The organism is Rhizobium sp. BR 249, assembly GCF_047445895.1.
GTDB lineage: Bacteria > Pseudomonadota > Alphaproteobacteria > Rhizobiales > Rhizobiaceae > Rhizobium.
Genome location: NZ_JARWKX010000032.1, coordinates 1 through 56,107, shown reverse-complemented (window position 1 = coordinate 56,107; position 56,107 = coordinate 1). Strand labels below are relative to the sequence as shown.

Annotated in this window: 54 protein-coding genes and 1 pseudogene (1 of these 55 cut by a window edge); 30 read left to right on the top strand and 25 right to left on the bottom strand. The window is 62.9% G+C overall.

Annotation, left to right across the window (positions count from 1 at the left end):
• A pseudogene (locus QD408_RS24150) lies at positions 1 to 339 on the bottom strand (IS5 family transposase) (it extends 419 nt beyond the left edge of the window).
• A 106-nt stretch (positions 340 to 445) separates the two neighbouring features.
• A complete protein-coding gene (locus tag QD408_RS24145; RefSeq protein ID WP_414141031.1) occupies positions 446 to 2,908 on the bottom strand; it encodes a glycoside hydrolase family 3 C-terminal domain-containing protein in 2,463 nt (820 codons plus the stop codon).
• Between the two features lie 170 nt (positions 2,909 to 3,078).
• Here QD408_RS24145 and QD408_RS24140 point away from each other — a divergent pair, with 170 nt between their 5' ends.
• Positions 3,079 to 3,696, top strand: a complete 618-nt coding sequence (locus tag QD408_RS24140; RefSeq protein ID WP_088683217.1) for a TetR/AcrR family transcriptional regulator — start codon at positions 3,079 to 3,081, stop codon at positions 3,694 to 3,696.
• On the opposite strand, the gene QD408_RS24135 is transcribed toward QD408_RS24140, so the two are convergent.
• Positions 3,654 to 4,538 (bottom strand): alpha/beta hydrolase, encoded by an 885-nt coding sequence (locus QD408_RS24135; protein WP_414141030.1) that lies wholly within the window; start codon positions 4,536 to 4,538, stop codon positions 3,654 to 3,656. The genes QD408_RS24140 and QD408_RS24135 overlap by 43 nt on opposite strands.
• 122 nt (positions 4,539 to 4,660) lie before the next feature.
• On the opposite strand from QD408_RS24135, the gene QD408_RS24130 reads away from it, so the two are divergent.
• Positions 4,661 to 5,584: a LysR family transcriptional regulator gene (locus tag QD408_RS24130; protein ID WP_414141029.1), complete on the top strand. Its 924-nt coding sequence runs from the start codon at positions 4,661 to 4,663 to the stop codon at positions 5,582 to 5,584.
• 30 nt (positions 5,585 to 5,614) lie between these two features.
• Here QD408_RS24130 and QD408_RS24125 read toward each other — a convergent pair whose 3' ends face one another.
• From QD408_RS24125 to QD408_RS24100, 6 genes are all read right to left on the bottom strand, one after another.
• Complete coding sequence (locus QD408_RS24125) at positions 5,615 to 6,517, bottom strand: DUF6030 family protein (protein ID WP_414141035.1); 903 nt, start codon at positions 6,515 to 6,517, stop codon at positions 5,615 to 5,617.
• Between the two features lie 250 nt (positions 6,518 to 6,767).
• Complete coding sequence (locus QD408_RS24120) at positions 6,768 to 8,804, bottom strand: methyl-accepting chemotaxis protein (protein ID WP_414141028.1); 2,037 nt, start codon at positions 8,802 to 8,804, stop codon at positions 6,768 to 6,770.
• 297 nt (positions 8,805 to 9,101) lie between these two features.
• Positions 9,102 to 9,686: an RES family NAD+ phosphorylase gene (locus QD408_RS24115; RefSeq protein ID WP_190237470.1), complete on the bottom strand. Its 585-nt coding sequence runs from the start codon at positions 9,684 to 9,686 to the stop codon at positions 9,102 to 9,104.
• On the bottom strand, positions 9,683 to 10,405 hold the full coding sequence (locus QD408_RS24110) for an antitoxin Xre/MbcA/ParS toxin-binding domain-containing protein (RefSeq protein ID WP_414141027.1): 723 nt from the start codon (positions 10,403 to 10,405) through the stop codon (positions 9,683 to 9,685). The genes QD408_RS24115 and QD408_RS24110 overlap by 4 nt, the downstream gene beginning before the upstream one ends.
• A 109-nt stretch (positions 10,406 to 10,514) precedes the next feature.
• The gene (locus QD408_RS24105; RefSeq protein ID WP_414141026.1) at positions 10,515 to 13,541 is read right to left on the bottom strand and encodes an alpha-mannosidase; all 3,027 of its coding nucleotides are present in this window, start codon (positions 13,539 to 13,541) and stop codon (positions 10,515 to 10,517) included.
• Between the two features lie 293 nt (positions 13,542 to 13,834).
• Positions 13,835 to 14,461, bottom strand: a complete 627-nt coding sequence (locus tag QD408_RS24100; protein ID WP_414141025.1) for a hypothetical protein — start codon at positions 14,459 to 14,461, stop codon at positions 13,835 to 13,837.
• A gap of 224 nt (positions 14,462 to 14,685) precedes the next feature.
• On the opposite strand from QD408_RS24100, the gene QD408_RS24095 reads away from it, so the two are divergent.
• Positions 14,686 to 14,874 (top strand): hypothetical protein, encoded by a 189-nt coding sequence (locus tag QD408_RS24095; protein ID WP_414141034.1) that lies wholly within the window; start codon positions 14,686 to 14,688, stop codon positions 14,872 to 14,874.
• Between the two features lie 64 nt (positions 14,875 to 14,938).
• On the opposite strand, the gene QD408_RS24090 is transcribed toward QD408_RS24095, so the two are convergent.
• Both QD408_RS24090 and QD408_RS24085 read right to left on the bottom strand, forming a co-directional pair.
• A complete protein-coding gene (locus QD408_RS24090) occupies positions 14,939 to 15,478 on the bottom strand; it encodes a hypothetical protein (RefSeq protein ID WP_414141024.1) in 540 nt (179 codons plus the stop codon).
• Between the two features lie 50 nt (positions 15,479 to 15,528).
• Entirely contained in the window at positions 15,529 to 15,738 is a 210-nt protein-coding gene (locus tag QD408_RS24085; RefSeq protein WP_414141023.1) for a hypothetical protein, read from the bottom strand.
• A 114-nt stretch (positions 15,739 to 15,852) separates the two neighbouring features.
• Here QD408_RS24085 and QD408_RS24080 point away from each other — a divergent pair, with 114 nt between their 5' ends.
• Positions 15,853 to 16,992 (top strand): ROK family transcriptional regulator, encoded by a 1,140-nt coding sequence (locus QD408_RS24080; protein WP_088683231.1) that lies wholly within the window; start codon positions 15,853 to 15,855, stop codon positions 16,990 to 16,992.
• Positions 16,993 to 16,995: 3 nt separating this feature from the next.
• On the opposite strand, the gene QD408_RS24075 is transcribed toward QD408_RS24080, so the two are convergent.
• Positions 16,996 to 18,042: a Gfo/Idh/MocA family protein gene (locus QD408_RS24075; protein ID WP_088683256.1), complete on the bottom strand. Its 1,047-nt coding sequence runs from the start codon at positions 18,040 to 18,042 to the stop codon at positions 16,996 to 16,998.
• 338 nt (positions 18,043 to 18,380) lie between these two features.
• Between QD408_RS24075 and QD408_RS24070 the strand changes: the two genes are divergently transcribed.
• The 9 genes from QD408_RS24070 to repC all read left to right on the top strand — a co-directional run bounded on the left by QD408_RS24070 (position 18,381) and on the right by repC (position 28,890).
• Positions 18,381 to 19,679 (top strand): ABC transporter substrate-binding protein, encoded by a 1,299-nt coding sequence (locus QD408_RS24070; protein WP_088683232.1) that lies wholly within the window; start codon positions 18,381 to 18,383, stop codon positions 19,677 to 19,679.
• Positions 19,680 to 19,867: 188 nt separating this feature from the next.
• Entirely contained in the window at positions 19,868 to 20,797 is a 930-nt protein-coding gene (locus tag QD408_RS24065) for a carbohydrate ABC transporter permease (protein WP_088683233.1), read from the top strand.
• Entirely contained in the window at positions 20,794 to 21,636 is an 843-nt protein-coding gene (locus QD408_RS24060; RefSeq protein ID WP_088683234.1) for a carbohydrate ABC transporter permease, read from the top strand. The genes QD408_RS24065 and QD408_RS24060 overlap by 4 nt, the downstream gene beginning before the upstream one ends.
• Before the next feature lie 42 nt (positions 21,637 to 21,678).
• Positions 21,679 to 22,914 carry an ROK family transcriptional regulator gene (locus tag QD408_RS24055; RefSeq protein WP_414141022.1) on the top strand — a complete coding sequence of 412 codons (1,236 nt, stop codon included), beginning with the start codon at positions 21,679 to 21,681 and terminating at the stop codon, positions 22,912 to 22,914.
• A 27-nt stretch (positions 22,915 to 22,941) separates the two neighbouring features.
• Positions 22,942 to 23,796 (top strand): sugar phosphate isomerase/epimerase family protein, encoded by an 855-nt coding sequence (locus QD408_RS24050; protein WP_414141033.1) that lies wholly within the window; start codon positions 22,942 to 22,944, stop codon positions 23,794 to 23,796.
• A gap of 22 nt (positions 23,797 to 23,818) precedes the next feature.
• Positions 23,819 to 24,880, top strand: a complete 1,062-nt coding sequence (locus QD408_RS24045; RefSeq protein WP_414141021.1) for an ABC transporter ATP-binding protein — start codon at positions 23,819 to 23,821, stop codon at positions 24,878 to 24,880.
• A 239-nt stretch (positions 24,881 to 25,119) separates the two neighbouring features.
• A complete protein-coding gene (repA, locus tag QD408_RS24040) occupies positions 25,120 to 26,328 on the top strand; it encodes a plasmid partitioning protein RepA (RefSeq protein ID WP_414141020.1) in 1,209 nt (402 codons plus the stop codon).
• A gap of 70 nt (positions 26,329 to 26,398) precedes the next feature.
• On the top strand, positions 26,399 to 27,373 hold the full coding sequence (gene repB / locus QD408_RS24035; protein WP_414141019.1) for a plasmid partitioning protein RepB: 975 nt from the start codon (positions 26,399 to 26,401) through the stop codon (positions 27,371 to 27,373).
• Between the two features lie 212 nt (positions 27,374 to 27,585).
• Positions 27,586 to 28,890: a plasmid replication protein RepC gene (gene repC, locus QD408_RS24030; RefSeq protein ID WP_414141018.1), complete on the top strand. Its 1,305-nt coding sequence runs from the start codon at positions 27,586 to 27,588 to the stop codon at positions 28,888 to 28,890.
• On the opposite strand, the gene QD408_RS24025 is transcribed toward repC, so the two are convergent.
• Entirely contained in the window at positions 28,877 to 29,422 is a 546-nt protein-coding gene (locus tag QD408_RS24025; protein WP_414141032.1) for a PIN domain-containing protein, read from the bottom strand. The two genes, repC and QD408_RS24025, sit on opposite strands and share 14 nt — an antisense overlap.
• Before the next feature lie 74 nt (positions 29,423 to 29,496).
• On the opposite strand from QD408_RS24025, the gene QD408_RS24020 reads away from it, so the two are divergent.
• Positions 29,497 to 29,991 carry an excisionase family DNA-binding protein gene (locus QD408_RS24020; RefSeq protein WP_414141017.1) on the top strand — a complete coding sequence of 165 codons (495 nt, stop codon included), beginning with the start codon at positions 29,497 to 29,499 and terminating at the stop codon, positions 29,989 to 29,991.
• Between the two features lie 39 nt (positions 29,992 to 30,030).
• Here QD408_RS24020 and QD408_RS24015 read toward each other — a convergent pair whose 3' ends face one another.
• Positions 30,031 to 30,507 (bottom strand): ProQ/FINO family protein, encoded by a 477-nt coding sequence (locus QD408_RS24015; protein ID WP_414141016.1) that lies wholly within the window; start codon positions 30,505 to 30,507, stop codon positions 30,031 to 30,033.
• A gap of 242 nt (positions 30,508 to 30,749) precedes the next feature.
• On the opposite strand from QD408_RS24015, the gene panC reads away from it, so the two are divergent.
• From panC to QD408_RS24000, 3 genes are all read left to right on the top strand, one after another.
• Positions 30,750 to 31,667, top strand: a complete 918-nt coding sequence (panC, locus tag QD408_RS24010; protein WP_414141015.1) for a pantoate--beta-alanine ligase — start codon at positions 30,750 to 30,752, stop codon at positions 31,665 to 31,667.
• Positions 31,664 to 32,485, top strand: coding sequence for a 3-methyl-2-oxobutanoate hydroxymethyltransferase (gene panB, locus QD408_RS24005; RefSeq protein ID WP_414141014.1), 822 nt, complete (start codon positions 31,664 to 31,666; stop codon positions 32,483 to 32,485). The genes panC and panB overlap by 4 nt, the downstream gene beginning before the upstream one ends.
• Positions 32,486 to 32,662: 177 nt before the next feature.
• Entirely contained in the window at positions 32,663 to 34,063 is a 1,401-nt protein-coding gene (locus QD408_RS24000; protein WP_414141013.1) for a pilus assembly protein TadG-related protein, read from the top strand.
• A gap of 57 nt (positions 34,064 to 34,120) precedes the next feature.
• Here QD408_RS24000 and QD408_RS23995 read toward each other — a convergent pair whose 3' ends face one another.
• Positions 34,121 to 35,035 carry a LysR substrate-binding domain-containing protein gene (locus QD408_RS23995; RefSeq protein WP_414141012.1) on the bottom strand — a complete coding sequence of 305 codons (915 nt, stop codon included), beginning with the start codon at positions 35,033 to 35,035 and terminating at the stop codon, positions 34,121 to 34,123.
• A gap of 143 nt (positions 35,036 to 35,178) precedes the next feature.
• Between QD408_RS23995 and katG the strand changes: the two genes are divergently transcribed.
• Both katG and QD408_RS23985 read left to right on the top strand, forming a co-directional pair.
• Positions 35,179 to 37,365, top strand: a complete 2,187-nt coding sequence (katG, locus tag QD408_RS23990) for a catalase/peroxidase HPI (protein ID WP_414141011.1) — start codon at positions 35,179 to 35,181, stop codon at positions 37,363 to 37,365.
• Positions 37,366 to 37,800: 435 nt separating this feature from the next.
• Positions 37,801 to 38,526 carry an SDR family oxidoreductase gene (locus QD408_RS23985; protein ID WP_414141010.1) on the top strand — a complete coding sequence of 242 codons (726 nt, stop codon included), beginning with the start codon at positions 37,801 to 37,803 and terminating at the stop codon, positions 38,524 to 38,526.
• Between the two features lie 93 nt (positions 38,527 to 38,619).
• Here QD408_RS23985 and QD408_RS23980 read toward each other — a convergent pair whose 3' ends face one another.
• The 4 genes from QD408_RS23980 to QD408_RS23965 form a co-directional block, all read right to left on the bottom strand.
• Entirely contained in the window at positions 38,620 to 39,030 is a 411-nt protein-coding gene (locus tag QD408_RS23980; protein WP_414141009.1) for a type II toxin-antitoxin system VapC family toxin, read from the bottom strand.
• Positions 39,027 to 39,287, bottom strand: a complete 261-nt coding sequence (locus QD408_RS23975; protein WP_414141008.1) for an antitoxin — start codon at positions 39,285 to 39,287, stop codon at positions 39,027 to 39,029. The genes QD408_RS23980 and QD408_RS23975 overlap by 4 nt, the downstream gene beginning before the upstream one ends.
• 72 nt (positions 39,288 to 39,359) lie before the next feature.
• Positions 39,360 to 39,917 (bottom strand): DUF3299 domain-containing protein, encoded by a 558-nt coding sequence (locus tag QD408_RS23970; RefSeq protein WP_414141007.1) that lies wholly within the window; start codon positions 39,915 to 39,917, stop codon positions 39,360 to 39,362.
• Between the two features lie 199 nt (positions 39,918 to 40,116).
• On the bottom strand, positions 40,117 to 40,587 hold the full coding sequence (locus QD408_RS23965; RefSeq protein WP_088683249.1) for an SgcJ/EcaC family oxidoreductase: 471 nt from the start codon (positions 40,585 to 40,587) through the stop codon (positions 40,117 to 40,119).
• 187 nt (positions 40,588 to 40,774) lie between these two features.
• Between QD408_RS23965 and QD408_RS23960 the strand changes: the two genes are divergently transcribed.
• The 4 genes from QD408_RS23960 to QD408_RS23945 all read left to right on the top strand — a co-directional run bounded on the left by QD408_RS23960 (position 40,775) and on the right by QD408_RS23945 (position 45,206).
• Positions 40,775 to 41,905, top strand: coding sequence for a sensor histidine kinase (locus QD408_RS23960; RefSeq protein WP_414141006.1), 1,131 nt, complete (start codon positions 40,775 to 40,777; stop codon positions 41,903 to 41,905).
• Positions 41,902 to 42,561 carry a response regulator gene (locus QD408_RS23955; protein WP_088683250.1) on the top strand — a complete coding sequence of 220 codons (660 nt, stop codon included), beginning with the start codon at positions 41,902 to 41,904 and terminating at the stop codon, positions 42,559 to 42,561. The genes QD408_RS23960 and QD408_RS23955 overlap by 4 nt, the downstream gene beginning before the upstream one ends.
• A complete protein-coding gene (locus tag QD408_RS23950; RefSeq protein WP_414141005.1) occupies positions 42,558 to 44,477 on the top strand; it encodes an ATP-binding protein in 1,920 nt (639 codons plus the stop codon). Before QD408_RS23955 ends, QD408_RS23950 begins: the two co-directional genes overlap by 4 nt.
• 261 nt (positions 44,478 to 44,738) lie before the next feature.
• Positions 44,739 to 45,206 (top strand): response regulator, encoded by a 468-nt coding sequence (locus QD408_RS23945; protein WP_414141004.1) that lies wholly within the window; start codon positions 44,739 to 44,741, stop codon positions 45,204 to 45,206.
• A 10-nt stretch (positions 45,207 to 45,216) separates the two neighbouring features.
• On the opposite strand, the gene QD408_RS23940 is transcribed toward QD408_RS23945, so the two are convergent.
• From QD408_RS23940 to QD408_RS23930, 3 genes are all read right to left on the bottom strand, one after another.
• Entirely contained in the window at positions 45,217 to 46,362 is a 1,146-nt protein-coding gene (locus tag QD408_RS23940; protein WP_414141003.1) for an ROK family transcriptional regulator, read from the bottom strand.
• Between the two features lie 98 nt (positions 46,363 to 46,460).
• The gene (locus tag QD408_RS23935; protein WP_414141002.1) at positions 46,461 to 47,036 is read right to left on the bottom strand and encodes a pyridoxamine 5'-phosphate oxidase family protein; all 576 of its coding nucleotides are present in this window, start codon (positions 47,034 to 47,036) and stop codon (positions 46,461 to 46,463) included.
• A 13-nt stretch (positions 47,037 to 47,049) separates the two neighbouring features.
• A complete protein-coding gene (locus QD408_RS23930; protein WP_414141000.1) occupies positions 47,050 to 47,754 on the bottom strand; it encodes an SDR family oxidoreductase in 705 nt (234 codons plus the stop codon).
• A 106-nt stretch (positions 47,755 to 47,860) separates the two neighbouring features.
• On the opposite strand from QD408_RS23930, the gene QD408_RS23925 reads away from it, so the two are divergent.
• Together QD408_RS23925 and QD408_RS23920 are read left to right on the top strand one after the other, a co-directional pair.
• Positions 47,861 to 48,751 (top strand): LysR substrate-binding domain-containing protein, encoded by an 891-nt coding sequence (locus QD408_RS23925; protein ID WP_414140999.1) that lies wholly within the window; start codon positions 47,861 to 47,863, stop codon positions 48,749 to 48,751.
• Positions 48,752 to 48,819: 68 nt separating this feature from the next.
• On the top strand, positions 48,820 to 48,939 hold the full coding sequence (locus QD408_RS23920) for a DUF1868 domain-containing protein (protein WP_414140998.1): 120 nt from the start codon (positions 48,820 to 48,822) through the stop codon (positions 48,937 to 48,939).
• A gap of 56 nt (positions 48,940 to 48,995) precedes the next feature.
• Here QD408_RS23920 and QD408_RS23915 read toward each other — a convergent pair whose 3' ends face one another.
• Entirely contained in the window at positions 48,996 to 49,814 is an 819-nt protein-coding gene (locus QD408_RS23915) for an oxidoreductase (RefSeq protein WP_414140997.1), read from the bottom strand.
• 102 nt (positions 49,815 to 49,916) lie between these two features.
• Between QD408_RS23915 and QD408_RS23910 the strand changes: the two genes are divergently transcribed.
• Entirely contained in the window at positions 49,917 to 50,522 is a 606-nt protein-coding gene (locus QD408_RS23910) for a TetR/AcrR family transcriptional regulator (protein ID WP_414140996.1), read from the top strand.
• A gap of 35 nt (positions 50,523 to 50,557) precedes the next feature.
• On the opposite strand, the gene QD408_RS23905 is transcribed toward QD408_RS23910, so the two are convergent.
• Positions 50,558 to 51,022: a nuclear transport factor 2 family protein gene (locus tag QD408_RS23905; protein ID WP_414140995.1), complete on the bottom strand. Its 465-nt coding sequence runs from the start codon at positions 51,020 to 51,022 to the stop codon at positions 50,558 to 50,560.
• Between the two features lie 137 nt (positions 51,023 to 51,159).
• Here QD408_RS23905 and QD408_RS23900 point away from each other — a divergent pair, with 137 nt between their 5' ends.
• Positions 51,160 to 51,531, top strand: coding sequence for a winged helix-turn-helix transcriptional regulator (locus tag QD408_RS23900; protein ID WP_414140994.1), 372 nt, complete (start codon positions 51,160 to 51,162; stop codon positions 51,529 to 51,531).
• Positions 51,532 to 51,897: 366 nt separating this feature from the next.
• On the opposite strand, the gene QD408_RS23895 is transcribed toward QD408_RS23900, so the two are convergent.
• Positions 51,898 to 52,866, bottom strand: coding sequence for a zinc-dependent alcohol dehydrogenase family protein (locus QD408_RS23895; RefSeq protein WP_414140993.1), 969 nt, complete (start codon positions 52,864 to 52,866; stop codon positions 51,898 to 51,900).
• Positions 52,867 to 52,919: 53 nt separating this feature from the next.
• Here QD408_RS23895 and QD408_RS23890 point away from each other — a divergent pair, with 53 nt between their 5' ends.
• From QD408_RS23890 to QD408_RS23880, 3 genes are read left to right on the top strand one after another with little or no spacing between them, the layout of a single operon-like run.
• Entirely contained in the window at positions 52,920 to 53,336 is a 417-nt protein-coding gene (locus tag QD408_RS23890; protein ID WP_088681421.1) for an acyl-CoA thioesterase, read from the top strand.
• A 3-nt stretch (positions 53,337 to 53,339) separates the two neighbouring features.
• The gene (locus tag QD408_RS23885; protein WP_414140992.1) at positions 53,340 to 54,857 is read left to right on the top strand and encodes a class I adenylate-forming enzyme family protein; all 1,518 of its coding nucleotides are present in this window, start codon (positions 53,340 to 53,342) and stop codon (positions 54,855 to 54,857) included.
• The gene (locus tag QD408_RS23880) at positions 54,835 to 56,034 is read left to right on the top strand and encodes a thiolase family protein (protein WP_414140991.1); all 1,200 of its coding nucleotides are present in this window, start codon (positions 54,835 to 54,837) and stop codon (positions 56,032 to 56,034) included. Before QD408_RS23885 ends, QD408_RS23880 begins: the two co-directional genes overlap by 23 nt.
• Positions 56,035 to 56,107 lie beyond the last annotated feature (73 nt).

Below are 56,107 nucleotides of genomic sequence, written 5' to 3'. Positions count from 1 at the left end.
TGGCCCCCYTTTTCCGGAGGCCGCCTGCTGATGGGCACGCACGATGGTGCTGTCGATCATCAGGTACTGATTGTCCCGCTCAGCTGTCAGCGCATCGAAAACCCGCTCCCAGACTCCGGCATGGCACCAGCGACTGAACCGGCGATGGACCGTCTTCCACTTGCCGTAGCGTTCCGGCAGGTCCCGCCAATGTGCCCCCGAGCGCAACACCCACAAACAGCCGTTCACAAACAACCGGTTGTCTGCTCCCGTCCTGCCTGGATCGCCCGCCTTGCCAGGCAGCAAAGGCGCAATTCTCGACCATTGCGACTCGTTCAACTCGTATCGCTTCACCGCCATCAAGGCCTCCGTGCGTCACACGGGTACTCTATGAATCAGTGATCAACTGATTTGGGAATCCTGAATGTCGATTGGTCCTAGCCTGAAGCTCAGGTTCAGCCACCACCTAATAGGAAGTTGGCAGCACATACTCCGCCGCCGATGGCAGCTCGGCCACGGACCTGATATCTCCCGCATTGGCCGCCACGATCAGCTGATAGCTCCCCGCTTCTGCTCGGAAGGTACCGATCTCTATGTCGAAAAAGGTAAGATCGCGCGGGGTGATCTTCAGGGTGGCGGTGCCGGTTTCGCCGGGTTGCAGCGAGAGCTTGGCGAAGGCGCGCAGTTCCTTGTCCGGGCGCTCCACCTTCGCCTTCGGCGAGCTGACATAGAGCTGTACCAGTTCCGAGCCGGGCCGGTCGCCTGTATTGGTGACGTCGACGCTGACGGTCACGCCTTCGGGACCCATTTCGCGTGCCGAGAGCCGCGGCTCGCTCCAGCGGAAACTCGTATAGCCGAGGCCGAAGCCGAAGGGGAAGAGCGGCTCGACCCCGCGCGTATCGTGATGGCGGTAGCCGACGAAGACGCCTTCGCCGTAGCGCACATGCCCGTCCTTGCCGGGATAGACGGCGGGATCGCCCGTGATGGCGGAATTATCGTCAAGCGCCTTCGGGAAGGTCTGCGGCAGGCGCCCGCCCGGTTCGGCATCGCCGAACAATACGTCGGCAACGGCATTGCCGAGTTCCTGGCCGGGATACCACATTTGCAGCACGGCGCGGACCTTGCCGAGCCAGGGCATCTCGATGGGACCGCCGGTTTGCAGCACGACGACGGTATTGGCGTTGGCGGCCGCCACCTTTTCGATCAGTTCCTCCTGCCGGCCCGGCAGCCGCATGTCGGGCAGGTCAAGCCCTTCAGTATCCCACTCGCCGTCGCGGCCGACGAAGAGCAGCGCCACATCGGCATTGCGGGCCGTTTCGACGGCAGCCTCGATATCGGCCTCGCCGAGCGGCTTTTCGACGCCGAAACGGACGGCGATGAGGTTGATGCCGTCCTCGCTCGCCGTGGACGGCTCGTATTCGACGGTGATTTCGCAAGGCCGGCCCGCTTCGAGCGTCACGGTGCCGCGCTGCTCGTCATTGGCGGTGCCGAAATAATTCTCGCCGCGCGTCCAGCCCTCATGGCCGTCGACCATGAGCTCACCATCGACGAAGAGCCGCGCCAGCCCGGCATTGGTCATGCCGAAGACATGTTCGCCGCTCTCCTCCGGCGCATACTGCATCACCATCCGGGCCGAGAAATCGGCGGGATCGAGTTCGCCCGACGGCAGCTCGAACCAGAAGAATTCGCCCTTGTCGACGGTCTCGACATGAACGGGATTGCCCTTGCAGCCACGCCCCTTGAAATATTCGACGGTGATCTTTCCCTTGAACACATCGATCAGCCGGTTATGGCGGCAGCCGACGGCGTGGCTGATGCTGTTGGCATTGGAAAGGGCGGCGCGAATGCCTTCGAGCGGGCTCACCGTATAATGCGCCGCGATCTGCGCGCTGCCGCCGCCCATGACGCGTGCGCTCGCCGCATTCGGCCCGATGACGGCGATCCGGTCGAGCGAGGTCTTGGCAAGCGGCAGGATGCCGTCATTCCTAAGGAGGACCGCGCCTTCCGCGCCGAGACGCCGGATCAGCGCCCGGTCTTCCGGCAGGTCGATCGCCCGTTCGGTGAGATCGGGTTTGCTCTTGAATGCGCCGACCCGTTCGAGCAGCAGCAGCATGCGCCGCGCCGCAGCCTTCACCGTCGCAGCCTCCACCTTGCCCTCGCGCACGGCCGCAACCAGCTTCTCGCCGCGGTCGCGCGCCGGGCCCGGCATTTCGAGATCGAGGCCGGCATTGATCGTTTCGGCCGTCGAATGCGAACCGAACCAGTCCGACATGACGATGCCGTCGAAGCCCCATTCCTCGCGCAGCACTTTGGTCAGCAGCCAGTGATGCTCGCTCGTATAGGTGCCGTTGAGCCGGTTATAGGAGGACATGACGGCCATGACGCCGGCGCGGCGCACCGCCTGCTCGAAGGGCGGGAGATAGATTTCGCGCAGCGTCCGCTCGTCGATGTCGGACGACATGGTCTGCCGCTCGATCTCGGATTCATTGCCGGCGAAGTGTTTGATCGTCGCGGCGATCCCCTCGCCCTGCACGCCCTCGATATAGGCGACGGCGAGTTCCGATGTCAGCACCGGATCTTCGGAATAACATTCGAAATTGCGGCCGTTGAGGCCGGAGCGGTGGATATTCACCGTCGGCGCGAGCAGCACGGCCGCACCCTTGCTCTTGGCCTGGCGCGCAAGGGCAATCCCCATCTGCCTGACGAGATCGGGATTCCAGCTGGCGCCGAGCACGATGGCGACGGGAAAGCAGGTTGCCTTGACGCCTGCGACCAGCGACCCCGCGCCGCGGGCACCGTTCGGCCCGTCCGTCACCTTGATCTTCGGCACGCCGAGACGCTCGACGGGCACGGTCGTCCAGAAATCGGCGCCGGACAGCAAGGAGACCTGCTCTTCGAGCGTCATCCTGTCGAGAATGGAATCGATCATGCAAACCTCCCGTTCAAAGATCGCGCGCATCGCGCCTGTTAAACCTACCGATTACTCGGTATTTTTAAGATGTCAAGCTGACGGAGCTGATGTAAGAAAGAGCGGAGGAGATATCGGCCGGAGCATTGCGGACCGGCGCATCGCCGCTAAAAAAGCCGACAGGAGAAACGATGGCAGAACAGAAGGAAAAACGACCGCGCCGTTCCCGCAAGGGAGAGGAGCGCCGTGCGGAAATCTTGGCGGCGGCGATGCGGCGCTTTGCCGAAGACGGCTACCAGAATGCCGCGATCGGCGATATCGCCCGGGATGTCGGCCTGTCGCTGCCCGGCCTGCTGCACCATTTCCCGACCAAGGTCGATCTGCTGCTCGCCATCCTTGCCAAGCGCGATCTCGATAGCGCCGATTTCATCGGGCACTATCGCTCCGATGTCCGCGGCCTGCTGAAAGGCATGGTCGAAATCTTCCGCCGCAACGCCGGAATGATCGAGGTCATCCGGGCCTTCGCCATCCTGAATGCCGAAAGCCTGATGAAGGACCACCCTGCCAAGGCGTGGTTTCTGGATCGCGCCACCGAGATGCAGAAGGATATCGCCGCGACCTTCGAGCGGGCGATCGCCGATGGCGCGATCGACAAGAGGATCGACAGCAAGGCGATGGCCGCCGAACTGATCGCCGTGATGGACGGCCTGCAGATGCTCTGGCTGCGCGATCCCGATCGTTTCGACATGGTCGGCGGCCTGGAAGCCTATGTCGGCCGGCTGCTGGCGAGCCTCGGCCTGGAGGGCTGAATTCGCTCTTCATCGAAGCGCCTGAGCCAGATCATGATGCGGCTGACGGCCTCGTGATATCGTTGCCCGACCAACAAGCCCGTATGCGTCGTGCCCCAGAGACCGAGATACTCGCCGCCGATGTGCCGGGCCGTCGCCTGCCCTCGCCGGTCGCCGGCTTCATCATTGACGGCTGAAATGACGAGACTGGGGCAGGTGATCTTGCCGCCGTCGATCGAAATCCCCTCGGCTCCGAAGTGAAAGGAAAAGGCGCCGAAGGCCTTTCCCGATTCCATGGACAGGTACTTCCGCTGAAAGGCGATATCGTCGGGCGTTTCATCGGCGCTGCATTGCTCGTCGCGCGCCGGCGCCGGAATGACAAGGCCGGGCGTCTGTGGTTCGAGGTCCTCATAGGGCACCTCGTCATGCACTTGCCTGGAGATGCTGGAATCGATCAGCACCAGTCCGGCAATCCCGAGGCTTTCGGCCAGCTTCTGGCTGAGGATTCCGCCCATGCTGAATCCGATCACGATGGGAGCGGCTGCGCATTCCCCGGCGATTGCGGAGACCGCCTCACCAATGTCGTCCAGATAATCCTCGAATTCGACCGTCGTGAAATCGACCGACCGGCTTTTGTAGTGGCCTCGCAGATTGATGCAGTAGGAGTCCCATCCCGCCGCCATGAAATGCGGAATGTACTTGCTCCACATCCAGCTGCCGGTGAAGGCGCCATGGACAAAGAGCAGAGGCGGTCGGCCGGCCTCATCCGGGCGACCGTTCCCGGGAAAGATTTCCAGGAACAGCTCGTTCTCTCCGACATATCTCGCCGTATGCTCCGGCAATTCTCTTGCATAGTCCCGCATGCCATCCACTCCTTCATCCCCGGTCCTGCTTTCCGAGACAAAGGATATTTGTTACGCAATGTTGATCAATCGCCGTGCGTGGACTTACATAAAGGACAAAATGTCTCCAATCAGATCTTGCCATGGATAGTCTCACGAGCGTCTTCGCCTTCGTTCATGCGGCTGAACAGCAGAGTTACGTCGGAGCCGCGCGCATTGCCGGCGTTTCGCCGTCCGCGATCGGAAAAGCGGTGGCGCGTCTCGAAAGCCGGCTCGGCGTGCGGCTCTTCAACCGCACGACGCGCAGCATCAGCCTGACCGAGGAAGGGGTGGTCCTTTACGAGCGCTACAAGCGCATCATCGACGATATGCAGGACGCGGAGGCAACCCTGTCGAAAAGCAGGGAAAGCCCAAGGGGGCGCCTGCGCGTCAGCGTCCCGCATATTGTCGGGCATCATCTGCTGATGCCGATGCTGCCGGCCTTTGCCGAGCGCTTCCCGGAAATCGAACTGGATGTGGATTTCGAAGACAGGGTCGTAGACCTGATTACGGAGGGTCTTGACGTCGTGGTGCGCAGCGGCGAGCTTGCCGATGCGCGGCTGATCGCCCGTCCTCTCGGCGACCAGCATTTCGTCGTGTGCGGCAGTCCCGATTATTTCGAGCGCCATGGACGGCCTGAGACGCCGGGCGATCTCTTCAGGCATGCCTGCATTCACTTCAAGTACCCCTCCAGCGGCCGCGTCGCGCCCTGGGCATTCAGCGCGCCGTACGAGCGGCTGCTTCTGCCGAAAAGCCTGACATTCAACAACACGGATGCGGGGCTGCGGGCAGCACAGGATGGTTTGGGCCTCGCCCACCTGCCCGTTTATGTCGCGCAATCCGCCCTGCGGGCAGGGTCGCTCATCCCCGTCCTCACCGCCTTCATGGTGCCCTTCGGCTCGCTCTCGCTCGTCTGGCCGTCGAACCGCCAGCTTTCGCGGAAGGTCCGCGCTTTCGTGGATTTCGTCGTCGAAAACTGCGCCGCCCGGCCCGACGCCTTTCGGCCCGCGGCCAGCCTGTCGCGCTGATCTTGCTCATAACGCTGGAGGCTTTGATGCTCAGCCACAGTTCCAGCTTGATCTCGGACCTGCCGATGCGGTCGAAGCGGATGATGTTTGCGGGATGCGTGAATCTGCCGGCGCCAGCCAGCGGTCTGCCGAAAAATACGCCCTGGTTCTTGCCTGCGAACCTGGAGCCGCCCTGAGGCCAAGGGCAAAATTAAAGCTGTTTTCGCTGCCGGCTTCGCGCGTGAAGCTGAGATAAGAGCCGAACCGTTCCGTTTCGACATGGCGAAGGCTTCGGATCGATGCAAGCGTATCTTCAAAATCACGCCAGCACGCGTGCTTCACGATGATCTCGAAAATGCGCAGGACATCAGGGGCGAGGCGCCCCTCGGCATCCACCTTCGGCCCGACGATCTTGGCGCGGATCTCGACGATATCGCCCATTTCGTTTCCGCGAACCCTGAGGAAGGTCGAACTGAGCGGCCGCACCTCATCCCGTTCGTAGATGCGCTGGAAATAACATTCATAATCGCGATTGCGCATCGATGCGGCCTTCCACTCGCTCACCTCGATGCCGGCCTCTCGAAGCGCGCCGCAAATATTGACGCCAGGGACCAGCCACACCCGCAGAAACTGACTTGCCAAATCAAGCTTCGGCAGCTCGATCAGATGCCGCGATATGGATATCGGCGGAAGAGGCAAAGGAGCAGCCGTATCAGCGTGGACGGCTATGTCAGGTGATCGGGCTGCCTTGTCGAGAGCTAGATCCTCGAAGTGCTCAACCGGGGCTCCGATGTGGCGCATTTCACGATAAAAGACAGCGATGCCTGCAAAGAGCAGAACGAAGATCAAAAGCGCCGGCCAAAACAGCCAGCGGCGGCTGTTCTGCGATGAGAACTTCCACTTCCAGGGTGGGCTGCCACGAGGAAGGCCGACTGCTGACAACACTTTACCCACGGCGTCACCTCGCAAACCTGCGACCAACGGCATTGGTCGGCGCACGGCCAATCAGCCCCCTGCGGCGCATCCTTCTGAGGCGAGCTACGATGTGAAAGCGGGTGCACCCGACTCATCTACGACACCCGCGATTCTGATGTCGAGTATATTAGCCGTCAAGCAAGAACCTCGGAGTAGGGAGTCGACAACCCGAGGTTTTCCCCGGGGATGCCAGTCTGCCGCGCTGATCCGTCTTCGCGGCCGCTTCTCCTCAGAACTCCTCCCACGACGATGCGGCGGCCGCCGTTGCGGCTTTTGCGCCGAAGGCGCCGGCGAGTTTGCGGCCGAGGGCGCGCGCCGGCGAGGGTGCCGGGCGGCTTTGCGATGTGATGGCGCGCGGCGACGTCTGGGCGGCATCGAGCTTGAAGCGGGCAATCAGGCGGGCGAGATTTGCAGCCTCCTCCGCCAGCCGGTTTGCCGCCGCCGTCGATTCCTCCACCATCGCCGCGTTCTGCTGCGTCACCTGATCCATCTGGTTGACGGCGGTCGAGACTTCGGAAAGCCCGGTCGACTGCTCGCGTGCGGCCGTGGCGATCGAGCGTACATGCTCGTCGATCTTGACGACCTGGCCCTGAATGTCGCCCAGCGCTTCGCCGGTCGCCGTCACCAGCTTCACGCCGGTATGGACTTCTTCGCTGGAGCGGTTGATCAGCACCTTGATATCCTTGGCCGCATTGGCCGAACGCTGCGCCAGTTCGCGCACCTCCTGGGCGACGACGGCAAAACCCTTGCCGGCCTCGCCGGCGCGCGCCGCCTCGACACCGGCATTGAGCGCCAGAAGATTGGTCTGGAAGGCGATCTCGTCGATGACGCTGATGATCTTGCCGATTTCGCCCGAGGCCTGCTCGATCCGCCCCATGGCCGAAACGGCCTGGCTGACGACGGCGCTGGACTGGCCGGTGCTTCTCTTCGCCTCGTCGACCATGTGGCTGGCTTCCGATGCGCGCTCGGTCGAATGCTTCACCGCGACGGTAATTTCCTCCAGCGCCGAGGAGGTTTCCTCGAGCGAGGCCGCCTGCTGCTCGGTGCGCTGCGACAGATCGCCGGAGGCGGTCCGCATCTCGCCGGCGCCGCCATTGATGATGTCGACGGCCGCGCGCACCTCACCGAGCACCGAGCGCAGGTTGCTCATCGTCGTATCGACGTTTTCCTTGAGCGCGCCGAAGGCGCCCTGGAATTCGCCCTTCATGTTTTCGCTCAGGTCGCCATCGGCGAGTGCGGCAATCACGCGGCAGGTCTCGGCAATACCGCGATCGACTGCGGCGACGAGTTCATTGACGCCGGATGCGAATTGATTGAGATCCTCGTAGCCATATTCCGCGACGGCGCGGTGCGTGAAGTCGCCGGCAACAGCCGCGGTGATGACGGCATCGACGTTCCTTTGCATTTCGACGACCTTCGCGCGCTTGCCCGCGCCGGCGGCGTCGAGTTCGCGAACCTTGATGCCGTTCTGCTTGAAGACCTCAACGGCACGGGCCATCTGGCCGATTTCGTCGCGCCTCCTGGCGAAGGGGATGCCGGCGTCGAGATTGCCTTTTGCGAGATCGCTCATGCTTTCGGTGATCTCGCTGATCGGCTTTGCAATCGTCCGAGCGCCGAACACAGCGGCGGCGATCAGCGTGATGATGGTGAGCAAGCCGATGCCGAGATTGAGGTAGAGAACGAGAGCCGCTGCGGCATTCGCCTCCTCCTCAGCCTTGGCAGCCATCGTCTTTACTGCTTCCACGCCTTCATCGATCAGCTTGGACGCGTCACCCGAAACTGCCAGCAGTTTTGCCTGTGCGTCGTTCTCCTTTGCAACGAGAGAAGTGTCACCGGCTTTGAGGGCAAGCTTTCCCTTGATGATTTCGGCCATATCGCCGGTCGCTGCAAAGAGACTATCGCTCAGCGCTTTGAGCTTGACGATCCGATCCCGATTGACCTGCATACGCAGCCCAGCCATGGCATCATCGAGGTACTTCATAGCCGATTGATGGCGCGCGGCGATATAGTCAGTCGCCTTGGCAATGTCATCGGTGGATTTGGCGAGACGCAGATCGCGCACACCCACCTGCAGGCCGCGCAGTGAAGCCTTGGCATCGACCAGATCGCGCGAAACGATCAACTGACCTTCCTGATATTTTGCACGTTCGCGGACGTGTTGACCGCCCTGCCAGGTGGTCAGGAGCATGACTGCCACCAGGAAGATACCGATGCCGGAAAGCGTGGCCAATTTGATGCTGATGCGCGAAAAGATGCTTGCGGGCATGTATAGTTCCTGCTTGGCGGCAACAGGAATCTTCATATCCCCGGCTGGCTACGAATAGGCGGCCGACATCATTCGACCGAAACATCTGCGGCCGGCTTTTCGAGATCACCTTACCGTTGAAGGAGAACGGTTTTGCCATGCCTGAGCCGGCTAACAGATCAATAAAAATCTAATAAAAAGTTCACTTTTCCCGTGCCCGCAACTTGGATGCGCAATTGGGATAATGACTGCTAGAAGTGGATATGGCTGGCGGTCGCTCTTCCGTGTTGCCGAAAGCCTCTTCTCACCGATTGGACATCAATTCCCGTCTACAACGGTAACATGCAAGGTATCCAGTATGGGCACAAGTGCGGACAAACGGATGAGATCCAATGCGGGACCATCGGCATCGAGGCTCGCCGTGGCACGGTCATAGACGGCAACGCATTGCTTGTTGGTGATCCGGGACATGTAGAGGATGCCGTCGAAATCGGTGCGATCGTAGATTTCCTGGCTGAGCCGGCGTCCGCTCGTCTGCGCCCTTGCCCGAACGGCATCCGTCGCAACCCCGAGCAGGTTTGCCCCTTCGTAGCGCAGGTCGAGCAGGAAAAGCGGATTGGGATTTCGCACAGCCGCGATCGAATAGCGGTCGAATTCCTCCCGCAGGATCAATCGCTCGGCCTTGCCCTGAAACCGGTCGCGAATAATCGTTTCCGCCACCGCCGTCATGGGATCCTGAGCGAGATAGAGCAGCCGGAACTTATCCTTGGGGCTTGAAAAACGCGTCTTGCCGAAGCCCATGCCCAGCGGCGTCGCCGCATGGGCGCGCGCAATGATCCTGACATAGCCGGTCATATCAGCGCGGACGGCGAGGCGTTGCAGAACTGATTTGTCGAGCGTCATTGCGCGGCGAAATAGGTCTGAGCCGCGTCGATGACCTCGTCCGCACGATCCTGTTTCAGAAGGTCTATGGGCCTGCGCCCGCCGAGCATCGGATTCGGCTGGCAGAGCCACAGCCATGCGACCCGCTGATTGGGCACGAGAGAGCCGATCGCTCCTATGCCTTTTGCGGGACGTCCGTCGATGAATTGTTCAATCGGATAGACGTGCTTCTTCGTTCCCTTCAGCAATGCGATGACCTCGCCGGCATGCTGCCAGCGATTGAGGGTGGAGCGGGCAATTCCGAAATCGCGCTGGAGTTCGCTTGCGCCGGCAACCGGTCCGGCCCAATCCTCGAGCCTGCGGGCGACCGCAAGCTCGCCCAGCAATCGCTCGCCCTCCTCCGCAGTGACGATCTTCCCAAGCCCCTCGCCGCTGGAGGGTTCTACGCCTTGGGGAATCTCAAGCGCGATCTTGCCGCCATCCGGCGCATCGCTGAAAGCCTCCACAAGGCCACGAATGCGCCGGGCCAATTCACCCTGGCGCCTGCTGAGTTCGCGTCGCGCGCTGACGGGAAGATCGACAATGGCCGCAGCCGCCGCTCCCGCAATTCTGGCGGACAAGGCAACCGAGCCGGACTCGAACGTGGCATCGGCTTTCAGCACGTCGGCGACTTTGGCGGCAACGCGATCGGCGACCTCAGCCTGACGAGCGCGGCCAAGCTGCATCTGGGAACCAGCCATGAAACCATCTCCGTTCTTACCTGGAACTGATATAGTCTCAAATGGCCAATTTGTCCAGTTTGTCCCATTTTATCTGTAGCGGCGGAGCGTGATCCCCAAGAAAGGAATGTCAGCCCTTCCGCAGCCTCCAGGTCCTGATTTCGAAGGGCATGATATCGGCGGGGCCTTTGCGCTCCATCGGCTCTTCGAGAATGCTGAGCGGCTGCGACGCGCTCCATCCGGAAGGCAGGGTAAGGGACAGGCGGCCGCGGCGGCCGGCCGGTTCGTAGAGGCGCAGGATGAGGCCTTCGCCCTCTTCCGCGGGCTTCAGGCCCGAGAAGGCGACGGGGGTGCCCGCGACAGTCAATGGCGCGAAGCTGCCGGCGGAGAGGCCGCTCGCTTCGGCCGTCACCAGCGGCTGGTTGAGATCGAGCGCCTCGTCGAGCACGCCGCCGTCATGCCATGTGCCTTCATGCGGCATCAGCGCATAGGTGAAGCTCTGCTCGCCCTCATCGGCCAGCGGATCGGGATAGACCGGCCCGCGCACCAGGCTCATGCCGATCACATTGCCGCGGGCGCTGTGGCCGTATTTGGCATTGTTGAGGAGCGCCACGCCGAAGCCCGGCTCGCTGATATCGACGAAGCGATGGGCGGCGGCCTCGAACATCGCCTGTTCCCAGGAGGTGTTCGTGTGCGTTGCCCGCTCGACCACGCCGTAGGCGCATTCGAAGGTTGCCTTGCGCGCCTGCACGTCGACCGGGTTGACGGTGCGCAGCAGGGTGCGGCGGTCGTGCCAGTCGATCGTCGTTTCGATGTCGAGCCGCTTGGCATTGGCGGTCAGCACATAGGTCTGCGTAACGCTCGAATGCCGGTAGCGGTGGACGACGCGGATCGCCGCGCGGTGCGGGCCGCTTTCGACGAGGCTGATGCTCTCAGGCGCTTCGAGACGGATGCCCTTTTCTACATAGTCGGCATCGACATCCCAGGCATCCCAGTTGCGCGGCTTGTCGGCCGGATAGACCCAGAGCTGGTTGGCGGAGCCGGCGACCGCTTCGCGGCCGCTCGCCTTATGGATGAGGCTGGCAACAGTCCCGTCCTTGCCGATGACGACCGAGAGATGATCGTTTTCGAGGCGGTCGGCGCCGGCCTTCAGCCCGCCCGCCGGCTTCAGCGCCTGCCTGTCGAAGACGGCGACCGACAAGGGAGCGACGATCTCGGCGGCCGAAAGCGCCGTGCCGTCTGCCAGCCTGGCGTTCACCGGGCGGGCCGCAAGCGACGGATTGACGACGATGAGGGCGTCCGTGACCCCGCCCTTCGGCAGATTGGCCGACAGCGCCAGCAAGGCCTTGGCCTGTTCGGCCTTGGCATGGTCGATGACGCCGCCGAGCTCCTGCTCCGCATCCTGATAGACTTCGCGGATGCTCGAACCCGGCAGGATGTCGTGGAACTCGTTCTTCAGCACCACGCGCCAGTCCGCCTCCAGGCTTTTCGGCTTTTCGGCGCCGAGCAGATGGGCAAGCGACGCGAGGGTCTCGGCGGTGATCAGCGCGCGTTCGGCCTGGCGGTGCTTGCGCTTGACGCCGCTTTGCGTCGTCAGCGTGGCGCGGTGCAGTTCGAGATAGATTTCGCCGTCCCAGACGGGAAGCTTCTTCTCCGAAGCGGTTTTGTGCGCCCGCTCGTAGAAGCTTTTGACGGTGCCCCAACGGGCCTGCGGGATCGCCGGAAAATCGCGCAGCTGCACTTCCCGCTCCACCATTTCAGGCGTCACGCCGCCGCCGCCGTCGCCATAGCCGACGGCGAGAAGCGAGGTATCGTGCTGCACCTTGCCGCGGAAATTCTTCCATGTCGGCACATAGCAGTCGGCCTGCACGAAGCCGTTATATCCCTGCATCGGATTGTCGAAGGTGTGGGTCAGCACCTGGCTGCCATCGAGGCCCTTCCACCAGAAGAGATCGGAGGGGATGTGGTTGGTCTCGCTCCAGTTGACCTTGATCGTGAAGAAGCTGTCGATGCCGCCCTGTCTCAGGATCTGCGGCAGGGCGCCGGAAAAACCGAAGCAATCCGGCAGCCAGCACACCGTATGGCGCGCGCCGAAGGTCTTTTCGAAATAACGCTGGCCGTAGAGAACCTGGCGGACGAGGCTTTCGCCCGTGGGCATATTGGTGTCGGGCTCCACCCACATGCCGCCGACGGTTTCCCACTTTCCTTCCGCGACCTTCTCCTTGATGCGGTCGAGAAGCTCCGGATCTTCCTCTTCCATCTGCGCGTAATAGTGGGCGGTCGACTGGTTGAAGCGGAAATCGTCGGAGCGCTCCATCAGCGACAGCGCCGTATTGAAGGTGCGCCGCATCTTCCGCCGCGTCTCGCGATAGGGCCAGAGCCAGGCAAGGTCGATATGCGCATGACCGGTCAGCAGCAGTTCGCCATTCGGGGGGAAGCGCTTCTGCAGCTCCTTCAACCGCGCCGTCAGCGCCTCGAAAGCGGAAGCCGCCGAAGCGCTCTGCTCGTCGGAGAGGCCCGCCGGGTTGGCCTCGAGCTCTGGCAGCTCCCAGATCTTCTGCTGCATCACGGCGCCTGATGTGCGGGAGATGTAAGCCGCCGTATCCGACGGCCAGTCCAGGCTGCGCAGGGCCTGCTCGGCGGCATCGATCAGATGCGGCACGACCTCATGCTCGCCGAGTACGCCGATCGCCTCGACAACCTGTTTCAACAGAAGATGCAGGCGATGAGCAGGGCCGTCCAGCCAGATAAACCGGGCCTTGTTCAACCGCGGCGCCCGGTTCGGCTCGCCGAACGGAAAGCGCGCGACGCTTTCCGTCGTAATCGAGAACCGGCGGCCTTTGACCGGGAATTCCTGATGATAGGGATCGAGACCGAATGTTTCACTCTCGCCGCCGGGGTAGCTCAGCGTGATCAGGCTCTCGCCGCCGAGATCGAGCTGCAGCCGGATATCTTCGAGCGGCCAGTTCGCCGGCGCCTCGGCGCTGACGGCAAAATGCACCACGCCCTGGCGATGCGGCCAATCCTGATGATGGGCGATCGGCTCGCCCTCGAAGGTCCAGCCGTCGATCGGGCTGCTGTACCGGTCCCGCCAATGCGCGAGCTCGGCGATACGGACCTTCAGGCTGTCGAGGCGTTGGGCAATGGTGAGCGGCATGGCTTATCCTGTTCAAAAATCGGCGGCGCGCGATCCGGAATCATGGCTTTGGGAGATGAAGATGGTGCGACAGGGATCGCAAATGCCGACCCCTCCTCCCAGCGGGTCCGGCTGACGCTTAGATTAAGTAACTTTGATTTGGCGTCAAGTGCGGATGAGAGTGATGGATGCAGGCATTCTTAAAGCACGGTTTAGACCCTTCGTATCCGCCACCACGGTTGATGGGAGGCGGGTTCAAAGGAGAGGCACGATCCTCGTGTCATGCAGAGAGATGATTCAGTGCGATTGAAAGGCTATTCGTTACGAAGATCGATTGCATCGGAAGGGGCTTTGATCCGATCTCGCTTCGTGTCGAAAATTTCCGTCATCACGGGGAATCCGGTAGGGGTGGCTCCAACGAACTGGCGGGTGGTTTTGATGATCTTTGAAGTTGCCGTAGAAATCACGACTTCTGATTTAGCGTTATAGCCATTTCTTGCCCACTCCACCTGAAAAACCTTCACGGGCACTGCTCCATAAAGGCTGTCGGAAGCGTTCGAGCAATGCCGGAAAACGGCTCCGATACCATCTACCGTCTTGCGCAGCCCACGGTATCGCAAATGCCATCTACCGAGCCCCTCCCGATCATAGGCTAAATCGCCAATGAAGACTTGAAGTAAGAGCAACTCGAAAGCACCCGTCGGTTGAACGCCGTAGAGCCGGGTCGCGTAAGCACCTCCTACGGTGCGCTCATAGGAACGGTTGACGAAATCACAGGAAGGGTCTTCGCCCGGCAGGCGGTCGTGCAAGCCGAAAGACCGACGATCTTCTTGCGCGGCAGACTGCGATGAGACCGACAGAACGAAGAGCAGAATTAAAGCGAAGAAGCTGAGGCGCATGGTGACCTGGTAGACGAGCGAGAATTTCTCTAATCGCTTCATATGGCACGCAAATCCAGAATCCAATTCGCCATTTACGCGAGGTGACACTCGCGCCTCGCCGGGCTCTGGCTTCCTGCATCAATGAAGCGCCATGAAACCGGAGCGATACGAAAGCCGATGGACGTTGAAAGAATAACGAAATCTTGATCGGCAACGACAGTTACCGGATCGCCGCATCGGCCCTATTTCCCAGCAATTACGCGGGCATCGATGGGGAGGGTGGGATGCTTCAGATTCGCAAATCATTGGCAGCCGTGGCTGCTGTCATCGCGGTTGCCGTGTCGTTATCATCCTGCACGACGAGCTCAAGCGATCGGGTTCAGACCGGTTCGGTCGGATATGGCAGTGCCGACTTTTCGCTCCGGCCGGCCTGCCGCTCCGGATTCGGCAATGATCGTCCTTGCAGCTATTAGAGGAACGGCTGCTCGACGGCGAGCTCAGGAGATGAGCTGTCGGAAGCGGAAATTTCATCCCGCCTCAGCTCTGTCGTGAGCGTTCAAAATAGCGATTCACGATGTCCTTGACTTCGCTTGAACTGAACCCCGGAATCCATCTGTGCGGTATGGCGAAGGTCCTTTCAAGAGGCTGCCGCTTGCGCAACTGTTCAAGTATCTCCGGTTCAGCCTCCTTGCTCACAGTAAGATAGATAAATCCCGCCTGCCCGGTCTCTGGGATATCGACACGTTCGATCATTGACCAAGGGATGAGCTTCGGCAGCCTTTGAGCAGCGATGCCGTCGGGCCCGATCACCATTACGGGCTTCGTGAAGTCCGTCTTCCGAGCGTTTACCACAACATAGACGATGAGGGCGAGGAAGATGATCGCGGCCAAGCCCTCTCCGACGCCGCTCGTGCGTCTGCTCATTTCGATCTGCCCAAGGGCGATCAGTGCGAGGTAGACGAAAATGAGTGCCATGACGCCAAGGACCATGAAGAGCGCTCTGACGCTCCCTCGCAATACCAAAATTGGCTGGGTGGGGTTCGGGTCGCCGGCGGCGGGAGAATGTTCATCGGTCATGTTTGAAATCGATCTTTAGGTTAGGTCTCGCTTCAGATGAGAAAACCATTTCATGCCGCCTGCTCGACCCAGTATTTTATCACCATCAATGCAGCCGCCTTGCTGAGCAGGACATCGCGCTCCTCCGTCAAATCTTCTTCGAAACGCTCGCATAGCTTTTCATAGACGGCGAAAAGAGCAGCGTTATCGTCTCCACGATAACGCTGCTCTAAGCGAACGATCGTTGACATCAACTCGGCCGTAGTCGGTATGGACGCCATTCTGACCTCCTGAAGCAGCCAACGGAACTAGTTAGCTTCACGTCTATTGGAAAATCGTTACGAACACCGACAAGCGTGTTACACAGCCGAAATGTTGCTCTAGGAAAGACAGTCATGCGGTATCTTCGGTCAGGGCCGCGTCGGCTTCACACGCAGGAGATGGGCGCGCCGCGCGCCAAAACGGTGGGTCTGAGGTCGGGGGAGATCGCCGACCGGAACATTCGCGTCATTCTGGAGGCCATCCGCCGGCATGGGCCGCTGACGCGCACCGAGCTTGGGCGGCATAGCGGGCTGACCGGGCCTGGCATTACCAATATTCTGCGCAGGCTGGCCGAAGAGAAGCTCGTGACGTCGAACCGGCGCAACGGGCTTGGCGGCGGGGCGACGGCGACGGAATTCGCGCTGCGGCCGGAGGGCGCGTTTTCGATCGGCGTCAAGCTTCGCCGGACGCGCGGCGAGATCGTGCTGATCGATCTCAGCGGCCAGGTGCATGACCGGGTCTATTTCGACGTCGAACCGGAAGACGGGGTCGGCGCGGTGCACGCGGCGGTGAGGGACATGGCGGATCGCCATGCGACATTGCCGATTGTCGGGCTCGGGATCGCCGCCAACGATTGGAATGATGCGCTGAGCGAGCAGCTCTCCGCGATGTCGGCGATCTCGCGCCTCTACGTCGAGAACGAGTGCACGGCGAGCCTGCTTGCCGAGCGCACGATCGGCAGTTCCACGCCGGAAGGCGGGCTCGCGATGATCATCATCGATGACGACGTGCAGGCCGGTTTCCTCATTCGCGGCATTCCCTATTCCGGCGTGCATGGGCGGGCGGGCAGCATCGGCGAAATGCTGACCGGGCCTGATAATCTCCAGCTCAACACCGTCGTCGGTTTTTCCTCCCTGCGCTCACGCATCGGCGACGAGGACTTCGCGCGCCTGCTGAAGGGCGAGGAATTTTCCTCGCCGTCGCTGTCGCAATGGATACGCGAGGCGGCCGGCCATCTGCTCGACCCGATCATCGCCATGGCCGGCTTCATCGCCCCGAGCGTCGTCATGATCGGCGGCGACCTGCCGCAGGGCGTGATCGAAGCGCTGATCCACCAGCTCTCCGTCGAGCGGCGCGACACCTCGACCAGGCCGCTGCTGACGCCCTGGATTTCGCCGATGCGGCCGGCAAGCTTCAGTGGCGGCGGCGTGGCGCTGGGTGCTGCCCTCCTGCCCTTTCTCAACACGCTTCTGCTGCCGCCGGCTTCTGCATGATGATCAAGTCAGCACCTCGTCGGCGTGGCTGAGATCGGAGGCGAGCGCCTTGTCGAGCACTTTCTGGATGTTGGCGGCACGGCGGAAGGAGGGCTCCTGGGTCTTGCCCGCCCGCACCGCCTGGACGAAGCGCTGGTAGTTCGTCTCGACGGGATCGAAGGGCACGTCGCGCCATGTCGCGGTGTGCACGTCTTCGCCAAGGCAGGCGCGCAGCGTCGATTTGCCGGTATCGTAGATCATCTCGATCGAACCGGTTTCGCCGTAGACCCGAAGGCGCAGCTGATCCATCTGGCCGGCCGCCGTGCGCGTCGCCTGGATCGTGCCGATCGCGCCATTGGTGAAATCGACATTCATCGTGAAGCTGTCATTGGCGTCGAGATCATAGTCGCCGATCTTATCGTCAGGCGCCTTGCTGAAGGTCTTCAGCCGCGCAAAGACATGAGCGACGTCGAGGCCTGAGCCGTAGGAGGCGAAATCGACGATATGGATGCCGATGTCGCCGAGCGCGCCGTTCGAACCGTGCTTCTTGCTGAGCCGCCACAGCCATTTGCTTTCGCTCTTCCAGTCGCCCCAATGGCGGCCGACCAACCAGCTTTGCAGGTGCGAGGCCTCGACATGGCGCACCGCGCCGATCTCGCCGGCGAGCACCATCTGCCGGCCCTTCTGCAGCGCCGGCGAATTGCGGTAGGTGAAATTGACCATGCCGACCTTGCCGGCCCGTTCGATCGCCTCGGTCATTTCCATCGCCTTGACCGCATCGGTGGCAAGCGGCTTTTCGCAGAAGACATGTTTGCCGGCGGCAATCGCCTGCAGCGTCGTCGGGTGGTGGATGCTGTCGGGCGTGACGTTCGCCACCGCGTCGAATTCACCCCAGGCAAGCGCCTCCTCGAGCGAGGTGAAATGATTGGCGATGCCGTGTTCGGTGCAGAAGGCGGCAAGCCGCTCCGGAACGACATCGACGCCGCCGACGACGCTGACGCCTTCGATCGCCTTGAAGCGCGCGGCGTGCTGGTTGGCCATGCCGCCGGTGCCGAGAATGAGTAAACGCATCTTCTCCTCCATGGACAGTTTCCGGCCGCACGCAGCCAGGCAAAACCAAACCCGCCATCGCGGCCATCCGCGATCGCTCGTGTTTTCTCTTTAGGAAAATTGCGGGTCGATGCGCCGCGCGTCCGACCGGACGTCGCCATCACTTTAATTTGGCGCAGGTCCCTTCCGAAAACCGGGACGCGCGCTAGCTGCTGTTGAATGTCGCCAGCATCTCAACCTCCCAAGCTCTGGCTTGACATCAAATCAAAGTAACTTAATCTAATTAATGCAGCACGGAAATGAGGAGAGGTCAACCGACCGCCAGGCTGTATTCGTTCAAAATGGGGAGGAGACCCATCATGAAGAGCGCAACCGTCAGCGCATTGGCGCTGAGCACTATCTTATTTTCAGCATCGACGATTTTTGCCCAGGAACTTGCCACCAAAGACCGGATCGGCCTTGCCGATGCGGCCAAAACCCTCGTCGTCCGCCTGACGAACGACAGCCCGAACAATTCCGATCCCGCCATCGCCGAGGGCTACCAGAAGCTCTTCGTCGATTTCATCAAGAAGCATCCGGACTGGAAATTGCAGATGCAATTCATGTCCTCCGACATCGGCACCGAACAGGCCAAGATGCTGGAGCAGGCCAAGGCCGGCAACGCGCCGGATTGCGCCGCCGTCGATTCCTTCGTGCTGTCGCAGTTCATGGTCAACAAGGTGCTGGCCGATTTCACGCCCTATTTCTCCAAGGAAGAAGTGGACGATCTCTTCCCCTTCATCCGCAGCGGCATCACCGATAAGGACCAGACGGTGCGCGCCTGGTGGTGGGATACGGACCTTCGCGTGCTCTACCGCAACAAGTCTGTCGTCGCTGATGCGCCTGCGACCTGGGACGACCTGAAGAAGGCTGCGCTCGCCTCCACCAAGGAAGGCATGGAAGGCGTGCTCTTCAACGGCGGGCGCTGGGAAGGGACGACCTTCGACTGGCTCGCCAATTATTGGGCGCTCGGCGGCAAGCTCGTCGACGATTCGGGCAAGCCCGTCTTCGGCGAAGGCGAGAACAAGGAGAAATTCCTGAAGGCGCTGAACTACTTCAAGGATCTCGTCGATTCCGGCGCGGCCCCCAAGCGCGTCACCACCATCGCCAACTACGACGACATGAACGCGGCGGCGGCAGCCGCGACGACGGCGCTCTTCATCGGCGGCAACTGGCAATATGCGCAGCTGAAGTCGACGCTCGACGAGGAGGAATTCAAGAACTGGACCTTCTCGCCGATCCCCGGCCCGACCGCCGACCAGAAATCGACAGGAACCGGCGGCTGGACGATCGCCTCCTTCAGCAAGGACAAGGACAAGGTGGAGATGTGCGCCAACCTGGCGCGCGAGGTCTATATGGGACCGGCAAACGCGCTGCAGCAGCAATTGCCGACCCGCAAGTCGCTGTTCGACAAGTACGAGGTCTTCTCGACGGAAGCCAACAAGACCTTCGCCAATGCGCTGGTCGACGGCCAGGCACGCCCGGGCGTGCCGATCTATCCGGAGATCTCGAACCAGATCCAGATCATGATGGGCGACGTGCTCTCGGGAACGAAGAAACCGGAGGAAGCCCTGGACGCCGCATTCAGCGCGGCGATGGAGGCTTACAAGCGTCTGTGATGTTAGGGATCGCGGCTTGCCCCTCATCCGGCTGCCGCCACCTTCTCCCCGCWWGCGGGGAGAAGGGAACATGCCGCAAGCTCTCCGTTCCCATCCACCTCTCGCGGGGCAACGTCCCCTCTCCCCGCGAGCGGGGAGAGGGTTAGGGTGAGGGGCAGCCATCCGCACGAACGGGGACAGAGAAGCCAATGAGCCCTATTGCCATCGAGGCTGACAGCCCGCCTCAAAGCAGAACGTTCATGCGCCGGTTCGCCGGTGCGCCGCTGCCCTGGATCATGCCCGTGATCATCGTCATCGGCATATTCTACCTCTATCCCGTCATCGATGTTTTCCGGCTGTCCTTCACCAATGCGACGCTGATCGGCGACACCCAGGATTATACGCTGGGCTCGATCGCCAATGCGCTGAGCTCGCCGCAACTGCCCGACATTCTCTGGGCGACGCTGATCTTCGTCGGCGGCAGCGTCATCGGCCAGCAGATCCTCGGCCTTGCGGTCGCCGTCACCGTCATTCGCGGCGAAAAGCGCGGGTTGTTCGGCACCACGATCCTGAGGACGACGGCGCTCGTCGCCTGGGTGGTGCCGGGCATAGCAGGCGGCATCATCTGGCAGATGCTGTTTTCCGAAGCGCCTTACGGTGCGCTGAACAGCATATTGAGGCTGATGCACATGCCGACCGTTGCCTGGCTTTCCGACCCGGCAATGGCGCCCTGGTCGACGCTGATTTCGAACATCTGGCGCGGCACCGCCTTTTCGATGGTCGTCATGTATGCGGCGCTGAAATCGATCGACCCCTCGCTCTACGAAGCGGCGGAGGTCGACGGCGCCAGCGCCTCGCAGCAGTTCTTCTTCGTCACGCTGCCGCAGCTGCGCGCCGCCATCCTCGTCAACATGATCCTGATCACCATCCAGACGGTGAACACTTTCGATGCGATCATCACGCTGACGGGCGGCGGACCGGGGCGCGCGACCGAGGTGATCTCGCTCTATGTCTTCAACATCGTTTTCCGAAATTACGATCTCTCCGGCGGCAGCGTGCTCTCCGTGCTGATGCTGATCATCAGCCTCGGGCTCGCCTTCGTCTATGCGTCGTTCCTGCCGAAGGAGGAAGAGCAATGAGCGGACGCACCGGAAGCCGGCTCGGCGACGCCATGAGCTATCTCTTCATGCTGGTGATGTTCGTCTTCTTCGCCGGCCCCCTCACCTATCTCCTGTCGATGGCGCTGCGTGACAAGCGCGAGGTCTATCGCGGCGCGGCGCGTTACATTCCCGACAATCCCACCATCCAGAATTTCATCACCGTTCTGAACAACAGCTACTTTCCGATCTATCTCTGGAATGGCCTGAAGCTTGCGGCGCTGAGCGGGCTCGGCGTGCTGATCGTTGCGTTGCCCGCCGCTTACGCCTTCTCCCGCTTCCAGTTCCGCGGCAAGGGCCTGTCGATGATGGGGCTCCTGCTCTTCCAGATGATCTCGCCGCTCGTCATCATGGTGCCGCTCTATCGCTACATGAACCGCCTCGGCCTGCTGGACACGCATTTCGCCGTCGTCATGGTCTATATCGCCCTCGGCGTTCCGCTGGCGACCTGGCTGTTGAAAAGCACGGTCGACGGCATTCCGCGCAGCCTCGACGAGGCCGCCATGATCGACGGCTGCAACCGCTTCTCGGTCTTCTGGCGCATCATCCTTCCCCTGTCGGCACCGGGCATCGCCTCGGTCTTCATCATCACGGTCATTGCCGGCTGGTCGCAATTCCTCGTGCCTTTCCTGCTGCTCACCAAAAATGACCTGATGCCGATCGGCGTCGGAATCTTTAACTTCCGCGGCATGCAGACCGACTCGTCCATCCAGCTGCTTGCCGCCGCCTGCCTGATCTCGGTCGTTCCGGCGATCGTGGCCTTCCTGTCGCTCCAGAGGCTGATCCTCGGCGCGATGACCAGCGGCGCGGTGAAGGGATGAAGAGGTCTGCTTCACTCTCCAACGTGCGGAAGGATTGAACGCATGAACCAGACACTCGGCGCCAGGCTCTCTCCCGATCTGACGGGCGCCAATGTCGAAGACGCGGGCGAACACAACAGGGCCGTCGTGCTCCGCTGCATCCACCGCCAGGCGCCGATTTCGCGGGCCGAGATCGCGAGACGTACCGGCTTCACCAAACCGGCGATCGCCCGCATCGTCGATCGTCTGCTCGACGAGGGCCTGATCATGGAAGCCCGCCGGCGGCATGGGCTGAGGGGCCAGCCGGCGATCGAGCTCGAGATCAATCCGGACGCCTATTACGCGATCGGCATCAATATCGACCGCGATCATCTGACGATCCTGGCCGTCGACGCCGTCGGCAACGTGCGCGCCCGCGTGCACCATGAAAAACGCTTCATCCTGCCGGCGGAATTCATGCAGCTGACATCAGATGCGATCTCGCATTTCCAGCGCAGCCGGCTGATCGACGATGCGCGCCTTGCCGGCATCGGCCTCGCCATGCCGGATTGGCTCGGCGAAATCTCACTGCTCGGCAAGCCTGACGCCTATCAGGAATGGACGGAATTCGACGTGCGCGCGGCGCTCGAAAACCTGACGCAGCATCCCGTCTTCATCGAAAACGAAGCCAATGCCGCAGCCCTTGCCGAACTCGATTACGGCCTCGGCGCGGAAAGCAGCAGCTTCTTCTATATAGCCGTCAATGCCTGCCCGGGCGGCGGCCTCGTTCTCGACGGCAACGGCCATCGCGGCGCCATGGGCCTCAGCGGCGAGATCGGCTGGCTTCCGATCGCCGATGGTGACGGAGGGGCGCAGAAGGTCCAGCTTCTCGGCGAGATCTTCTCGCTGTTCTTCCTCTATGACTTCCTGGCAAAGCACGGCGTCGAGGTGCATTTCCCGCAGGATCTGCTGACGCTCGATGCGCGCGGCAAGCGCCTCGTTTCGCAATGGCTGAAGGAAATGAGCGCGCATCTGGCCGTCGCGGTCAAACATATCGCCATGATCGTCGATCCCGATGCCGTGCTCGTCGGCGGCCGGCTGCCGATCCGCATCGTCGATGAATTGCTGCGTTATGTGCACGAACATCTCGACGCCGAGGACACGAACCTGCCCTCGCTGCATCGCGCCTCGATCGGCGAGGACGCTTCGGCCATGGGCGCGGCCGCCATGCCGATGGCGGCGGCGCTGATGCTCGCGTCGGCTGATGTGGCCCAACGCACCCGCTCGCCACTCAAGAATATGGATCGACTGAACGGTTGAAACGACCGAAAGGCCCGGGAGGATATGGTGAAGATCGGCTTCTATACCTCGACACTCAATGACCGCCCGCTGGAGGAAGTGGTGGATTTCGCCGCCTCGGCCGGTTTCGAAGCGATCGAGATCGATGTCGGCGGCCATATCAAGACGCCCGAGCGGGTGGAGGACGCCGTTACGCTGGCAAGAAGCCGCGGCCTCTCCGTCTCCTCGATCACTTTTTTCGGCAATCAGCTCGATGCCGACCGCGACAAGCGCCGGGAGCTTCGGGCAAGGACAAGAGAATTTGCCGAAGCGATCGCCGCCGCCGGCGTTCCGATCTTCGTGATCTTCCCCGGCCGGGACGACACGGCGAGCGAGGAAGCCAACTACGACGACTTTGCCGATTTCGCGAACGGGCTGATCGCAGAGACGCAGGCAAGCGGCCTCACCTTCGCGATCGAGAACTGGCCGGGTCCCAGAGATAATTTCATCGGGACGACGCCGAGGGGATGGCAGGAGCTTTTCCGCCGGATTACCGACCGCCGCTTCGGCCTCGAATTCGATCCCTCGCACCTCATCCGCATCGGCGTCGATCCCTATCGGGCGCTGGAGGCGGTCAAGGATCGCATCGCCATCCTGCATGCCAAGGACACGGCGATCGACGCCGAGGCCCTGCAGGCGCTCGGCTATCACGGCAAGGGCTGGTGGCAATACAAGCTGCCGGGGCTCGGCCTGCTCGACTGGCCGCGTTTCCTCAGGCAGGCGCGCGGCTACGGTTTCGACGGCACGCTGTCGATCGAGCACGAGGATGCCGCCTATGGCTGGCCGGGCAAGGACTTGGCCGCGCGCAAAGAGGGCGAGCGTCTCGGCCTCGATTATCTCAAGAGTGTCTTGAACGGACTTTGACGGCGAATTCGGGAGGAGTTTCATGGCCCATGTTTCGGTCAGCAATGCGCGCAAGGATTACGGCGCGTTCAAAGCCATCAAAGGCGTGTCGGTCGATATCGGCGACGGCGAATTCGTCGTGCTGGTCGGCCCATCCGGCTGCGGGAAATCGACGCTTCTCAGGATGATCGCCGGTCTGGAGGGCATCACCTCGGGCAAGATCCAGATCGGCAGGCACATCGTCAACGAGCTTGCCCCGAAGGATCGCGACATCGCCATGGTGTTCCAGAACTACGCGCTCTATCCGCACATGACGGTCGCCAAGAACATGGGCTTCTCGCTACGGATGAAGCGCATGCCGAGATCGGAGATCGATCAGCGCGTCGGCAATGCGGCAAAGATCCTCGGGCTGGAAAGCCTGCTGGAGCGCTATCCCAAGCAGCTTTCGGGCGGCCAGCGGCAGCGCGTCGCCATGGGCCGGGCGATCGTGCGCGATCCCGCCGTCTTCCTCTTCGACGAACCGCTGTCCAACCTCGACGCCAAGCTGCGGGTGCAGATGCGCTCGGAGATCAAGGAGCTGCACCAGCGGCTGCAGACGACGACGATCTACGTCACCCACGACCAGATCGAGGCCATGACCATGGCCGACAAGATCGTCGTCATGAAGGACGGGCTGATCGAGCAGTCCGGCTCGCCGCTCGAACTCTACGACCGCCCGAGCAATCTGTTCGTCGCCGGCTTCATCGGCTCGCCGGCGATGAATTTCATCCAGGGCACGATGACCGAGGACGGGTTCCGCACCGAGGACGGCCTGCTGCTGCCGAGCGAACGCCGTCCGAGAGAGGCCGTGACCTACGGCATCCGTCCCGAACATATCATGCTCGACCCTAACGGCATCGAGGTGACGACAATCGTCGTCGAGCCCACCGGCTCGGAAACGCTCGTGCTCGTGCGGCTCGGAGGGCAGACGCTGACCTGCGTCTTCCGCGAGCGGATCAGGGCCGCCCCCGGCGACGTGCTGCGGATCGCGCCCGGTCACGACACCGTTCACCTGTTCGGCGCCGACGAACAGCGCATCACGACAGGCGAAACGCCGCTGAGTTAAGCCCGCCGAATGACCCCTCCCCTTCGGCCGGGCGCCGCCGGGGGCGCGCTATCAGCGCCCCCGGCCCAAATTCCCGGTCATTCCAGACATCATGCAGCGAGCGCCAAGTGCTTGAACGAGCACCGAAAAGGTTAATATGCGTTAACCTTAAATTTCTTGGACGGTATCGGAGAATCGCGGATAATAACGGTTACAGGGGCTTTTGAGCCCGAAAATCGTTATCCGAGAGATTGCTGCCGATGAACGCTAATTCGAACGCCTTGAAGGCCGCGCCGTCGCATTTCGAGGATCAGATTCTCGAACACGGCGACGTGATTTCGAAGAAGCTGCATCTGCTCAGCGTGCAGCGCTTCCCGCCGAACGCGAAGAAGACGCTGCGCAGCTTCTCTCTTGCCGAGGTCGCCAATTACGTCGGGGCGTCGCAGAGCACGCTGAAGAAACTGCATCTCGAAGGCAAAGGCCCCTGCCCGCGGACCTCGCCCTCCGGCCGCCGCTCCTACAGCGCCGAGCAGATGCTGGAGCTCAGGCGCTATCTCGATGCGCATGGCCGGTCCGAAAGCCGCATGTATGTGCCCCATCGCCGCGGCCATGAGAAATTGCAGGTGATCGCCGTCGTCAACTTCAAGGGCGGCTCGGGCAAGACGACGACAGCGGCCCATCTTGCCCAGCACCTGGCGCTGACCGGCCATCGCGTGCTGGCCGTCGATCTCGATCCGCAGGCCTCGCTCTCTTCCCTGCACGGCTTCCAGCCGGAATTCGACCAGGCCTCGTCCCTCTACGAAGCGATCCGCTATGACGGCGAGAAGAAGCCGCTCTCCGAGATCATCCACAAGACGAATTTTCCCGGCCTCGATATCGTGCCGGCCAATCTCGACCTGCAGGAATATGAATACGATACGCCGCTCGCCATGGCCGACAAATCGAGCAATGACGGCAAGACCTTCTTCACCCGCATCTCGCGCGCGCTCGCCGAAGTCGACGACCGCTACGACGTCGTCGTCATCGATTGCCCGCCGCAACTCGGCTATCTCACGCTGACGGCGCTGACGGCGGCGACGAGCGTCTTGATCACCATCCATCCGCAGATGCTCGACGTCATGTCGATGGGCCAGTTCCTGCTCATGCTCGGCGGCATCCTGAAACCGATCCGCGCCGCCGGCGCCGAGGTGAACCTCTCCTGGTATCGCTATCTCATCACGCGCTACGAGCCGACCGACGTGCCGCAGGCCCAGATGGTCGGCTTCATGTCGACGATGTTCCACGAGTTCATGCTGAAGAACCAGATGGTCAAATCCACCGCGATCTCGGATGCCGGCATCACCAAGCAGACACTCTACGAGGTCGAACGCGCCTCGATGAACCGGGGAACCTATGATCGCGCCCTGGAGGCGATGGACGCGGTCAATGCGGAGATCGCCGGCCTCATCCACCAGGCATGGGGGCGGTGATTTTGTCGGCTGACAAATTCGCCGTTTCCGTGAAGCAAATCAATACAATGACCGCAATCGGAGGACGCTGATGGCACGAAAGAATCTGCTGGAAGGGCTGGCCGATATGCCCGATGAGAACGCGGGCACTGCGAATTATCCGATGCGCGGCGCGGGCCGGTCGCTCGTTCGTTCGCTGGATGAGCTCGCCAAGCAGGCGGAAAAATTCCTCAAGGGCGAGGCGGTGGTCGATCTCGACCCCGATCTCGTCGAGGCCTCCTTCGTCAAGGACCGGCTGTCCGAGGACGACGAGGATTTTCACGCGCTGGTGGAAGCGATCCGTGCGCGCGGACAAGACACGCCGATCCTGGTGCGTCCCCACGCCAGGATCGACGGACGTTATCAGGTCGTCTTCGGCCACCGGCGGCTTCGCGCCGCCCGCGAGCTCGGCCGCAATGTCCGCGCCGTCGTCAAGGCGATCGACGACCGGACGCATGTCATCGCCCAGGGTCAGGAGAATTCGGCGCGCGCCGACCTCACCTTCATCGAGCGCGCACTCTTCGCGAGGCAACTGGAGGAACTCGGCTACGACAGGGAGGTCGTCTCGACCGCACTCGCCGCCAATGCGGCTTCGGTCTCGAAGATGCTGTCGATCATGGACCGCATCTCGCCGGAGGTCGTCCAGGCGATCGGACCCGCGCCCGGCGTCGGCCGCGAGCGCTGGGTGGAGCTTTCGCTGCTCGCCGGCAAATCGGCCAATGCGGCAAGTGTCGCCAAGGTCCTGCAAGACGACAACTTTCATCAGCTACCTTCCGACAAACGTTTCGAAGCGCTCCATGCGGCGCTCAATAAAAGCGCGCGGCCGGTCAAGAAAACCGTCGCCGTGAGGAAGGTGAAATGGCAGCCGCTAGACAAGGCGGTGCAGGCGGAAATGAAGAATGACGGCAAGGCGTTCTCGCTCTCGATGAAGGCGAAAAATGCCGGCCGCTTCGGGGAATTTCTCTCCGGCAGGCTGGATGCGCTCTATGAGCAATTCCTCGCCGAGGAGGGCAAACAAGGAGACTGAAACCGCAAAAGAAAAAGGCCCCCAAACGAACGAGTCGTGGAAGCCCTTCTCACATCCTTAAGCAAGACAGAGAATCGCATTTTCACGAATCCCAGTCAAGAGTCCTGCAGCGCCTCCGCGTCTTTTCAGACGCGTAAGTGATGCTGCGGCACTTTTCTTCCTCGCATCGTTTCGGTGAGCGGATTTCTTTTGCCTGATGAGAGGTGAAGGAAATGGAGAGTGACTATGTGACGACGCCCTTCGGGCGGCGGCCGATGTCGCTTGCCATGCTGCTGAAACAGCGGCGCGGCGAAGCGATCGCGGCCGGAACGACGCGCAACAAATGGAAGCTGTTCCGATCGGTCTGCGAGGCCCGGGCAGGGCTCGACGTGACGGACCGGGCGCTGACGGTGCTCGATGCGCTGCTGACATTCTATCCCGAGGACGAACTCTTCAGCGAAAAGCCGCTGGTGGTCTTTCCCTCCAACGCGCAGCTTTCCCTCAGAGCCCGCGGCATGGCCGCCGCAACGCTGCGCCGGCATCTCGCCGTGCTGGTCGAAGCCGGCCTCATCTCCCGCAAGGACAGCCCGAACGGCAAGCGCTATGTGCGCCGCGGCCGGGAAGGCGGGATCGACGAGGCCTACGGCTTCAGCCTCGCACCGCTTCTCGCCCGCGCCGGCGAGATCGAGACGATGGCGGCGCGCATCGCCGCCGACCGCCAGATGCTGCGCGGCATGAAGGAGCGGCTGACGATCTGCCGCCGCGACATCGCCAAGCTGATTTCAGCAGCCATCGAAGAAGCCGTTCCCGGCGATTGGGAGCGCATGTCTTCGATGTTCCAGGCGATCCTGCAGCGCATTCCGAGGGCGGCAAATCTGGAAAACCTCACGCCGATCCTGGAAGAACTCGAGGCAACCCGCGAAAATATCGTCAACCTGTTGGAACTGCATGAAAAAATGCGGATGCCGAGCACCAGTGAATCCCAGATTGAGCGCCACATACAGAATTCTCACCCAGAATCCCTATCTGAATCTGAACCGGGCTTGGAAACGGAGCAGGAGGAGCAGGCCGACCGAAATCATCAGCCGGGAACGAAGCCGAGCAAGGACAGCTTGGAAGCGCAAGCCGATGGCGGGGAGGGACCGCCCTTTGCCATCCGGACGAGAGCCGGAAAACCGAAATCCTTCCCACTCGCCACGGTTCTCCAGGCCTGCCCCGACATTGCCGATTACGGCCCGGGCGGCGCGATCGGCAGTTGGCGCGATCTCATGACGGCTGTTATCGTGGTGCGCAAGATGCTTCACGTCAGCCCCTCGGCCTATGAGCAGGCGTGCTCGGTGATGGGACCGGAAAACGCCGCCACCGTCATGGCCTGCATCCTGCAAAGGGGAGGGAGCATTACTTCCGCCGGCGGATATCTCCGGGACCTCACGCGGCGCACCGAGCGAGGTGAGTTTGCGTTGGGCCCGATGCTGATGGCGCTGCTGCGGGCAAAAAGCTCGGCTGAGGATGATTGCAAGCGGATCAACGTTGCGTAAGAGCTTGGAGAGCCCGTTCGGCGAACCGGGGTGAGGTGAGGGCGAGTCTTCCGATCAGTTCGCTTGTGGTCAGCCTTGGTCGCCGATAGGCCGCTGCCTGCATGGTTAGCGCCTTCAGTACCTTTGCCTTACTTTTCACGAGGATTTCGGTGAGAAATTCGTCAGGAGTCAAGGCAACGATACCGTCGGGAAGATTGCTGAAATCGCGGATGTTCGACGTCACGATAACCGCAGCTTCCGCCGCGACAGCCGCTGCAACGACATGCCGATCCTTCGGATCATTTCGCATGGTCGGCTCGATCTCTTCCCAGCCTTCCACGTTCGCTTCAGGAAACGCTTCCTGCATAGCCGTTCGCAATGTTTCCGCTCTCGACGGTTCCATGCCGTAGTCGCTGATCAAGTTGCGTGTCATCTCCTCGAGAATGCGAGGTGACCAGTGAACCCGAAAACAATCTTCCGACGCAACGCGCAGCAGTGTATCCCGCAGCAGCATGGGGAACAGGACATTGGCATCAAGAACAGCGACCAGCATATTCACCACGCAATTTCCCGATCGTCACCACTAAGTTGGTTGCGTTTATAGCGTTTGAATGCCATGTTACCGGCATGGCCACACCCCATCGCACATCGTCCGACAAAAATCCTGCCAAAACGTCGAATGCCGTTCCGGCACCCGAGAGATCTGCTGCTGCCCGCATAGCATCTCTTTTGCGGGCGGCTTCGGAAAAGCAGCAGGGCAACGTTCAGGTCATCGACGCCGACGGCGAGCGCTTCGAAGTGCCGCGTGTCTTGGCCGAGATCATCTATCAAGCGGCCGAATTTCTCGCCGAGGGGCGCCCCGTGACGGTGCTGCCCGATGAAGAGATGCTGTCGACGCAGGCTGCGGCGGATATCCTCAATGTTTCCCGGCAGTATCTGGTCCGACTGGTCGATGCGGGAGAGCTCCCGGCGGAAGTGGTCGGCAGCCACCGCCGCCTGCGGGCAACGAACGTTGCAGCATTCAAGGCGGCGCGAGACGCCAAGCGGACCTCGGCGCTGGATCGGCTGACGTCGCTGAGTGAGGACGTCGATGGCTATGCGCTCGGAAACAAGCCGCGCTAACGGAACCTGAACGTCACGCCGCTCGACGCCCAAATCGCCCTACCGCGCAACGTTCCTCTTGCCGAGAAGGGCGGCCCGGATCTGCTCGCTCTTGCTGATAACGGGAGGGGGAAGCACCACGGGCGCCGGCTCGGGCTCCTCGGTCTTGGCGGCGGTGTGCTTGAGGCTCAGGAAACGCTTCTGGGCGACCAGGCGGTCTTCCTCCGACAGCGCTTCCACCGGCTCGCCGTCGAGGTTATGGCGCATGGAATCGGGCTGGGCGCTGGCGAAATAATAGCGGCGGCAATGGACATAGGCAGCGGTCGCGCGCCTCAGCGTCGTCACGCCGGCATCGGGCTTCAGGAGCGGGCGCAGCTCGTTGAACAGGCCGACGGCGAAGGGGAGGACCGGATCGCCGGGCTTGGCCGGAAGCACGCCGACCGGCCGGATCAACAGCGTGTTGATCGCGTTTGCCTTCTCCACGTCGAGCTCGGTCGCCGCGATCGGCCCGCGGCTGATCTTCCAGGGTTTGTCCATGCATCCTCCATAACGGCCGACTGTGATGGTATCTTGACGGAGAGGGTAGATAGAGGTGCAGGTCGCACATTGCTAGCCCTGCGGCAAGCCGCGCGCGAGATGCCGTTTCCGGGCGGATACAGGCCGGCCTGATCCGCCTGCCATGTATATAATCGTTTTTTGTCGCGGAAGTGCATTGACCTCCCGCATCGATTACACTTCTTATCCGCGCGCAAGATGGTGACCGGCCGCGGGGAGGATGTATGCGGGTTTTCTCGAATATTGAAGAGCTGCGCCACACGCTCGATGCGCTGAAGCGGCAGGGGCGTACCATCGGCCTCGTTCCGACGATGGGTTATCTCCATGCCGGCCATCTCAAGCTCGTCACGCGTGCGCGGGCGGAAAACGACATCGTCGTCGTCTCGATCTTCGTCAATCCGCTGCAGTTCGGCCCGGCCGAAGACCTCGGCAAATATCCGCGCGATCTCGAACGCGATGGCGCCATGCTCAAGCAGGCCGGCGTCAATTTCCTCTTCGCGCCCGGCGTCGAGGACATGTATCCCCGCCCGATGCAAACCGTCGTCGACGTTCCCGATCTCGGCCGCGAGCTCGAAGGCGCGGTCAGGCCCGGCCATTTTGCCGGTGTCGCCACCGTCGTCTCCAAGCTTTTCAACATCATCCAGCCGCAGACCGCCTATTTCGGCGAGAAGGACTACCAGCAGGTCGTCATCATCAAGCGCATGGTGGAGGATCTCGCCATGCCGGTGCGGGTGATCCCGGTGCCGACGGTGCGCGACAGCGATGGCCTCGCCTTGTCCTCGCGCAATGTCTATCTCAACCCCGATGAGCGGCGCGCGGCGGTGATCGTGCCGCAGACCCTCGACGAGGCCGAGCGCCTCGTCGCCGAGGGCCTGACCGATGCGCAGGACCTCGAGGCGAAGCTCAACGCCTTCATCGGCCGCGAGCCTCTGGCGAAGGCCGAGGTCGTCGCCGTCAGGGATGCCGAAACGCTGGCGCCGGTCGCCTCGATCGAAGACCCGGTCGTCGTGGCGCTCTTCGTGCGGATCGGGACGACGCGATTGCTTGATAACCGAGTGATCCGCAGCCGGGCGAGCGGGAACGACAAAGTCATCCGGGACAACCGGATCGCCGGCCAGCCGGGAAAGGGAGTGACGAAATGAGCGCCACCGGATCTCAGAAGCGCCTGACGCCGACGCGCATCGCGGCCATGAAGGGCGGCAAGCCGATCGTCTCCCTCACCGCCTATACGACGCCGATGGCGCGCCTCCTCGATGAGCATTGCGACCTGCTGCTGGTCGGGGATTCGCTCGGCATGGTGCTCTACGGCATGGAGACCACCATCGGCGTGACGCTCGACATGATGATCGCCCATGGCAAGGCGGTGATGCGCGGCGTCGCCCATGCCTGCGTCGTCGTCGATATGCCCTTCGGCAGCTATCAGGAATCGAAGGAGGCCGCCTTCCGCAACGCCGTGCGCATCATGCAGGAAACCGGCTGCGACGCCGTCAAGCTCGAAGGCGGCGAGGAGATGGCCGAGACCATCGCCTTCCTGACCAAGCGGGGCATTCCCGTCCTCGGCCATATCGGCCTGATGCCGCAGCTGGTCCATACATCAGGCGGCTATCGCTCGGTCGGCCATTCCGAACACGAGACCTCGAAGATCCGCCGCGACGCGCATGCGATCGGCGGCTCGGGCGCCTTCGCCGTCGTCGTCGAGGGCACGGTGGAGCCGCTCGCCCGGGAGGTGACGACATCGGTGCACATCCCGACCATCGGCATCGGCGCCTCCTCAGCCTGCGACGGCCAGATCCTGGTCTCCGACGACATTCTCGGCCTCTTCAACGATTTCAAGCCGCGTTTCGTCAAGCGCTACGACGAACTCGGCAAGAGGGTCGCGGACGCCGCCGCCGCCTATGCCGACGAGGTGCGCTCGCGAAAATTTCCAGCGGCCGAACATACGTTCAAACGCCGCACCTGAGGCGGGGATGCCCGCCGGCCAGACGCGCGGGATATCCACATCGAGAGCCGACTGTACGATTCGCGTCGGAAAATTTCCCCTGCCGCTGCGGGGCGGCAACGCGTTTCCCTGTCGTTAAGGTTGCCGCCATAGCCGTGTTCGAAACCGAAGAGAAATCTGAGTTTCGAGCCGATGCCCATGACACGCCGTTCGTCTTTCCTGTCCCGCCTGATCGAAAACCGCGACGGTGCCGTGGCAATCGTCGTCATCCTGGTCGCGGTGCCCATGCTTCTGGCGGTCGGGGCGTCCATCGACTACATCAGAGCCTATAACGGCCGCACGGATCTGCAGTCGGCCGCGGACTCAGCGGTGCTGGCGGCGGCCGCGAAATACAAGTCCGGCATGCCGCAGGCGACGATCTCAAAGACGATCGACGCCTTCCTGTCGGCCAATGGGAAGCTCGAGACGGCTGTCGTCGGCGAGCCTGAGGTGGCGAGCGACGAGTCGGAATTGTGCCTCGACGTGTCGGACGCCGTCCCCACCACCTTCATGAAAGTGGCCAATATCCAGTCCGTTCCGATTGCCATCCGGTCCTGCGCGGCTTTGCCGGGGGTGAAGCAGCTGGAGATCGCGCTGGTTCTCGACGTGTCGAGCTCGATGATCGAGGAGAACCGCTTCACACCGATGCAGACCGCGGTCGCCAGCTTCCTCCAGGCCTTCTCGTCCAACGCCTCGCTTGTCGACAAGACCAAGATCTCGATCGTGCCCTTTTCCAGCCGCGTCAATTTCGGCATGGCTCATACGGACTGGCTCAAGTCCTATAATGGAGCGGCTGCGGTTCCCAAACGCTGGACCGACCCCAAATCCGTCTACACCTCCTCCAGCTACACGCTCTCTTATTGGATCGACGGCGTCACGCCGCTCATGTCCACCTCCAAGAATTATTACTGGATGGGCTGCATCGAGCCGCGCGCCGATGTCGAGGTCAAGGACACGGGCGCGATCGACGACGGCATGAGCGACGCGCCGCCTGCGACCTCCGCCTTCGTCGCCATGGACGCCAATCCCAAATCGGGAACCAGCTTCTGTCCGCCACCGGTCACGCCGCTGACCGGCGACTTCGCCTATCTGAAAAAGGTCGTGACCAACCTGACCTCCGAAGGCTCCACCCGGCTGGATGCGGGCGTGGTCGCGGGATGGTACACGCTGTCGCCGAAGTGGAAGGGCGTCTGGGGAGACGAGACCTCGCCCGCGGAGATTTCCGATTCCGTCCGTAAGGTCATGGTGTTCATGACCGATGGGGAAATGAACACCAAATACGATCCGAACGGCAAGTTCGACTGGATCTGCTCTCAAACGCAATCGCCGACATGCAACACCGTCGCCACCTCGGCGATGCAGGCCGCATGCACCGCGATGAAAAAGAGCGACATCGAAATCTATACGCTGTCCTACAGCGCCGATGCCGACGTGGTGAACATCCGCAACTGCGCCACCAACGGCGCGCATTTCTTCACCGCCTCGCCGGCGACGATCAAGACCGTCTATGAGACCATCGCGGCTGCGATCCGTGGGGATACTTTGCGGCTGACACAGTAGCGGCGACATTTGCCGGTCCGGGCGAAGACGCCTCCCGAACCCGACAACCATCCTCCCTCACCCGCCCGCATGCTGCCCGCGCATCGTCTCGGCCGAGCGGCGCACCGCTTCTGCTACCTCCTGCAGCTGCTTGGCCATCGGCGTCGAATTGCGCCAGACCATACCGATCGTTCGCGAAGGCTGCGGCGAGGGGAAGCGGGAGATGGAGACTTGGGCCGAGCGCGTTTCGACGGGAACGGCCATTTCCGGGATCAGTGTGACGCCGATGCCGGCGCCGACCATCTGGACGAGGGTGGAGAGCGAGCTGCCTTCCATGATTTCCCGCGGGCGGGCCGGCCCTACCTTGCAGAAGGACAGCGCCTGGTCGCGGAAGCAGTGGCCCTCTTCCAGCAGCAGCAGCCGCATTTCGCGCAGCGCCTCGCGCTCGGGCACCGGCTTATCTCCATCCTCTTGCCGCCGGACCAGCACGAATTCCTCCCTGAAAAGCTCGAGTTCGGTGAGCGAGGGTTCCGACACCGGCAGCGCGACGATCGCCATATCGAGCTGGCCCTGCGCCAGTTCCTGAACCAGCTTGCCCGTCTGCGTCTCGCGCACCTCGATCTGAATTCCGGCGAAGCTTTTGTTGAGATCGTTTATAATGGCCGGCAGCAGATAGGGCGCGATCGTCGGGATGATGCCGATGCGCAGCCGCGTGAGGAAAGAATCGCGCGAGGCGCGGGCAAATTCGCCCAGCTCGTCGACGGCGCGCAGGATGTCGCGGACCCTGAGCGCGAAGGTCTGGCCGAAGGGGGTGAGCTTCACCTCGCGCGCGCTACGCTCGAAGAGCTCGCTGCCCAATTCCTGCTCGAGTTCTTTGATCTGCATGGAGAGCGCCGGCTGGGAGATGGCGCAGGCATCGGCGGCGCGGCGAAAACGGCCGTCCCTTGCCAGGGCTTCAAAATAACGCAGCTGTTTCAGGGTAAGATTCTTCATAAGCTCAGCTTATCGCAGCAATCAGTAAATCCAACTTAAAATTATTGAACGCTTCCGATATGAAGACTGCAGGGAGAGAGCAGGGCGCCGGCCCGGCTCATCTTTTTGAACGGCAGACAGATCAAGCAATGAAGGAGACGATCATGGACAACCCCACTGACAGCGCAGGCAAATGTCCTGTTGCCCATCACAAGGCTCCGACCGCGCGGACGAACCGCGACTGGTGGCCGAACCAGCTGAACGTGCAGATTCTTCATCACAATGCCGGCCGCGCCGATCCGCTCGGCCAGGATTTCGACTATGCCGAAGAGTTCAAGAAGCTCGATCTCGATGCGCTGAAGAAGGATCTTCACGCGCTGATGACCGATTCGCAGGATTGGTGGCCGGCCGACTTCGGCCATTACGGCGGCCTCTTCATCCGCATGGCCTGGCACAGCGCCGGCACCTATCGCATCACCGACGGCCGCGGCGGCGCCGGCCAGGGCCAGCAGCGTTTCGCACCACTCAACTCCTGGCCTGACAATGCCAACCTCGACAAGGCCCGCCGCCTGCTCTGGCCGATCAAGCAGAAATACGGCAACCGCATCTCCTGGGCCGACCTTATGATCCTCACCGGCAACGTCGCGCTCGAATCCATGGGCTTCAAGACCTTCGGCTTCGCCGGCGGCCGCGCCGACGTCTGGGAGCCGGAAGAACTCTACTGGGGCCCTGAAGGCACCTGGCTCGGCGACGAGCGCTACAGCGGCGAACGCCAGCTCGCAGAACCGCTCGGCGCCGTGCAGATGGGCCTGATCTACGTCAACCCGGAAGGCCCGAACGGCAATTCCGATCCGCTCTCTTCGGCCCGCGACATCCGCGAAACCTTCGCCCGCATGGCGATGAACGACGAAGAGACCGTGGCGCTGATCGCCGGCGGCCACACCTTCGGCAAGACGCACGGCGCCGGCGATCCGTCCCTGATCGGCGCCGAGCCGGAAGGCGGCGCGATCGAGGACCAGGGCCTCGGCTGGAAGAGCTCCTTCGGCACCGGCGTCGGCAAGGATGCCATCACCGCCGGCCTCGAAGTCACCTGGTCGCAGACGCCGACCAAGTGGAGCAACTACTTCTTCGAAAACCTCTTCGCCTATGAGTGGGAGCTGACGACGAGCCCGGCCGGCGCCAAGCAGTGGCAGGCCAAGAACGCCGAAGCCTCCATTCCTGATGCCTTCGACGCCGGCAAGAAGCATCTGCCGACCATGCTGACGAGCGACCTGGCGCTGCGTTTCGATCCGATCTACGAGAAGATCTCGCGCCGGTTCCTGGAAAATCCCGCTGAGTTCGCCGACGCTTTCGCCCGCGCCTGGTTCAAGCTGACCCACCGCGACATGGGCCCGAAGGTGCGCTACCTCGGCCCTGAAGTTCCGGCTGAAGACCTGATCTGGCAGGACGTGATCCCGGCCGTCGACCATCCGCTCGTCGACGACAAGGACATTGCCGACCTCAAGGCAAAGGTGCTGGCAACAGGCCTTTCCGTGCAGGAACTGGTCTCGACCGCCTGGGCGTCGGCCTCAACCTTCCGTGGCTCCGACAAGCGCGGCGGCGCCAACGGTGCGCGCATCCGTCTCGCCCCGCAGAAGGACTGGGACGCCAACCAGCCGGCCCAGCTCGCCAAGGTGCTTAGCGTTCTCGAAGGCATCCAGAAGGACTTCAACGCCGCCCAGACCGGCGGCAAGAAGATCTCGCTCGCCGACCTGATCGTTCTTGCAGGTGCTGCCGGCGTCGAAAAGGCGGCAGCGGCCGGCGGCAACGCTGTCAGCGTGCCCTTCACGCCGGGCCGTGCGGATGCGTCCGACGCCCAGACCGACGCGCATTCCTTCGCAGCCCTCGAGCCGCGCATCGACGGCTTCCGCAACTATGTGAACGGCAAGCGCCATCAGTTCATGAAGCCGGAAGAAGCGCTCGTCGACCGCGCCCAGCTGCTGACGCTGACCGGGCCTGAAATGACCGTTCTCGTCGGCGGCCTGCGCGTGCTGAAGGCCGGCAACCCCGAGCACGGCGTCTTCACCTCGGCGCCTGAGACGCTGACGAACGATTTCTTCGTCAACCTGCTCGACATGGCGACGCAGTGGGTTCCGGCCGCCGGCAAGGACGGCGTCTATGAAGGCCGCGACCGCAAGACGGGTGCTGCCAAATGGACCGGCACCCGCGTCGACCTCATCTTCGGCTCGCACTCGCAGCTTCGCGCCTTCGCCGAAGTCTACGGCCAGGCCGACGCCAAGCAGAAGTTCGTCAAGGACTTCGTCGCCGCCTGGAACAAGGTCATGAACGCCGACCGCTTCGACCTCGTTTGATAGGTTAGCTTATTTGCCCGGGCGCGGTTTCGGCTGCGCCCGGGCTTTTTTAGGCGAATTCCTCGGGGTGGCTACGACCGCAGGAGTTTCCGATCCCCGGCGCACCTGATGCTTGATTGCGCGGGCACTACCTCTCCTCCGTCATCCCTGTGCTCGTCACAGGGATCCAGCGCGCCCAAGTCCTTGGGCGCAGGAAACTTCCTTCCCCCGCGGTAAGTCATTCACCGCGCGGACGCGCGGTGGCTGGATTCCTGTGACAGGCACAGGAATGAGGAGTGTGGGGTTGGCCTCCAGCCACTCTCCCGAACCGAAGCCTCTCGGCGCTGTTACTCGATCCACCAGTCCTTTGCGCAGAGGCCGTCGACAGCACATTCCCGCTCCTAGCCACGACCGACCTCGCATGCGATAGATGATCGACACACTGGAGGAGTTGATATGAACGCTTTGCAGGGCAAGGTCGCCGCTATCACCGGAGCTGCCTCGGGAATTGGACTGGCATCGACGGAAGCGATCATCGCGGCGGGCGGTTCGGTCGTGATGATCGATCGGGACGAGGCGGCGCTGAAAGAGGCCTGCGGCAGGCTCGGAGAGAAGGCGATCGCGCTGCGGCTCGACCTTCTCGACCCCAATGATTGCGCAAGCCTGCTCGACCGCATTCTGTCGAAGGCCGGCCAGTTGGACATCTTCCATGCCAATGCCGGCACCTATATCGGCGGAGATCTGGCGGACGCAGACCTCGATGCGATCGACCGCATGCTCAATCTGAACGTGAACGTGGTCATAAAGAACGTCCGGACGGTGATCCCCCACATGATCGAGAGAGGGACGGGAGACATCATCGTCACCAGTTCGGTCGCGGGCCATGCCCCCGTTCCATGGGAGCCGGTCTATTCCCCTTCGAAGTGGGCGATGCACTGCTTCGTCCAGACCATGCGGCGGCAGCTCTTCAAGAACGGCATCCGCGTCGGTTCCGTCTCGCCCGGCCCGGTGATCAGCGCCTTGCTGAAAGACTGGCCGGAGGAGAACCTGCGCAAGGCAAGGGAGGCCGGCGCCTTGATCGAACCGCGCGACGTCGCCGAAGCCGTGGTCTTCATGCTGACCCGGCCGCGCAACGTGACGATCCGCGACATGGTGATCCTGCCGAGCTCCTTCGACATTTGATGTGAGCGGAAGGGAGAAAGGGCTCTCCGCATAAGCTGACTGCGGGAGGATGTGGATAGGGCATGCCGAAACGCCGGCTGAAGCTCTCTTGGGCTACCGCCCGACCGTCCAATCCTCGACGCGCAGGCCATCCACGCGCCGGAACTCCCCGACATTGTTCGTAATAAGAACCAGATCACGGCTCCTCGCCTGCGCGGCGATCAGTACATCGTAGGGACCGATCGGTGTTCCCTTTGCCGCCAACGCTGCGCGGATCTCTCCGGCGGCCAGCGCATCCTCGCGCTCGAAGCCGACGGCCGGGAAATCCGCCATGAACAGGCGCAGGGTTTCGAGATTGTAGGAAATCTTCGCGCTTTTATAGGCGCCGTAATAGAGCTCGTGCATGACGATGCTCGACAGCCCGATCGATCCCTCGTCGCTGCCCATGACGCGGGCGAGCAGCATGTCGGACTTCCGGCCGATCAGAGCGATCACCGCATTGGTGTCGATGAGATGGGTGATCACTTGAACAGGTCCCGAAGGCCGGCCCTCTCCTGATCTTCCGGCTGCTCGCGTCCCTCCGCCATGAAATCATCGCTGAGGCCGCGTTCGAGCGCACTACGCAACGAGGCCCACCGCACGCCATGATCGGTCCGCGGCCGGAGAATGATCGCATCGCCTTCCCGCGTCACTTCCACCTGATCCACGTCGAAGCGAAACTCCTTCGGCAGCCGGACGGCCTGCGAATTGCCGGATTGAAAGACGCGCGCATATTGTGGCATAGAGAACACTCCACAGTTTGTATATATACTTATGTATATACGCGCCTGGCGGCACTCATGCAAGCCGTCCCACTAACGAGGCAGGATGCCGAAAGGCGAGAGCGTCAGCAGATCGGGATCATTTGTCGCCGTCGCTTTCGCCACCTCGGCGTGGCTCATGCTGTAGCCGTAGGCAAGGACGCGCACGCCGTCGATCATGAAGAACTGCGCCTGGTCCAGGCCGGGCCGCAGCGCGCCCGTCACGGTGACGGTCTCGTACATTCTTTCGAGATGCAGAGGTTCCTGCGGAACGACGCGCACTAGCTGGTTGGGCGGAGGGGAGGGCATGTGGCTGCAGGCTCCGGCCCAGGGGACCAGCATGAATTCGTAGACGAGATCGCCGTCCTGGTCGACCGGCAGCACGAAGCCCGTCAATTCGACGGGATGGCCTTCGTCACGCCAGGCAAGCGTTTCGCCCTGCGGGCCGCTGACCGTCTTGCCTGACAACGGCATTGTCGCCTTGGCCTGATCGGCCGGCCGCAAAGCACTCCAGAAAATCGGCTGGGCCGCAGCGAAGGCATCGGAAACCGGCCATGCGGAAACCAATGCCAGCACGGAGAACATCAGGCGAAAGGGTCTGTGCTTCATCATCGCGTCTCCCGGGCCGGCCGTTTCGGCGACCTGCCGCTGCCGCGCGGATGCTACTCCTGATTTCGCTCGGCCGTCAAAACTTCCTTCCTTGGTGAGTGTTCTTTGGAGTGGGAGCAATGCGGCACGCCCTCTCACCCGTCATATCGGCGAAAGACCCCGTGTGGGGTGGACACGGGGTCTTCCTGCCGGGTCGCAGCGATCAGTGAGCCGCGGCTTTTTCCGGCATCATCGAGGAGTGGTGGGAGGTGATCAGCCAGTTTCCGTCCTTGAATTCATAGGTGTAGGTGTAGCGGGCGGGGACCTTGGAGCCGTCCTTCATCGCGAAGGTGTAGGTGCCGGTGTCGACGGCCCAGTTGCAGCCGGTCTTGATGTCGCGGCTGTCGATGTGGCCCTTGGGCTCGTTGGCGAGGAAGTGCTTGAAATAATCGATCCGCTCTTCCTGGGTCAGGCGGGGCTTGTTCGAGAGGGTGGCGAGCAGCACGGAGTCCTCGCTGTAGTTCTTGGCGACTTCCTCCGGGCTCAGCGTCGCGAGCGAGCCGTTCCAGCGGTCGAAGAGCTTGGCGACCTGCTCGTCGCTCACCGGGGCGCAGCTTACCGTTTCGCCGGCGGCCGCGGCCGACTGGACCTGAACGACACCGAGGACGAGGGCGGCGGCAATGATCATACGCATGTTTGACTTTCCTTTATCGCGGTTCCGGCGGACATCGCATCGGTCGACCGCATGACCGAGATCTAAGGTGCCGGGCGCCGCTGCCCCATCTGCCGGGTGGCCTCGATCCGGTCTGCCGAACGGCATAGATGACATTCGCGCCGGAATGACTATCGTGCCCGCGTCATTCATTTGAGGAGCAGTCCCTTTGGGTCTGGAGCACAATATCGATACCGCCCATTCGCCCGATGTCGTGGAAATGCGGGCGCTCTACCGGGCGGCGGAAGCCCGCGCGGCGCGGCTGCGCTTCATCATCGAGGCACGAAACCTGCTCGATGCGCAGGCCTTCGAAACGGCCGCGCCCGAGGTGCTGTCCCGGCTTTCCGATTTTGCCGGCGCCTCCCGGGCCGAACTCGTCTTTCCCTCCTTGCACGAAGCAGCGCCAGCGCGGCTGGCGATCGGCAGGAGCATGGAAAACGACGGCATCCTGTTTGCCTCCGAAGACGGCTCGGGTCTCAGCCTCACGCTGCTGGGCCCATCACGGGGACGCGGCGTCGATGCCGACGACCTGAAGACATTGGAGGTGGTGGCCGGCCAGCTTTCCGACGCCTGCAATCTGGAACGGCAGGCAGCGGAAAAGCAGGCGCTGCTCGGCGATCTCGAACGGCAGCGCAGCGAACTCGCGGCCCTCGTGGCGCAACTGATCCAGGCGCAGGAGCAGGAGCGCCAGCGGGTGGCGCTCGACCTGCACGACGGCTCGGCCCAGCTTGCCGCCGGCCTCAGCTACCGCCTGCAGGATCTGGCGGCGCGCATCGGCGAGGCGCATGCGCTCAAACCCGAGATCGATGAGCTTGCGGCGCTCGCGCGCCATTCCGTCGCCGATCTTCGCGCGGCGATCGCTGATCTGCGGCCGCCGGAGCTCGACGATCTCGGTGTCGCCGCCGCACTGCGCACGCGCCTCGATGCGATCGACGGCATGGAGGTGATCGCCGATCTCGATGCCGGCGCCGACCGCTGGCCGGCATCGGCGGGGATCATCTTCTACCGCGTCGCCCAGGAGGCGATCACCAATGTGATCAAACACGCCGAGGCGAGCCGGCTCATCGTGCGCCTCTTCGAAGACGGCGCGGGCGAAGCGCATCTCGAAGTGATCGACGATGGAAAGGGCATCGGCGAGGGGCGCCATCCCCAGGCCGAGCAGCGGGGAGCACGGCTCGGTATCGCCGGCATGCGCGAGCGCCTGGCGCTGCTCGGCGGCCGCTTCGAGATCGTATCAGGCGCTTCCGGCGGCACCCATGTCCGCGCCGCAGCCCCGCTTGCGCAGGAGACGACGGAATGACCGCCTCCATTCTCGTTGCCGACGATCACGACATCGCCCGCGCCGGCCTCATCGCCATGATCGGCGGCCAGGAGGATTTCCATGTCGCCTTCGATGTGCGCGACGGCATGGAAGCGGTCGAGGCCTGCGCCGCCCACAGGCCGGATCTGGCACTGCTCGACATCCGCATGCCGCGCATGGACGGGCTCGCCGCCACCCGCGAGATCCGCCGCGTCTCGCCCGGCACTCGCGTCATGATCATCACCATGCATGACAGCCTCGATTATCTCGAAGCGGCGATCGAGGCCGGCGCCACCGGCTATCTGCTGAAGGATGCGAGCCGCGAGGATATCCTGCGCACGATCCGCCGCGTGCTCTCGGGCGATGCCTTCTTCGACGGCCCGCTCGTTGCAAGGCTCTTGCGCCGCGCCGCCACCAAGCCGCAGACCAATGCCAGCACGCTGGAGACGCTGACGGTGCGCGAGCGCGAGGTGCTGGCGAAGGTGGCCGAAGGCCTGACCAACAAGGAGATCGGCCGGGCGCTGAAGATCTCTCCCGGCACGGTGAAGATCCATGTCGAGCGCATCATCGGCAAGCTCGGCGCCGGCGACAGGACGCAGGCCGCCGTCATGGCCGTGCGCGGCGGGTTGGTGCAGACGGCGAAGGAAGAGCCATGAGGCTGCGCTTCGCCGACCTGCCGCTCCGGGCCAAGGGCATCGTCATCATCATGGTGCCGCTGGCGCTGCTGCTGGCCGCACTCGCCTCGGTTTTCGTCGCCGACCGGCAGAGCCGCATCGCCGAGGATCAGGTGCGCGTCACGCTGGAGATCCAGTCGGGCATTCAGGAACTGCATGCCCTGATCGCCGAAGCGGCGACGGCCATGCGCGGTTATCTCCTGACCGGCCGGACCGATTTTCTCGATCCCTTCAACCGGGCCGAGGACAGGCTGCCCGTCGTGCTCGACGAGGTCGGCCGGCGGCTGCGGGATGAGGAGCAGAAGGACCGGCTCGAACGCATCCGCGCCCTGGTCGATGCGAAAGTCGGCCGGCTCGAACTCTTGAAACGGGCCGATACGCTCAGGGCCGGCGGGCGCGAGGATCTTGCGGCCCAGCTGATCGAAGGCAAGCAGGTGCTCGACACGCTGAGGCGGGAGATCGACGCGATGAGCCGGCGGGAGGCCGATCTGCTGAACGCGAGAACCGAAGCCGCCGACCGGGTCCGTACGCTGTCGCGAAGCCTGATGATCGCCGCCGGCTTTCTCGGCTTTGCCGGCGCGCTCGTCGCCGTCTTCCTGTTTTCGGCCAGCATCGTGCGCCGCGTGCATGCGCTGAAAGCCCAAGCGCATCTGTTGTCGCAGGGCGCGGTCGTGACGGTGGCCGATCCCTTCCGCGATGAGCTCGGCAGCCTCGGACGGGCGCTCGAAGATGCGAGCGTGCTTCTGAAAAGACGCGAGGCCGATCTTACCGAAAGCGAGGAGCGCTTCCGCCAGCTGGTCGAAGGCGTCAGCGATTACGGCATCTTCGGGCTCGATGCCGAGGGGCGGGTGGTGAGCTGGAATGCCGGCGCCGAGCGGATCACCGGCTATGGCGCCGAGGAGATCATCGGGCAGCATTTTTCCCGCTTCTATCCCGCCCAGACCAGGGACACGTTTCCGGCGGAAGAGCTTGCCAAGGCGGCGCGCGACGGACGCACCGAGGCGGAGGGCTGGCGCCTGCGCAAGGACGGATCGCGCTTCTGGTCCCACGTCGTCGTCACCGCCCTTCATGACGAGACGGGCCGGCTGCGCGGCTTTTCCAAGATCACCCGCGACATTACCGAGCGCAAGCAATTCGAAGAAGCCCTGCTTGCCGCCCGCGAGGATGCGGTGCGCGCCAGCAACGCCAAGAGCGAATTCCTGTCGCGCATGAGCCACGAGCTGCGCACGCCGCTGAATTCCGTGCTCGGTTTCGCGCAGCTTCTGGAGATGGACGTCACCGATGCCGAATCCAGGGAAAGCGTCGCGCAGATCCTGCGGGCCGGCCGCCATCTCTTGAGCCTGATCGACGAGGTGCTCGACATGGCCAGAATCGAGGCCGGCCGCATGGATCTTGCCGTCGAAGCCCAGCCCGTCGCTGAGGTGATCGACGAAGCCGTGTCGCTGGCAAGGCCGCTCTGCGGCAAGCAGCAGATCCGCATCGAGGTGGTCGAGGCCGAGCCGGATCTTGACGTCATGGCCGACCGGCGGCGTCTCCTGCAGGTGTTCCTCAACCTGCTTTCCAATGCGGTGAAATACAATCGCCCCTGGGGAAGCGTGACCGTCAGCCACCGCACGATCGATGGAGACCGTGTCCGCATCGAGGTCAGCGACACCGGCCCCGGCATTCCGGCCGAGCGCATCGCGCGGCTGTTCACGCCGTTCGACCGGCTGGGCGCCGAGCGGATCAGCCAGGAGGGAACCGGCCTCGGGCTGGCGCTCTCCAAACACCTGATCGACGCCATGGGCGGAACGCTCGGCTTCGCCAACCGGGAAGGCGGCGCTACTTTTTATATCGACCTGCCGCGTGCGCCTGCGGCGACACGGGACGCCGAGGCGCGGGACGTCGCGGTGCCGTAGGGCGCCTACGGTTTGTCCACAGCGTCTCCTCCGTCATGCTCGGCCTTGTGCCGAGCATCTAACCACAACAATTGTTTGACAGGAAACCACTCGTTTTCAGATCCTTAATCGGGCCGGCGCAGATCTTCGGCACAAGGCCGAGGATCACGTCCAGGTTTTGCAGTCGTTTGTTCGGCAGCCTGGCGATGCCAGAAGGCATATCTTTGATTTGACCGCGCCGCTTGATATCAGTTCGGCATCGCTTTCGACGAAGTTTGGTCCATGACAGATTCCACCGATATCGTGCGCCGCTCGACGATCCTGATCGTCGATGACGAGCCCGCCAACGTCTCGCTCCTGGAGCGCATCCTCAAGCGCGAAGGCTTCACGGCGCTGATCAGCACCACCGAACCGCGCGAGGCCCTGCGGCTCTTCCGCGAGCGTCCCGTCGATCTCGTGCTTCTCGACCTGATGATGCCGGATCTCGACGGCTTTGCGCTATTGGAGACTTTCGCAAGGCTCATCCCTGAGAACAGCTATCTGCCGATCCTGGTGCTGACGGCGGATGCGACCCTGCCGACGCGCCGGCGCGCGCTTTCGCTCGGCGCCAAGGATTTTCTGACCAAGCCCTTCGATGCGGTCGAGGCTGTTTTGCGCATCTTCAACCTGCTCGAAACCCGCATCCTGACGCTGGAGCTCGCCAAGCACGGGCTGGCGACGCCGAAATCGGAGCGTCCCCGCATCGATTGATCGAGCCACGCTATCGCTGACGACGGGTATCGGCCTTCGGTGAATGCTGGCCGAGCAGCTCGGCGGCGATCGGCAGCAGCGAGGCCGCCTCGGCAAGCCCGGCGGGACCGGGCAGGCGCGTGACGGCGAGCGTCGGCCTGGTCAGCGGCCGCCGGCCGGCCACGTCGAGGGCGCCGAGATCGACCCGCGCGCACAGCCGCTCCAGCACTTCGCGCGGGAAGAAACCGCCGACGACGATCGCATCGGGATTGAAGAGCTGGACGACGGTCGCAAGCGGCTTCGACAGCCTCTCGCCGCGGTCGTCGATCCAGTCGATGAAGCGGGCATCGCCTTCCCGAAACAGCGCCGAGAGGAAATCCTCCGAAAGCTGTTCCAGCGGACAGCCGAGATGGCGGGCGAGATCGGAAAGGTTGGGCCGGGGACCGGTTTCGGGAATGAGTGCGCCGATATTCGAGGCCTGATTGAACGCGCCGCGAAAGACCGCGCCCTTGGTGACGAGACCGCCGCCGACGCCGAAATCCAGCGAGATATAGAAGAGGCAGCGGTGGTCGGTGCGCGGCCGGTGCGCCTCGAAAGCCGCGGCGCAATAGGTGCCGTTGTCCCAATAGACCGGAAGCCGGAAGCGGGCGCCGATCCTCTCGGCAAGCTCCGACAAGGGTAGGGCGGCCTGCGTCGGCGTGACCTCGAAGAGCGTGCCGTCCTCGCCGACCAGCGCGGGAACGGCATGGCCGACACCGAGAATGGGGGAGGGCGACGTCTCGATCAGCCGGGCGATATCGTCGAGGATCGGCTCGATCGGCGCATCGGACTGGCGCGACACGCGCTCCTGGATATTGCCGCTGAGATCGGAGCGGGTGACGGCATAGAGCCCCTGCCTGATATAGAGGCCGATGCTGTGAAAGGCGTCGTCGTTCAGCGACAGCATCAACGGCGGCTGGCCGCGCTCGCCGTCGTCGAGGACGGCGCGTTCCTCGCGGATCAGCTTGAACCGGTCGAAATTGGCGACGGCCTTGGTCAGCATGGATTTCGACAGGCCGAGCACCGTCGCGATCTCCGTCCGGCTCTTGCCGGGATGGAGGCGGATATGACGCAGCACGGCATATTCGATATCGGTCAGGCTGACCGGTCGCGGCCAGAGTCCCAGGTCTGCGTTCAAGCGAGGCAACTTTCCGAAAAGGATGAGCGAATCCGAGAATAGGCCGCCGGCCTATTCATGTCATGCACTTAACATGGATTCGCACCGTCATTTCAGCCTCACGGATTGACCCAGCGCCCATGGGAGAGGGCGCCGGTTTCGTCATAGCTGAACAAGGCTCTTCGGTTGTCCTGCTGGCGCAGCTCGAACCAATCCAGCGTCCGGGCGCGAAAACTCAGCACACCGAAGCGCGACTTCCCCTCCGCTTCCTCGAGAAGTTCCGGCAATTCGTCCATGGCTTCGAAGGCGCACTCGTCTCCCGGCGGACCGCCGGCATAGGTCATCCGCGTCCGGCCAGGCAGTCTCTCCCAGGCGGTTTCGGCGCGTTCGCTTCCGGGGCCGTGGCGTTCGACCGTGCCCTGAAGCCGAAGCTGCAGCCGGGCCTGCGGGCAGAAGCCGAGCACAGTAACGTGAGGGTTTGCCGAAAGCTCCAGCCATTTCCGGCTTCGCGTATCGGTGTGAAATTCGAGGCTGCGCGTCGCTCTGCCGGCCGCCCGCAGCACGACCATGCGCGCCTGCGGCCTGGCCTCGGCATCGACCGAGCAGAGGTTCACATAGCGGAAACCCGACTGCGGAGCCGCAGCAGCCGTTTCGAGCTCCGTCCATGCCGAAGCATCGATGTCAGCGAGATCCACCGCCACGCCTCGCTCAGACGGAACGGGCAATGCCGCCGTCGACGCGGATGTTCTGGCCGGTGATATATCCCGCACCCTCAGACAGGAGGAAGGCGATGGTGGCGGCGATTTCCTCGCTGGTGCCGTAGCGGCCCATCGGAACGCTGTCGCGCCGCTCGTCGGTGGCGGGCAGGCTGTCGATCCAGCCGGGCAGGACGTTGTTCATGCGGATGTTCTTCGACGCATAGGTATCCGCGAAGATCTTGGTGAAGCTCGCCAGTCCCGCCCGGGCGACCGCCGAGGTCGGGAACATCGCAGAGGGTTCGAAGGCCCATGCCGTGGAGATATTGACGATCGCGCCGCCGCCCTGGGCTTCCATGATCGGCGTCACCAGCCGGGTCGGCCGCACCGCACTGAGGAAATAGACCTCCATGCTCTTGTGCCAATCCTCGTCGGAGATTTCGAGGATCGGCGCACGCGGGCCGTGGCCGGCGGAATTGACCAAAGCATCGATCCGGCCCCATCGCTCCATCGCCAGATCGACGAGGCGCTTGACATCGTCGTTCGACTGGTTCGAGCCGGTGACGCCGACGCCGCCGAGTTCCTTCGCCAGCGCCTCTCCCTTGCCGGAGGAAGAAAGAATCGCGACGCGATAGCCGTCCGCCGCGAGCTTCCGGGCCGCCGCAGCCCCCATGCCGGACCCGCCTGCGGTGATGAGAGCGACTTTTCCTTCAGACATTGAGACCTCCGATAGCTGATTTTGCGCGGCATTATGACAGATGCCGGTGGGACTTTCGCGCGAGAAAGAAAGCTGTCAGACTGTAGAAAATCTACTGGATATGCCGATGACCCAATCCCGCCGCACGCTGCCGCCTCTGAATGCGCTCCGCGCCTTCGAGGCCTCGGGCCGCCGGCTGAATTTCCGCGCCGCCGCCGAGGAACTCGGCGTCACGCAAGGGGCGGTCGCGCAGCAGGTTCGCGCGCTGGAAGAGCAGCTCGGCCTCAGGCTGTTCCAGCGCCTTGCCCGCGGCCTTGCGCTCACTGCCTATGGCACTGCCTATCTGGCGGATGTGACGCGCGCCTTCGATACGCTCGCGGAGGCAACCGGGCGGCTTCTCGACCGGCCGGAAATGGTGACGATCAGCGCCACCCCCACGGTCGCCACCAGGCTGCTGATCCCGCGGCTCGCCGAGCTCTATGCCGCCCTTCCCGATATCGATCTGAGGACGGTCGCGACCGAAGCGCTCGCCGATTTCGACCGCGACCAGGTGGATATCGCAGTGCGCCTCACCCGCCCGCCTTTTCCGGCGAACCTGCAGGCGCAGCTCTTGTTCCGCCAGGAGCTGGTCGCGGTCGCAAGCCCGCATCTGGTCAAGGGCCTGACCTTGCCCTTGAGCATCGAAGAACTTCGCAAACTGCCGCTTCTGCATGACTCGCACGATCACTGGCCGGTATTCCTGCGCACGCGCGAGAAGCTGCCCGGCGCGGCCTTCAACCATACGACACTGGCGCTGGATGCCGCACTCGCCGGCCAGGGCGTCGTGCTCGCCTGCCGGGCTTTCGTCACGGCCGATCTCGAGGCCGGGCGGCTGGTGCGGGTGACGGATGCGACGGCGATCATCGGACCCGACTACTTCCTCGTGCGCAAACGCTCCTCATCACCGCGAAAGGCCGTCGATGCGGTCTGGGACTGGTGTGTGGCGCAGCTGTCGCTGCCTTCGACCGAAACGGCATAACCACCGGCAACACCTTCCGTAAATCCAGGTTCAGCATCGCGTGTTCGACTGACGGCTCGCGGCCAGAGTTGCGCGTCCAGCCATCGGCTGGCGCTCATCCCGCCTATCCCACCGGCGTCTATACCAAATTCAATCTCGACGGCAGCGTGCGGGCCTTTCCCGGCAATACGATCATCTGCCATCTCTGACGGGGCCGGCGTGAGCCGGCCCCGTCACCCGCATCTTAAGGATCTTCGCCTGCCGTTCAGACCATCGACGTGATGATGCGATCGAACATCCGGTCGCTGAGCCAGCGGCGCAGCCACAAGACCGGACCTGCCATGTATCCGGTATGATACCGGGTCTTCGGCCTGGCTGCGGTGATTGCTTTCAGAATGGTGGCCGCCACGACGGCGGGGTCCGACAGCCGTGAGCCGGAATAGATTTCATGCATGCTGGCCGCGGCATTATTGGCCGCCTTGGCATAGGCGCCGCCGCCTGACGTCTTCCTTAGGTTATCGGCGGCGATATGTCCCCATTCCGTTTTGACGCCGCCCGGCTCGACGATGACGACGTCTATCCCGAAGGCTTTGGTTTCCAGGCGAAGCGTATCCGACCAGCCTTCGAGCGCGTGCTTCGTCGCGTGATACCAGCCGCCGAACGGCGTGTAGATCTTGCCGCCGATCGAGGTGATGTTGACGATTTTTCCGAACTTGTTCTCGCGCATTTTCGGCAGGACGAGTTGCGTCAGCCGGGCAAGCCCGAAGAGGTTCACCTCGAACTGCCGGCGGCCTTCGTCGACCGGGACGTCTTCGATCGCCCCGTAGGAGCCGTAACCGGCATTGTTGATGAGAATATCGATCGAGCCGCATTCCGCGACGATCCGTTCGACCGCCGCCACGATCTCCTCGTCCTTGGTGAGATCCAGCGGGACGGCGACGGCGCCGCGCTGCACGAGATCCTGCATCTGCTCGACGCGGCGTGCCGCCACGTAGACCCGGTAGCCCTGCTGCAGCAGTTTCCGGGTCGTGGCATTGCCGATGCCCGACGAGGCACCGGTGATCAAAGCGGTTTTTTTCGACATCGCAGTTCTTTGCATCCTATTTTGAACAGTGTTAAGATGCGTATATAGACGTCAATTTGAACGCTGTATAGATGTGGTGCGAAAAAATTACGGAGCGCATGAGTGTCTGAAAAGCGGGGATACCATCACGGGGAATTGAGGAAGGCGCTGATCACCGCCACCGATGATATCCTGAGAGAAAACGGCATAGAGGGGTTTTCATTGCGCGATGCGGCGAGACGCGCCGGCGTTTCGCCGGGAGCGCCCGCGCACCATTTCGGCAGCGCATCGGGCCTGCTGACCGAAGTTGCGATCCTGGGCTACGAGGAACTGGCCCGCTATCTCGATGAGGCAGTGGATGACGGAACGCCGGCCGGAAGGATGCGCTCGCTGGCCGCGGCCTATGTCGCCTTCGCGCTCGACCATCCCGGCCGCTTCCGTCTGATGTTCCGCAAGGATCTCGTCAACCGCACGAACCCCGTTTACGAAGAAACGAGCAAACGGGCTCTTTGGCCTTTCGCCGAAGCCATCGCGCGGGTCAACGGCACGACTTTGGAGGCATTATTGGAAGCGCGGAACCTCGCCCCGATCTTTGCCGCCTGGTCCACCGCCCACGGCATCGCCTATCTCGCCCTGGAAGACAAGATGCACTTCGCACTCCAGGGCAACTACGATGAGGACTTCCGCAAAAGGCTGTTGCCGGAAATATTGAAAGCTCAATGGGCGTAAATCATGGGGCCGGCCGGAAGCCGGCCCCGTCGACTTCAGAACATGGTGTTCTTGTTGGCCGCCTCTTTCGGAACGGGCTGGATCACGTCCCAGTGCTCGACGATCTTTCCGTCCTTGACGCGGAAGATATCGACGATGGCCTCGCCGCGGTCGTCCGCGCCGTTCGTCGCATGCACATGCAGCCAGACGAGATCGCCATCGGCTGCACTGCGGACGATCTCCGCCTTCGATTGCGCATTGTCCTTGAAGAAGCCGGTGAAGAAGGAAATGAGCGGCTGCTTGCCATCGGGAACCTGCGGGTTGTGCTGCCGGTAATCCTCCGCGATGACCGAGGCGGCCGCAATATCGTGCTTGTTGAAGAACTTGTCGTAAAATTCCACCACCAGCTTCCGGTTGGCTTCCTCGACCTTCAAGTCGCGGGCGGCCGATTCAGCGAAAGCGCCTGACGGCGCGGCGATGCCTGCCAGAATGGCGAGTGCGAAAAGCGATTGAAATCTCATGCATCAAGCTCCTTGGTATGGATCAACGATCTAGTCTAGAAAACAGACTATGAGAGCTGGTCTATGAAACCTCGCCTTGCCCGGCAAGAAGGCAGGTTTTGGTGGCAAGGTCAGCCTGCGATGACCAAGGAGAGGACATGCCTGGAGAAACGGACGAGCCGAAACAACAGCCCGGAGCCGGCTGTCCGATCAGAGGCGTGCTCGATCGCATTGGCGATCAATGGAGCCTGCTCACCCTCGAAGCGCTTGAGCACGGGAAGAAGCGCTTCAACGAGTTGCTGCGCGAGATCGGCGACATTTCGAAACAGATGCTCTCCAAGACATTGCGCCATCTGGAACAGGACGGCTTCATCAGGCGTACCGTCTATCCCGAGGTTCCGCCGCGGGTGGAATATGAGCTGACGGAGATGGGGCGTTCGTTCCTGATCCCGATGAAGGCGCTGATTGGTTGGGCGGAACGGAATCATCCGGTCATCATCCGGTCGCGGCAGCGGCATGAGACGGGTTAGGTTTTAAGCCGCCAATAGCTCAATGCTTGCCACCTGATCGAGATTTGGGATCGGTTAGTTGCCTTTCGCTTGCGCTCAGCGAAGCCAAGCAATGAAGGATGTGCCGTGTAGCCCCCTCATCTGCCTGCCGGCATCTTCTCCCCGCTGGGGAGAAGGAGACTCGTGGGAGCGCCTCGCTCCATCTGAGACGTTTGCGGTAGGTATGACCACCGTGCGGCTTGGTCCCTTCTCCCCAGCGGGGAGAAGATGCCGGCAGGCAGATGAGGGGGCCACACGGCACAGCCCTTATTGCCCTTCGCAGGAAACGTAAGCGAAGGGCAATAATTAGGGTCGCAACCTCTCTTCACTCATCCCAAGGCGCCCCCATCACGCCAACAGCACCTTCCCACCTGTGCGGAAGGGCAAGGCGGCGCGCAGCGCCTCGCCGATCTTTTCCAGCGGAAACACCTCCCGCACCTCGGTCGCGATGACCTTGGAAGCGATCTGCGCCGCCACCTGAGAGTATGCGCGCTGGACCTCGCCCATCGCTTCGGAATGAACCCATTCCCTGAGGTGACAGAAGGAAAAAGCAATATCGGGATGCGACGACCAGAAGGATGGCGGGATGCTCTCTCCCGACAGCAGGCCGTAATGCAGGAAGTGCCCGCCGGGCCTCAGCGCATCGGCAAGCACCGAGGCGCGCGCGCCGCCGACGCAGTCGAGCGCCGCGTCGAGCCCGTGTCGGCCGGCAAGGCCGGCGGCGAGATCGCCGTCCGCTTTGTCGACGATGACGGCCTCGAGCCGGCCATGCAGGCGCGCGAGGGATTCTTCGCTGCGGACGATTGCGATCGGTTCCACGCCGACGGCGTTCGCCATGCCGATCAGGATCGATCCGATCGATGAGGCGGCGGCATTGATGGCGATGCGCATGCCGGGTCTCAGCCTGATCTTGTGGTGCAGCATCAGCCAGGCGGTCATCGGGTTGACGTAGCTGGTCGCGGCCTCGAAATCCGAAAGCGCGTCGGGGACGCGAAGGCACCAGGCGGGATCGGTATCCTTGAATTCCTGCCACCCGCCGGCACTGCGCACCGGCAGCACGCGGGTTCCCGGCACAAGCCCATGAACCTCCTCGCCGCAGGCCTCGACCACGCCGAAGGCTTCGAAGCCAGGGATGAAGGGCAGGGTGGTGCGGCCGGCATAGGCGCCCGATATGGTGATGATATCGGAGGGGTTGATCGAGCGTGCCAGCAGGCGGATTCGAACATGATCACGCCTGAGTGGCGCCAATTCGGTGCGTTCGATCCCGACGACCTCTTCGGCCGGCCCGAATTTTCGCACCACCGCCTGATATTGCATTTGCATCCCCCACACAGTCGGTTAGAACACGCCGTCGAAATTTCGGTGATCGAATGAGCGTTGACGACAGGCCTTTAGCATCGTTCCGGGTCTCGATGCGAGACATCGACATCTATGGTCATGTCCACAACTCGGTTTACCTCGATTATTGCGAGGATGCGGTCGTCGAGTTCCTGCGCCACCGCGAGATCCTCAGCCACTTCCGCCACACCACCTCGGGCGTTGCCTATCACGTCAAGAAGGCGGAGATCACCTTTCACAGCCCGATCGACGTCGACGATATCGTCGAGGCGAAGGTCAGGGTCGAGAAGATCGGGCGGTCGAGCCTTTCCTTTACGATCGAGCTCTATCGCCAGCGCGACGGCGCCCATTGCGCCTCGGGCGGCCTCGTCTGGGTCTGCGTCGGCCTCTCCGACAGCCGCCCGACGCCGATCCCGGAGGCGACCAGAGCCGCCTTGTCGCAGGGCTGACCCATGCCGATCCACGCGGAGCTTCTTCGACACGCCACGGAGAGACCTGACAAGCCGGCGGTCGTGATCGACGGCAACTCCTTGAGCTATAGCGAACTCCATTCCCGCGCCGGCGCGATCTACCGGTTCATCCAGGCGCTTCCGCGCTCGAACGGCCGTCCATTCGATCTGCCCGGCGTCGAGAAGCTCGTGGCGGTCAGCCTCGGCAATCACATCGGCTTTGCCGAGTATTTCGTCGCCGCCACCGCGCTGGCGAATGCCTGCGCGGTCATCGATCCGATGATGCCGGAAGCGAGGATCGAGCGCATCGTCGAGCGGCTGGCGCCCGACATGCTCGTCGTCGACGATGCTGCGAGCCCGAGCGCCGAAATCGGCCGCAGGCTCGGCATCCCTGTCATCGTCGCCGGAGCGGAACCCTTCGACCTCACGGCGATGGGGGACGATATGCCCGTCGATGCCGAGGGGATCTTCCTGATCGGTTTTACCTCGGGCACGACAGCCGAGCCGAAGGCCTATTATCGCTCGCGCGAGCAATGGCGCCGCAGCCTCGACCGGGGACGCCTCGTTTTCGAACTCCAGGACGCGCCCTCGACCCTATGCCCGGGAGCGCTGGCGCATGGCCTGGCGCTTTACGCACTCGTCGAGGCGCTCGATGCCGGCGCAACCTTCCATTCGGTCGGGAAATGGGATGCCGGCGCGGTCGCGCAGATTCTGTCTTCCGGCATCGAGCGGCTGATTGCCGTGCCGACCCACATCGCGGGCATCGCCCGGGCATGGGCGGGCGCGCCGATGGCGTCCTTACGCGACGTGCTGACCGCCGGCGCCAAGCTGAACCTCAACGAGGTTGAATCCATGCGCCGCCTTTTTCCGCAGGCGCGCATCCGGGAATATTACGGCGCCTCCGAGATCGGTTTCATGACCGTCTCGACGCTTGCCGGCGGCGCGACGGATTTTCCGATCGACCGGGTCGGGCAGGCCTATCCCGGCGTCGAAATCTCCATCCGCGACCCCGACGAAAACGATGTCGGCGCCGATGTGCCCGGCACCATTTTCGTCAAGAGTGACCTGATTGCGAACGGCTATCTCTGGGGCGACGACGGCCGGGCGTTCCGGGTCACCCCGGCGGGCGCGACGGTCGGCGATCTCGGCGAGATCGATGAAAACGGCATGCTGCGGGTGATCGGCCGGGCAGGCGGCATGATGATATCAGGCGGCAACAACGTCTATCCCGCCGAAGTCGAGAGCGCGCTGAAAACCTGCCCCGGCGTCGAAGATGCCGTCGTCTTCGGGCTGCCGGATGCCTATTACGGCCAAAGGATCGTCGCCGTCGTCTCCGGCGAGGCTATGGATGCGAAAATGCTCGCAGAGCATTGCGCGGGCAGGCTTGCAAGGTTCAAGATCCCCAGGCAGTTCCACCATATCGGCGCCTGGCCGATGACGAGCAGCGGCAAGATCGCGCGCGGGCAGGTGGAGGCATCGGTGATTTCGGGAGACGGTCTTGTCCTACGCCTATCAGCCTGACGAGGATTGGCAGCCGGTCGTGGTCGCCGCCTACCGCACGCCGATCGGCCGTGCCTTCGGCTCGCTTTCGACGGTTGCGGCCGAAGACCTGCTTGCCCCGATCATCCGCCGGATCGTCGCGGAAACGGGAATTGCGCCCGATGCCGTCGACGACGTGCTGGTCGGCAATGCCGCCGGCGGCGGCGGCAATATCGGCCGGCTGGCGGCGCTCCATGCGGGCCTGCCCATGGCCGTTCCCGGTGTCGCCATCGACCGGCAATGCGGCTCGGGGCTGGAAGCGATCATCCTGGCCGCCCGGCTGATCCAGGCGAAGGCGGGAACCTGTTTTCTCGCCGGCGGCGTCGAGAGCGTCAGCACCGCGCCATGGCGCGTGGAAAGGCCGAAAGCCAATGGCGCCGTGCCGCGCTTCTACGGACGCGCGCGGTTCTCCCCCGAAACGATCGGCGATCCCGAGATGGGCGTCGCCGCCGAAAATGTCGCACGCCAATTCGGCATCTCGCGCCGGCGGCAGGATGAATTCGCCCTGCGCAGCCACCGGCTCGCCGTCGCAGCCGCCGAAGCGGGCCGCTTCCGGCCGGAGATCGTCGAGATCGCCACCGACAACGGCATAGTGGAGCGGGACGAATGCCCTCGCCCCACGACCTCGATTGAAGCGCTGGCAAACCTGAAGCCCGTCTTCCAGGCCGACGGCTCGGTGACGGCAGGCAATGCCTGCCCGGTGAATGACGGCGCCTGCCTGGTGCTGGTGATGAGCCGTGGCATGGCAAAGAGCATGGGCATCCAAAAAGGCCTCGCCTTCATCGACAGCGCCGCCGCCGGCGTCGATCCCAACCTGCTCGGCATCGGCCCGGTCGCCTCGACGGATAAGCTCCTGCGGCGCCAGCCCGGCCTCTCGCTCTCCGAGATCGACGCCATCGAATTCAACGAGGCTTTCGCAGCCCAGGTTCTGGCCTCCCTCGATCAGATCGGCATCTCCGCCGACGCGGTCAACAAGGATGGCGGCGCCCTGGCCCTCGGCCATCCGTTCGGAGCCTCCGGCGCAATTCTCGTTAGCCGGCTATATAGTCAGCTGGTGCGCGGGGACAGCTGGACGCCCTGCGCGACCGGCCTCGCCATGATCGGCATCGGCGGCGGTATCGGGCTGACGGCGTTGTTCGAGGCGGTCAGGCTTTCCTGATAGAAAGGCAAGTCTGCCCGGTTCGCCCTTAGGCAAGACCCCTCCCCAACCCCTCCCCACAAGGGGGAGGGAC

Excerpts from the sequence above, each read along its gene's own strand:
- QD408_RS24145 (WP_414141031.1), bottom strand. The coding sequence starts at position 2,908 with ATGATCGATTCCATTCTCGACAGGATGACGCTCGAAGAGCAGGTCTCC.
- QD408_RS24140 (WP_088683217.1), top strand. The coding sequence starts at position 3,079 with ATGGCAGAACAGAAGGAAAAACGACCGCGCCGTTCCCGCAAGGGAGAG.
- QD408_RS24135 (WP_414141030.1), bottom strand. The coding sequence starts at position 4,538 with ATGCGGGACTATGCAAGAGAATTGCCGGAGCATACGGCGAGATATGTC.
- QD408_RS24130 (WP_414141029.1), top strand. The coding sequence starts at position 4,661 with ATGGATAGTCTCACGAGCGTCTTCGCCTTCGTTCATGCGGCTGAACAG.
- QD408_RS24120 (WP_414141028.1), bottom strand. The coding sequence starts at position 8,804 with ATGCCCGCAAGCATCTTTTCGCGCATCAGCATCAAATTGGCCACGCTT.
- QD408_RS24115 (WP_190237470.1), bottom strand. The coding sequence starts at position 9,686 with ATGACGCTCGACAAATCAGTTCTGCAACGCCTCGCCGTCCGCGCTGAT.
- QD408_RS24110 (WP_414141027.1), bottom strand. The coding sequence starts at position 10,405 with ATGGCTGGTTCCCAGATGCAGCTTGGCCGCGCTCGTCAGGCTGAGGTC.
- QD408_RS24105 (WP_414141026.1), bottom strand. The coding sequence starts at position 13,541 with ATGCCGCTCACCATTGCCCAACGCCTCGACAGCCTGAAGGTCCGTATC.
- QD408_RS24100 (WP_414141025.1), bottom strand. The coding sequence starts at position 14,461 with ATGAAGCGATTAGAGAAATTCTCGCTCGTCTACCAGGTCACCATGCGC.
- QD408_RS24095 (WP_414141034.1), top strand. The coding sequence starts at position 14,686 with ATGCTTCAGATTCGCAAATCATTGGCAGCCGTGGCTGCTGTCATCGCG.
- QD408_RS24090 (WP_414141024.1), bottom strand. The coding sequence starts at position 15,478 with ATGACCGATGAACATTCTCCCGCCGCCGGCGACCCGAACCCCACCCAG.
- QD408_RS24085 (WP_414141023.1), bottom strand. The coding sequence starts at position 15,738 with ATGGCGTCCATACCGACTACGGCCGAGTTGATGTCAACGATCGTTCGC.
- QD408_RS24080 (WP_088683231.1), top strand. The coding sequence starts at position 15,853 with ATGCGGTATCTTCGGTCAGGGCCGCGTCGGCTTCACACGCAGGAGATG.
- QD408_RS24075 (WP_088683256.1), bottom strand. The coding sequence starts at position 18,042 with ATGCGTTTACTCATTCTCGGCACCGGCGGCATGGCCAACCAGCACGCC.
- QD408_RS24070 (WP_088683232.1), top strand. The coding sequence starts at position 18,381 with ATGAAGAGCGCAACCGTCAGCGCATTGGCGCTGAGCACTATCTTATTT.
- QD408_RS24065 (WP_088683233.1), top strand. The coding sequence starts at position 19,868 with ATGAGCCCTATTGCCATCGAGGCTGACAGCCCGCCTCAAAGCAGAACG.
- QD408_RS24060 (WP_088683234.1), top strand. The coding sequence starts at position 20,794 with ATGAGCGGACGCACCGGAAGCCGGCTCGGCGACGCCATGAGCTATCTC.
- QD408_RS24055 (WP_414141022.1), top strand. The coding sequence starts at position 21,679 with ATGAACCAGACACTCGGCGCCAGGCTCTCTCCCGATCTGACGGGCGCC.
- QD408_RS24045 (WP_414141021.1), top strand. The coding sequence starts at position 23,819 with ATGGCCCATGTTTCGGTCAGCAATGCGCGCAAGGATTACGGCGCGTTC.
- repA (WP_414141020.1), top strand. The coding sequence starts at position 25,120 with ATGAACGCTAATTCGAACGCCTTGAAGGCCGCGCCGTCGCATTTCGAG.
- repB (WP_414141019.1), top strand. The coding sequence starts at position 26,399 with ATGGCACGAAAGAATCTGCTGGAAGGGCTGGCCGATATGCCCGATGAG.
- repC (WP_414141018.1), top strand. The coding sequence starts at position 27,586 with ATGGAGAGTGACTATGTGACGACGCCCTTCGGGCGGCGGCCGATGTCG.
- QD408_RS24025 (WP_414141032.1), bottom strand. The coding sequence starts at position 29,422 with ATGCTGGTCGCTGTTCTTGATGCCAATGTCCTGTTCCCCATGCTGCTG.
- QD408_RS24020 (WP_414141017.1), top strand. The coding sequence starts at position 29,497 with ATGGCCACACCCCATCGCACATCGTCCGACAAAAATCCTGCCAAAACG.
- QD408_RS24015 (WP_414141016.1), bottom strand. The coding sequence starts at position 30,507 with ATGGACAAACCCTGGAAGATCAGCCGCGGGCCGATCGCGGCGACCGAG.
- panC (WP_414141015.1), top strand. The coding sequence starts at position 30,750 with ATGCGGGTTTTCTCGAATATTGAAGAGCTGCGCCACACGCTCGATGCG.
- panB (WP_414141014.1), top strand. The coding sequence starts at position 31,664 with ATGAGCGCCACCGGATCTCAGAAGCGCCTGACGCCGACGCGCATCGCG.
- QD408_RS24000 (WP_414141013.1), top strand. The coding sequence starts at position 32,663 with ATGACACGCCGTTCGTCTTTCCTGTCCCGCCTGATCGAAAACCGCGAC.
- QD408_RS23995 (WP_414141012.1), bottom strand. The coding sequence starts at position 35,035 with ATGAAGAATCTTACCCTGAAACAGCTGCGTTATTTTGAAGCCCTGGCA.
- katG (WP_414141011.1), top strand. The coding sequence starts at position 35,179 with ATGGACAACCCCACTGACAGCGCAGGCAAATGTCCTGTTGCCCATCAC.
- QD408_RS23985 (WP_414141010.1), top strand. The coding sequence starts at position 37,801 with ATGAACGCTTTGCAGGGCAAGGTCGCCGCTATCACCGGAGCTGCCTCG.
- QD408_RS23975 (WP_414141008.1), bottom strand. The coding sequence starts at position 39,287 with ATGCCACAATATGCGCGCGTCTTTCAATCCGGCAATTCGCAGGCCGTC.
- QD408_RS23970 (WP_414141007.1), bottom strand. The coding sequence starts at position 39,917 with ATGATGAAGCACAGACCCTTTCGCCTGATGTTCTCCGTGCTGGCATTG.
- QD408_RS23965 (WP_088683249.1), bottom strand. The coding sequence starts at position 40,587 with ATGCGTATGATCATTGCCGCCGCCCTCGTCCTCGGTGTCGTTCAGGTC.
- QD408_RS23955 (WP_088683250.1), top strand. The coding sequence starts at position 41,902 with ATGACCGCCTCCATTCTCGTTGCCGACGATCACGACATCGCCCGCGCC.
- QD408_RS23950 (WP_414141005.1), top strand. The coding sequence starts at position 42,558 with ATGAGGCTGCGCTTCGCCGACCTGCCGCTCCGGGCCAAGGGCATCGTC.
- QD408_RS23945 (WP_414141004.1), top strand. The coding sequence starts at position 44,739 with ATGACAGATTCCACCGATATCGTGCGCCGCTCGACGATCCTGATCGTC.
- QD408_RS23930 (WP_414141000.1), bottom strand. The coding sequence starts at position 47,754 with ATGTCTGAAGGAAAAGTCGCTCTCATCACCGCAGGCGGGTCCGGCATG.
- QD408_RS23925 (WP_414140999.1), top strand. The coding sequence starts at position 47,861 with ATGACCCAATCCCGCCGCACGCTGCCGCCTCTGAATGCGCTCCGCGCC.
- QD408_RS23915 (WP_414140997.1), bottom strand. The coding sequence starts at position 49,814 with ATGTCGAAAAAAACCGCTTTGATCACCGGTGCCTCGTCGGGCATCGGC.
- QD408_RS23905 (WP_414140995.1), bottom strand. The coding sequence starts at position 51,022 with ATGAGATTTCAATCGCTTTTCGCACTCGCCATTCTGGCAGGCATCGCC.
- QD408_RS23900 (WP_414140994.1), top strand. The coding sequence starts at position 51,160 with ATGCCTGGAGAAACGGACGAGCCGAAACAACAGCCCGGAGCCGGCTGT.
- QD408_RS23895 (WP_414140993.1), bottom strand. The coding sequence starts at position 52,866 with ATGCAATATCAGGCGGTGGTGCGAAAATTCGGGCCGGCCGAAGAGGTC.
- QD408_RS23890 (WP_088681421.1), top strand. The coding sequence starts at position 52,920 with ATGAGCGTTGACGACAGGCCTTTAGCATCGTTCCGGGTCTCGATGCGA.
- QD408_RS23885 (WP_414140992.1), top strand. The coding sequence starts at position 53,340 with ATGCCGATCCACGCGGAGCTTCTTCGACACGCCACGGAGAGACCTGAC.